Annotated in this window: 51 protein-coding genes and 1 riboswitch (1 of these 52 only partly in view); of the genes, 30 read left to right on the top strand and 21 right to left on the bottom strand. The window is 71.4% G+C overall.

Annotated features, from left to right (window positions below; all coding sequences use genetic code 11):
* From ACIHEI_RS27480 to ACIHEI_RS27455, 6 genes are all read left to right on the top strand, one after another.
* Positions 1–338, top strand: partial view of a polyprenyl synthetase family protein gene (locus ACIHEI_RS27480; protein ID WP_396608484.1) — the final stretch only. The gene continues 736 nt to the left of window position 1, outside the view; only the last 338 of its 1,074 coding nucleotides appear in the window; the start codon falls outside the window, past its left edge; its stop codon occupies positions 336–338.
* A 7-nt stretch (positions 339–345) separates the two neighbouring features.
* On the top strand, positions 346–2,304 hold the full coding sequence (gene shc / locus ACIHEI_RS27475) for a squalene--hopene cyclase (protein ID WP_392948040.1): 1,959 nt from the start codon (positions 346–348) through the stop codon (positions 2,302–2,304).
* A complete protein-coding gene (locus ACIHEI_RS27470) occupies positions 2,301–2,969 on the top strand; it encodes a 1-hydroxy-2-methyl-2-butenyl 4-diphosphate reductase (RefSeq protein ID WP_396608483.1) in 669 nt (222 codons plus the stop codon). Before shc ends, ACIHEI_RS27470 begins: the two co-directional genes overlap by 4 nt.
* 3 nt (positions 2,970–2,972) lie before the next feature.
* Positions 2,973–3,995 (top strand): adenosyl-hopene transferase HpnH, encoded by a 1,023-nt coding sequence (hpnH, locus tag ACIHEI_RS27465; RefSeq protein WP_396608482.1) that lies wholly within the window; start codon positions 2,973–2,975, stop codon positions 3,993–3,995.
* 124 nt (positions 3,996–4,119) lie between these two features.
* Positions 4,120–6,063 carry a 1-deoxy-D-xylulose-5-phosphate synthase gene (gene dxs, locus ACIHEI_RS27460; protein ID WP_396608481.1) on the top strand — a complete coding sequence of 648 codons (1,944 nt, stop codon included), beginning with the start codon at positions 4,120–4,122 and terminating at the stop codon, positions 6,061–6,063.
* Positions 6,060–7,451 (top strand): aspartate aminotransferase family protein, encoded by a 1,392-nt coding sequence (locus ACIHEI_RS27455; RefSeq protein WP_396608480.1) that lies wholly within the window; start codon positions 6,060–6,062, stop codon positions 7,449–7,451. Before dxs ends, ACIHEI_RS27455 begins: the two co-directional genes overlap by 4 nt.
* Here the strand turns inward: ACIHEI_RS27455 and ACIHEI_RS27450 are convergent.
* From ACIHEI_RS27450 to fabG, 5 genes are all read right to left on the bottom strand, one after another.
* Positions 7,448–7,723, bottom strand: a complete 276-nt coding sequence (locus tag ACIHEI_RS27450; RefSeq protein ID WP_392948027.1) for a DUF6343 family protein — start codon at positions 7,721–7,723, stop codon at positions 7,448–7,450. The two genes, ACIHEI_RS27455 and ACIHEI_RS27450, sit on opposite strands and share 4 nt — an antisense overlap.
* A gap of 81 nt (positions 7,724–7,804) precedes the next feature.
* The gene (locus tag ACIHEI_RS27445; protein WP_392948025.1) at positions 7,805–8,815 is read right to left on the bottom strand and encodes a phosphatase PAP2 family protein; all 1,011 of its coding nucleotides are present in this window, start codon (positions 8,813–8,815) and stop codon (positions 7,805–7,807) included.
* Between the two features lie 291 nt (positions 8,816–9,106).
* Complete coding sequence (locus ACIHEI_RS27440) at positions 9,107–9,298, bottom strand: hypothetical protein (protein WP_387645137.1); 192 nt, start codon at positions 9,296–9,298, stop codon at positions 9,107–9,109.
* A 122-nt stretch (positions 9,299–9,420) separates the two neighbouring features.
* Positions 9,421–10,335, bottom strand: a complete 915-nt coding sequence (locus ACIHEI_RS27435) for an IS982 family transposase (RefSeq protein ID WP_396608479.1) — start codon at positions 10,333–10,335, stop codon at positions 9,421–9,423.
* 63 nt (positions 10,336–10,398) lie between these two features.
* Positions 10,399–11,184 carry a 3-oxoacyl-ACP reductase FabG gene (gene fabG / locus ACIHEI_RS27430; RefSeq protein WP_387868179.1) on the bottom strand — a complete coding sequence of 262 codons (786 nt, stop codon included), beginning with the start codon at positions 11,182–11,184 and terminating at the stop codon, positions 10,399–10,401.
* A gap of 484 nt (positions 11,185–11,668) precedes the next feature.
* Here fabG and ACIHEI_RS27425 point away from each other — a divergent pair, with 484 nt between their 5' ends.
* Entirely contained in the window at positions 11,669–12,493 is an 825-nt protein-coding gene (locus ACIHEI_RS27425; protein WP_387645132.1) for a MarR family winged helix-turn-helix transcriptional regulator, read from the top strand.
* 202 nt (positions 12,494–12,695) lie between these two features.
* Here the strand turns inward: ACIHEI_RS27425 and ACIHEI_RS27420 are convergent, their stop codons facing one another.
* A complete protein-coding gene (locus ACIHEI_RS27420; RefSeq protein WP_392948019.1) occupies positions 12,696–13,571 on the bottom strand; it encodes an aldo/keto reductase in 876 nt (291 codons plus the stop codon).
* 276 nt (positions 13,572–13,847) lie between these two features.
* Between ACIHEI_RS27420 and ACIHEI_RS27415 the strand changes: the two genes are divergently transcribed.
* The 7 genes from ACIHEI_RS27415 to ACIHEI_RS27385 all read left to right on the top strand — a co-directional run bounded on the left by ACIHEI_RS27415 (position 13,848) and on the right by ACIHEI_RS27385 (position 18,531).
* On the top strand, positions 13,848–14,090 hold the full coding sequence (locus ACIHEI_RS27415; protein ID WP_396608478.1) for a LapA family protein: 243 nt from the start codon (positions 13,848–13,850) through the stop codon (positions 14,088–14,090).
* A 41-nt stretch (positions 14,091–14,131) separates the two neighbouring features.
* Complete coding sequence (locus ACIHEI_RS27410) at positions 14,132–14,860, top strand: amino acid ABC transporter ATP-binding protein (RefSeq protein WP_387868217.1); 729 nt, start codon at positions 14,132–14,134, stop codon at positions 14,858–14,860.
* A gap of 24 nt (positions 14,861–14,884) precedes the next feature.
* Complete coding sequence (locus tag ACIHEI_RS27405; RefSeq protein WP_396608526.1) at positions 14,885–15,784, top strand: glutamate ABC transporter substrate-binding protein; 900 nt, start codon at positions 14,885–14,887, stop codon at positions 15,782–15,784.
* A 13-nt stretch (positions 15,785–15,797) separates the two neighbouring features.
* A complete protein-coding gene (locus tag ACIHEI_RS27400) occupies positions 15,798–16,442 on the top strand; it encodes an amino acid ABC transporter permease (RefSeq protein ID WP_387645121.1) in 645 nt (214 codons plus the stop codon).
* Entirely contained in the window at positions 16,439–17,293 is an 855-nt protein-coding gene (locus ACIHEI_RS27395) for an amino acid ABC transporter permease (RefSeq protein WP_396608477.1), read from the top strand. Before ACIHEI_RS27400 ends, ACIHEI_RS27395 begins: the two co-directional genes overlap by 4 nt.
* A gap of 95 nt (positions 17,294–17,388) precedes the next feature.
* Positions 17,389–18,081, top strand: a complete 693-nt coding sequence (locus ACIHEI_RS27390; RefSeq protein WP_396608476.1) for a spermidine synthase — start codon at positions 17,389–17,391, stop codon at positions 18,079–18,081.
* A 99-nt stretch (positions 18,082–18,180) separates the two neighbouring features.
* Entirely contained in the window at positions 18,181–18,531 is a 351-nt protein-coding gene (locus tag ACIHEI_RS27385) for a hypothetical protein (RefSeq protein WP_396608475.1), read from the top strand.
* On the opposite strand, the gene ACIHEI_RS27380 is transcribed toward ACIHEI_RS27385, so the two are convergent.
* The 5 genes from ACIHEI_RS27380 to ACIHEI_RS27360 form a co-directional block, all read right to left on the bottom strand.
* Positions 18,528–18,944, bottom strand: a complete 417-nt coding sequence (locus ACIHEI_RS27380) for a DUF4259 domain-containing protein (RefSeq protein WP_396608474.1) — start codon at positions 18,942–18,944, stop codon at positions 18,528–18,530. The two genes, ACIHEI_RS27385 and ACIHEI_RS27380, sit on opposite strands and share 4 nt — an antisense overlap.
* Before the next feature lie 59 nt (positions 18,945–19,003).
* Positions 19,004–19,750 (bottom strand): dienelactone hydrolase family protein, encoded by a 747-nt coding sequence (locus tag ACIHEI_RS27375; protein WP_396608473.1) that lies wholly within the window; start codon positions 19,748–19,750, stop codon positions 19,004–19,006.
* Between the two features lie 262 nt (positions 19,751–20,012).
* The gene (locus ACIHEI_RS27370) at positions 20,013–22,544 is read right to left on the bottom strand and encodes a hypothetical protein (RefSeq protein ID WP_396608472.1); all 2,532 of its coding nucleotides are present in this window, start codon (positions 22,542–22,544) and stop codon (positions 20,013–20,015) included.
* A gap of 416 nt (positions 22,545–22,960) precedes the next feature.
* On the bottom strand, positions 22,961–23,743 hold the full coding sequence (locus tag ACIHEI_RS27365; RefSeq protein WP_396608471.1) for a TetR/AcrR family transcriptional regulator: 783 nt from the start codon (positions 23,741–23,743) through the stop codon (positions 22,961–22,963).
* Positions 23,744–23,979: 236 nt separating this feature from the next.
* Positions 23,980–24,513 carry an NUDIX hydrolase gene (locus tag ACIHEI_RS27360; protein WP_396608470.1) on the bottom strand — a complete coding sequence of 178 codons (534 nt, stop codon included), beginning with the start codon at positions 24,511–24,513 and terminating at the stop codon, positions 23,980–23,982.
* Between the two features lie 114 nt (positions 24,514–24,627).
* Here ACIHEI_RS27360 and ACIHEI_RS27355 point away from each other — a divergent pair, with 114 nt between their 5' ends.
* Both ACIHEI_RS27355 and ACIHEI_RS27350 read left to right on the top strand, forming a co-directional pair.
* On the top strand, positions 24,628–24,960 hold the full coding sequence (locus ACIHEI_RS27355; RefSeq protein WP_396608469.1) for a hypothetical protein: 333 nt from the start codon (positions 24,628–24,630) through the stop codon (positions 24,958–24,960).
* Positions 24,961–25,035: 75 nt separating this feature from the next.
* Positions 25,036–26,256 (top strand): serine hydrolase domain-containing protein, encoded by a 1,221-nt coding sequence (locus ACIHEI_RS27350; protein WP_396608468.1) that lies wholly within the window; start codon positions 25,036–25,038, stop codon positions 26,254–26,256.
* A 19-nt stretch (positions 26,257–26,275) separates the two neighbouring features.
* On the opposite strand, the gene ACIHEI_RS27345 is transcribed toward ACIHEI_RS27350, so the two are convergent.
* Complete coding sequence (locus tag ACIHEI_RS27345; protein WP_392956830.1) at positions 26,276–26,602, bottom strand: nuclear transport factor 2 family protein; 327 nt, start codon at positions 26,600–26,602, stop codon at positions 26,276–26,278.
* A 246-nt stretch (positions 26,603–26,848) separates the two neighbouring features.
* On the bottom strand, positions 26,849–27,892 hold the full coding sequence (locus ACIHEI_RS27340) for a hypothetical protein (protein WP_396608467.1): 1,044 nt from the start codon (positions 27,890–27,892) through the stop codon (positions 26,849–26,851).
* Positions 27,893–28,165: 273 nt separating this feature from the next.
* Between ACIHEI_RS27340 and ACIHEI_RS27335 the strand changes: the two genes are divergently transcribed.
* The 7 genes from ACIHEI_RS27335 to ACIHEI_RS27305 all read left to right on the top strand — a co-directional run bounded on the left by ACIHEI_RS27335 (position 28,166) and on the right by ACIHEI_RS27305 (position 38,720).
* Positions 28,166–31,120: an ATP-binding protein gene (locus ACIHEI_RS27335; RefSeq protein ID WP_396608466.1), complete on the top strand. Its 2,955-nt coding sequence runs from the start codon at positions 28,166–28,168 to the stop codon at positions 31,118–31,120.
* Positions 31,121–31,214: 94 nt separating this feature from the next.
* Complete coding sequence (locus ACIHEI_RS27330) at positions 31,215–32,285, top strand: aldose epimerase family protein (protein WP_396608465.1); 1,071 nt, start codon at positions 31,215–31,217, stop codon at positions 32,283–32,285.
* Between the two features lie 313 nt (positions 32,286–32,598).
* The gene (locus tag ACIHEI_RS27325; protein ID WP_396608464.1) at positions 32,599–33,876 is read left to right on the top strand and encodes an extracellular solute-binding protein; all 1,278 of its coding nucleotides are present in this window, start codon (positions 32,599–32,601) and stop codon (positions 33,874–33,876) included.
* Between the two features lie 115 nt (positions 33,877–33,991).
* Positions 33,992–34,942, top strand: a complete 951-nt coding sequence (locus ACIHEI_RS27320) for a carbohydrate ABC transporter permease (RefSeq protein ID WP_396608463.1) — start codon at positions 33,992–33,994, stop codon at positions 34,940–34,942.
* A gap of 62 nt (positions 34,943–35,004) precedes the next feature.
* Complete coding sequence (locus ACIHEI_RS27315; RefSeq protein ID WP_396608525.1) at positions 35,005–35,916, top strand: sugar ABC transporter permease; 912 nt, start codon at positions 35,005–35,007, stop codon at positions 35,914–35,916.
* 37 nt (positions 35,917–35,953) lie between these two features.
* Positions 35,954–37,672, top strand: a complete 1,719-nt coding sequence (locus ACIHEI_RS27310) for a glycoside hydrolase family 13 protein (RefSeq protein ID WP_396608462.1) — start codon at positions 35,954–35,956, stop codon at positions 37,670–37,672.
* A 25-nt stretch (positions 37,673–37,697) separates the two neighbouring features.
* On the top strand, positions 37,698–38,720 hold the full coding sequence (locus tag ACIHEI_RS27305; RefSeq protein ID WP_387645074.1) for a LacI family DNA-binding transcriptional regulator: 1,023 nt from the start codon (positions 37,698–37,700) through the stop codon (positions 38,718–38,720).
* Between the two features lie 60 nt (positions 38,721–38,780).
* Here the strand turns inward: ACIHEI_RS27305 and ACIHEI_RS27300 are convergent, their stop codons facing one another.
* The 3 genes from ACIHEI_RS27300 to ACIHEI_RS27290 all read right to left on the bottom strand — a co-directional run bounded on the left by ACIHEI_RS27300 (position 38,781) and on the right by ACIHEI_RS27290 (position 42,416).
* Positions 38,781–40,694: an AMP-dependent synthetase/ligase gene (locus tag ACIHEI_RS27300; RefSeq protein WP_396608461.1), complete on the bottom strand. Its 1,914-nt coding sequence runs from the start codon at positions 40,692–40,694 to the stop codon at positions 38,781–38,783.
* A 111-nt stretch (positions 40,695–40,805) separates the two neighbouring features.
* The gene (locus tag ACIHEI_RS27295; RefSeq protein WP_392956841.1) at positions 40,806–41,006 is read right to left on the bottom strand and encodes a hypothetical protein; all 201 of its coding nucleotides are present in this window, start codon (positions 41,004–41,006) and stop codon (positions 40,806–40,808) included.
* Between the two features lie 192 nt (positions 41,007–41,198).
* On the bottom strand, positions 41,199–42,416 hold the full coding sequence (locus tag ACIHEI_RS27290; protein ID WP_396608460.1) for a transglycosylase family protein: 1,218 nt from the start codon (positions 42,414–42,416) through the stop codon (positions 41,199–41,201).
* 5 nt (positions 42,417–42,421) lie between these two features.
* Positions 42,422–42,598, bottom strand: a riboswitch (cyclic di-AMP (ydaO/yuaA leader).
* Between the two features lie 497 nt (positions 42,599–43,095).
* Here ACIHEI_RS27290 and ACIHEI_RS27285 point away from each other — a divergent pair.
* Positions 43,096–45,102: a hypothetical protein gene (locus ACIHEI_RS27285; RefSeq protein WP_396608459.1), complete on the top strand. Its 2,007-nt coding sequence runs from the start codon at positions 43,096–43,098 to the stop codon at positions 45,100–45,102.
* Between the two features lie 126 nt (positions 45,103–45,228).
* Here the strand turns inward: ACIHEI_RS27285 and ACIHEI_RS27280 are convergent, their stop codons facing one another.
* The gene (locus ACIHEI_RS27280; RefSeq protein WP_387645056.1) at positions 45,229–46,125 is read right to left on the bottom strand and encodes a hypothetical protein; all 897 of its coding nucleotides are present in this window, start codon (positions 46,123–46,125) and stop codon (positions 45,229–45,231) included.
* 349 nt (positions 46,126–46,474) lie between these two features.
* On the opposite strand from ACIHEI_RS27280, the gene ACIHEI_RS27275 reads away from it, so the two are divergent.
* Entirely contained in the window at positions 46,475–46,711 is a 237-nt protein-coding gene (locus ACIHEI_RS27275; RefSeq protein WP_387645053.1) for a DUF397 domain-containing protein, read from the top strand.
* Between the two features lie 147 nt (positions 46,712–46,858).
* Here the strand turns inward: ACIHEI_RS27275 and ACIHEI_RS27270 are convergent, their stop codons facing one another.
* On the bottom strand, positions 46,859–47,383 hold the full coding sequence (locus ACIHEI_RS27270) for an ATP-binding protein (protein WP_387645051.1): 525 nt from the start codon (positions 47,381–47,383) through the stop codon (positions 46,859–46,861).
* 418 nt (positions 47,384–47,801) lie between these two features.
* Between ACIHEI_RS27270 and ACIHEI_RS27265 the strand changes: the two genes are divergently transcribed.
* Positions 47,802–48,668, top strand: a complete 867-nt coding sequence (locus ACIHEI_RS27265) for a helix-turn-helix domain-containing protein (RefSeq protein WP_396608458.1) — start codon at positions 47,802–47,804, stop codon at positions 48,666–48,668.
* A gap of 247 nt (positions 48,669–48,915) precedes the next feature.
* Here the strand turns inward: ACIHEI_RS27265 and ACIHEI_RS27260 are convergent, their stop codons facing one another.
* Positions 48,916–50,388 carry an MFS transporter gene (locus ACIHEI_RS27260; protein WP_396608457.1) on the bottom strand — a complete coding sequence of 491 codons (1,473 nt, stop codon included), beginning with the start codon at positions 50,386–50,388 and terminating at the stop codon, positions 48,916–48,918.
* An 88-nt stretch (positions 50,389–50,476) separates the two neighbouring features.
* Here ACIHEI_RS27260 and ACIHEI_RS27255 point away from each other — a divergent pair, with 88 nt between their 5' ends.
* A complete protein-coding gene (locus tag ACIHEI_RS27255; RefSeq protein ID WP_392956848.1) occupies positions 50,477–50,890 on the top strand; it encodes a MarR family winged helix-turn-helix transcriptional regulator in 414 nt (137 codons plus the stop codon).
* A gap of 37 nt (positions 50,891–50,927) precedes the next feature.
* On the opposite strand, the gene ACIHEI_RS27250 is transcribed toward ACIHEI_RS27255, so the two are convergent.
* Both ACIHEI_RS27250 and ACIHEI_RS27245 read right to left on the bottom strand, forming a co-directional pair.
* A complete protein-coding gene (locus ACIHEI_RS27250) occupies positions 50,928–51,875 on the bottom strand; it encodes a M56 family metallopeptidase (protein ID WP_387645040.1) in 948 nt (315 codons plus the stop codon).
* A gap of 173 nt (positions 51,876–52,048) precedes the next feature.
* Positions 52,049–52,597, bottom strand: a complete 549-nt coding sequence (locus ACIHEI_RS27245; RefSeq protein ID WP_396608456.1) for a DUF5134 domain-containing protein — start codon at positions 52,595–52,597, stop codon at positions 52,049–52,051.
* A gap of 359 nt (positions 52,598–52,956) precedes the next feature.
* Between ACIHEI_RS27245 and ACIHEI_RS27240 the strand changes: the two genes are divergently transcribed.
* The 3 genes from ACIHEI_RS27240 to ACIHEI_RS27230 are packed head-to-tail and all read left to right on the top strand — an operon-like array spanning position 52,957 to position 56,203.
* Entirely contained in the window at positions 52,957–54,357 is a 1,401-nt protein-coding gene (locus ACIHEI_RS27240) for a DUF6421 family protein (protein WP_392956851.1), read from the top strand.
* Complete coding sequence (locus tag ACIHEI_RS27235) at positions 54,354–55,124, top strand: SDR family NAD(P)-dependent oxidoreductase (protein WP_387645033.1); 771 nt, start codon at positions 54,354–54,356, stop codon at positions 55,122–55,124. The genes ACIHEI_RS27240 and ACIHEI_RS27235 overlap by 4 nt, the downstream gene beginning before the upstream one ends.
* Positions 55,121–56,203: a threonine aldolase family protein gene (locus ACIHEI_RS27230; RefSeq protein WP_387645944.1), complete on the top strand. Its 1,083-nt coding sequence runs from the start codon at positions 55,121–55,123 to the stop codon at positions 56,201–56,203. Before ACIHEI_RS27235 ends, ACIHEI_RS27230 begins: the two co-directional genes overlap by 4 nt.
* Positions 56,204–56,748: the final 545 nt, after the last annotated feature.

Here is a 56,748-nt window from a genome sequence, read left to right as displayed (position 1 = left end):
GGGGTGCCACCGAAGTGACGGGCAAGCCGCACTGGAGCGACCTCCAGTCGCGCAAGAAGTCGCTGCCGGTGTGCGCCGCGCTGGCCGAGGGGGGCGCCGCCTCCCGCGAGCTGGCCGCACAGCTGGCCGACCCGACCGGCCGCGGCGAGGAGAGCGAGCAGCAGCTCGCCGCCCGCGCCGCGCTGATCGAGCAGGCCGGCGGCCGGGCCTGGACGCAGGAAGAGGCCCGCCGCCAGTACGACACCGCCCTCGCCGCGCTCGGCGAGGTGCCCATGGCCGACGAGGTGCGCGAGCACTTCGTCGCACTCGCCGAATTCGTGGTGGTCAGAGAGAGGTGACGTAAGAGTGACAGCAACCGCGGGTGGAAGGCTCGGACCCCAAACCTCAGTTGCAGTAACACGATCTGACGATTCCTCACCCGCGGCGGCGCTCAGCCGGGCCACCGCACACCTGCTGTCACTCCAGCACGCCGACGGCTGGTGGAAGGGCGACCTGGAGACCAACGTCACCATGGACGCCGAAGACCTGTTGCTCCGCCAGTTCCTCGGCATCCGCACCGAGGAGCAGACCCGGGCCACCGCGGCCTGGATCCGCTCCCGGCAGCGGGAGGACGGCACCTGGGCCACCTTCCACGGCGGCCCGCCCGAGCTGTCCACCACCGTCGAGGCGTACGTCGCCCTCCGGCTCGCCGGGGACCCCCCGGACGCCCCGCACCTGCGCGCCGCCGCCGCCTTCGTCCGGGAGAACGGCGGCATCGCCGCCACCCGGGTGTTCACCCGGATCTGGCTCGCCCTGTTCGGCTGGTGGCCCTGGGCGAAACTCCCCGAACTGCCCCCCGAAGTGCTGTTCCTGCCCAGCTGGGCGCCGCTGAACATCTACTCCTTCGGCCAATGGGCCCGGCAGACCATCGTCCCGCTGACCGTGGTCTCCGCCCACCGCCCGGTCCGCCCGGCCCCGTTCGACCTCACCGAACTGCACACCGACCCGGCCGACCCGTACCCGAAGCGGCCGCTCGCCCCCGCGCACAGCTGGGACGGCCTCTTCCAGCGCCTCGACCAGCTGATGCACCGCTACCACCGGCACGCCATCAAACCGGTGCGCCGCCTCGCACTGCGGCAGGCCGCCGCCTGGATCGTCGAACGGCAGGAGGCCGACGGCTGCTGGGGCGGCATCCAGCCGCCCGCCGTGTACTCGCTGATCGCGCTGCGGCTGCTCGGCTACCGCCTCGACCACCCCGTGATGAAGGCCGGACTGGCCGCGTTCGACAGCTTCACCGTGCACACCGAGGACGGCAAGCGCTGGCTGGAGGCCTGTCAGTCCCCGGTCTGGGACACCTGCCTGGCCGCCATCGCGCTGCGCGACGCCGGACTGCCCGGCGACCACCCCGCGCTGGTGCGGGCCGGCGACTGGATGCTCGGCGAGGAGGTCACCACCCGCGGCGACTGGGCCGTCAAACGCCCCCGGCTCGCCCCCGGCGGCTGGGCGTTCGAATTCCAGAACGACACCTACCCGGACGTCGACGACACCGCCGAGGTGGTGCTCGCGCTGCGCCGGATCGACCACCCCGACCGGGTCCGGCTGGCCGGCGCCGTCGAACGCGCCGTCGGCTGGAACCTCGGCATGCAGTCCAAGGACGGCGCGTGGGGCGCCTTCGATGCCGACAACACCAGCAAGCTCCCCAACAAGCTGCCGTTCTGCGACTTCGGCGAAGTCATCGACCCGCCCTCCGCGGACGTCACCGCGCACGTGGTCGAGATGCTCGCCGAGACCGGCCGCACCCGCGACCCCCGGACCCGGCGCGGCGTCGCCTGGCTGCTGAGCCACCAGGAGGCCGACGGCTCCTGGTTCGGTCGGTGGGGCACCAACTACATCTACGGCACCGGCTCCGTGGTGCCCGCCCTGATCGCCGCCGGACTCACCCCCGGCCACCCCTCCGTCCGCCGCGCCGTCGGCTGGCTGACCGGCCGGCAGAACACCGACGGCGGCTGGGGCGAGGACATGCGCTCCTACGAGGACCCGGCCACCTGGGCCGGCCGCGGCGACTCCACCGCCTCGCAGACCGCCTGGGCCCTGATGGCGCTGCTCGCCGCCGGCGAACGCGACTCGGAGGCGGTCGAACGCGGCATCGCCTGGCTGACCCGCACCCAGCGGCCCGACGGGAGCTGGGACGAACCGCAGTTCACCGGCACCGGGTTCCCCTGGGACTTCTCCATCAACTACCACCTGTACCGGCTGGTCTTCCCGGTCACCGCGCTCGGCCGTTACGTGCACGACGCCCCGCTCGGCCGCGGTGGCCGGCGATGAACGACCCCCTGCTGGTGCTCTGCGCGCTGCGACCCGAGGCCTGGGCGCTGCGCGGCGGCGACTGGTCCGGCGCGGCCGGCGGCCCCCCGGTGCTGGCCCGCACCGGGATGGGCCGCCGGACCGCCGGGCGGCGGGCCGGCGCGCTGCTGGACGTCGGCGGCTACGGGGCGCTGCTGGTCGCCGGGTTCGGCGCCGCGGTCGGCCCCGGGGTGCGCCCGGGCGAGGTGATCGTCGCCGACCGGGTCACCGACGCCGAGGGCAGCGTCCACCCGCTGGCCACCGCGCCCGCGCTGGCCGGCGCGCTGGAGGAGGCCGGGATCCGCGCCCACCTGGGCACCCACCGCACCGCCGACCACGTGGTGCGCGGCGCCGAACGGGCCCGGCTGCACGCCGAGGGCGCGCTCGCCGTCGACATGGAGGCCGCCGCGGTGCTCGCCGCCCGCGCCGAGCGCGCTCCCGACCTGCCCGCCGCCGTCCTGCGGGTGGTGGTCGACACCCCCGAGCGGGAACTCATCCGCCTCAGCACCCTGCCCGCCGGATTCCGCGCCTGGCGGGTGCTGCGCGCCGCCGTCCCCGCCCTCACCGCGTGGCACCGGCAACTGGCCGCCGCGCCCCGTCCGCCGACGACCACACAGCCCTCGACGCTCCCTCAGGAAGCGAGCTAAGTCATGGCCATGCCGCTGCGTCAGACCGTCCGCGTGTCCACCTACCTCATGCAGCAGAAGCTGAAGCGCCGGGACAAGTTCCCGCTGATCGTGGAGCTGGAGCCGCTGTTCGCCTGCAACCTGAAGTGCGAGGGCTGCGGCAAGATCCAGCACCCGGCGGGGGTGCTCAAGCAGCGGATGCCGGTCGCGCAGGCGGTCGGCGCGGTCCTGGAGTGCGGCGCCCCGATGGTCTCCATCGCCGGCGGCGAACCGCTGATGCACCCACAGATCGACGAGATCGTCCGGCAACTGGTCGCCCGCCGCAAGTACGTCTTCCTCTGCACCAACGCGCTGCTGCTGCGCAAGAAGCTCGAGCTGTTCACCCCGTCCCCGTACTTCACCTTCGCCGTGCACATCGACGGACTACAGGAGCGGCACGACGCCTCGGTGGCCAAGGAGGGCACCTTCGCGGAGGCCGTCGAGGCGATCAAGGAGGCCAAGCGGCAGGGCTTCCGGGTCACCACCAACTCGACGTTCTTCAACACCGACACCCCGCAGACCGTGGTCGAGGTACTGGACTACCTGAACGACGAACTCAAGGTCGACGAGATGATGATCTCTCCGGCCTACGCGTACGAGAAGGCACCCGACCAGGAGCACTTCCTCGGCGTCGAACAGACCCGCGAGCTGTTCCGCACCGCCTTCGCCGGCGGCAACAGGCGGCGCTGGCGGCTCAACCACAGCCCGCTGTTCCTGGACTTCCTCGAAGGCAAGGTCGACTTCGAGTGCACGGCCTGGGGCATCCCCAACTACTCGCTGTTCGGCTGGCAGCGGCCCTGCTACCTGATGTCCGACGGCTACGTCCCCACCTACCGGGAACTCATCGAGAAGACCGACTGGGACAAGTACGGCCGCGGCCGCGACCCGCGCTGCGACAACTGCATGGCCCACTGCGGATACGAACCCACCGCCGTGCTCGCCACCATGGGCTCGCTCAAGGAGTCGATCCGCGCCGCCCGGGAGACCCTCGCCGCCCCCAAGGCCTGAGCAGCCGTCACGGGCCGCCCGCGTACCCGCGCAGGCGGCCCACGCCGACAGGCGACCGCGAGAGCGGGGCCGCAGGCTGGACACCGACCGTCCACCCACCCGCACCAGCCGTGAGGGGTACGCCATGCCACTGCTGAGCCGGATCACCGGGCCCGCCGACCTCCGCCGACTGCACCCCGAACAGCTCCCGCCGCTCGCCGCCGAGATCCGCCACTTCCTGATCGACGCCGTCACCCGCACCGGCGGCCACCTCGGACCCAACCTCGGCGTGGTCGAACTCAGCATCGCCCTGCACCGCGTCTTCGACTCCCCGCACGACCGCATCCTGTGGGACACCGGCCACCAGGCCTACGTCCACAAACTGCTCACCGGCCGGCAGGACTTCAGCCGACTGCGCACCAAGGACGGACTGTCCGGCTACCCCTCGCGCGCCGAATCCCCGCACGACCTGATCGAGAACTCGCACGCCTCCACCGCGCTCGGCCACGCCGACGGCATCGCCAAGGCCAACCAACTGCTCGGCGTCGACCGCTGCACCGTCGCCGTGATCGGCGACGGCGCGCTCACCGGCGGCATGGCCTGGGAAGCCCTCAACAACATCGCCGAGGCCGAGGACCGCCCGCTGATCATCGTCGTCAACGACAACGGACGCTCCTACGCGCCCACCATCGGCGGCCTCGCCCACCACCTCGCCACGCTGCGCACCACCAAGGGCTACGAACGCTTCCTCGCCTGGGGCAAGGACGCCCTGCAGCGCACCCCCGTGGTCGGGCCGCCGCTGTTCGACGCGCTGCACGGCGCCAAGAAGGGCTTCAAGGACGCCTTCGCCCCGCAGGGCATGTTCGAGGACCTCGGCCTGAAGTACCTCGGCCCGATCGACGGGCACGACATCGCCGCCGTCGAACAGGCGCTGCGCCAGGCCCGCAACTTCGGCGGCCCCGTCATCGTGCACTGCCTCACCGTCAAGGGCCGCGGCTACCGGCCCGCCGAACAGGACGAGGCCGACCGGTTCCACGCCGTGAACCCGATCGACCCGTACACCTGCCTGCCGATCTCGCCGACCGCCGGCACCTCGTGGACGTCCGTGTTCGGGACGGAGATGCTCGCGCTCGGCGCCGAGCGGCCCGACCTGGTGGCCGTCACCGCCGCGATGCTGCACCCCGTCGGACTCGGGCCGTTCGCCAAGGCCTACCCCGGGCGCACCTTCGACGTCGGGATCGCCGAGCAGCACGCCGTCGCCTCCGCCGCCGGGCTGGCCACCGGCGGGCTGCACCCCGTGGTGGCGGTGTACGCGACCTTCCTGAACCGGGCGTTCGACCAGGTGCTGATGGACGTCGCGCTGCACCGGCTCGGCGTCACCTTCGTGCTCGACCGGGCCGGCGTCACGGGCAGCGACGGGGCCTCGCACAACGGCGTGTGGGACCTGTCGGTGCTGCAGGTCGTGCCCGGGCTGCGGATCGCCGCGCCGCGCGACGCCGCCCGGCTGCGCGAACAGCTGCGCGAAGCCGTCGAGGTCGAGGACGCGCCCACCGTGGTGCGCTTCCCCAAGGGGGAACTCGGACCAGAGGTGCCCGCGATCGAACGCACCGGCGGCATCGACGTGCTCGCCCGCACCGGGCCCACGCCCGACGTGCTGCTGGTCGCCGTCGGCCCGATGGCGTCCGCCTGCCTGGACGCCGCCGCGCTGCTCGCCGCCGAAGGCATCACCGCCACCGTCGTCGACCCGCGCTGGGTCAAGCCCGTCGACCCCGCGCTCGTTATGATGGCCGCCGAGCACCGGATGGTGGTCACCGTCGAGGACAACGGCCGCACCGGCGGCGTCGGCGCCGCCCTCGCCCAGGCCATGCGGGACGCCGGCATCGACACGCCGCTGCGCGACCTCGGCGTCCCGCGGGAGTTCCTGGCGCACGCCTCCCGCGGTGAGCTGCTGGAGGAGATCGGGCTCACCGGCACCGGCGTCGCCGCCCAGACCGCCGCCCACGCCCGCCGGCTGCTGCCCGGGACCCGCACCGGCGTCCAGGAGTACCGGCCCCGGATGCCGCTGACCGATTGGAGCGAACCAGCGTGACCCAGGCCGAACCGTTCGACCTCGCCGCCCTGCTCGACGCCCGGGGCGGCGAACGCTACGAGCTGCACGCCCGCTACCTCAACCCGCAGCTGCCGCGAATGCTGCACACCATCGGCTTCGACCGGTACTACGAACGGGCGAAAGGCCCGTACTTCTACGACGGCGAGGGCAACGAGTACCTCGACATGCTCGCCGGATTCGGCATCTTCGCGCTCGGTCGGCACCACCCCGCCGTCCGGGCCGCCGTCCAGCAGGTGATGGAGCTGGAGACCGCCGACCTCACCCGCTTCGACTGCTCCCCGCTGCCCGGCCTGCTCGCCGAACAGCTGATCGCCCACGCGCCCGGCCTGGACCGGGTGTTCTTCGGCAACAGCGGCACCGAAGCGGTCGAGACGGCGCTCAAGTTCGCCCGGTACGCCACCGGCCGGCGCCGCGTCCTGTACTGCGACCACGCCTTCCACGGCCTCACCGCCGGCTCGCTGTCCGTCAACGGCGAGGGCGGCTTCCGCAAGGGCTTCGACCCGCTGCTGCCGGACACCGCGATCCCGCTCGGAGACCTCGGCGCGCTGCGGCGGGAGCTGAAGAAGGGCGACGTCGCCGCGCTGATCGTGGAGCCGATCCAGGGCAAGGGCGTGCTCGCCCCGCCGCCCGGCTGGCTGGCCGCCGCCCAGCAGCTGCTGCACGAGCACAAGGCGCTGCTGATCTGCGACGAGGTGCAGACCGGCGTCGGCCGCACCGGCACCTTCTTCGCCCACCAGGCCGAGGACGGCGTGCAGCCCGACCTGGTGTGCGCCGCCAAGGCGCTGTCCGGCGGCTACGTGCCGATCGGGGCCACCCTCGGCAAGTCGTGGATCTTCGAGAAGGTGTACTCCTCGATGGACCGCGTGCTGGTGCACTCCGCCAGCTTCGGCTCCAACGCCCAGGCGATGGCCGCCGGCCTGGCCACCCTGCACGTGATGCGGCAGGAGGAGGTGGTGGAGAACGCCGCCCGGGTCGGCGAGCTGCTGCGGGCCCGGTTGGCCGCGCTGGTCGAACGGTACGAACTGCTCGCCGAGGTGCGCGGTCGCGGACTGATGATCGGCATCGAGTTCGGCCGCCCCAAGTCGCTCAAGCTGCGCACCGGCTGGACGGCGCTGCAGGCCGCCCGCAAGGGACTGTTCGCGCAGATGGTGGTCGTCCCGCTGCTGCAACGGCACCGGATCCTCACCCAGGTCTCCGGCGACCACCTGGAAGTGATCAAACTGATCCCGCCCCTGATCATCACCGAGCGGGACGTCGACCGCTTCATGGACGCCTTCACCGACGTCATGGACGACGCGCACCGCGGCAGCGGCCTGATGTGGGACTTCGGCCGCACCCTGGTCAAGCAGGCCGTCGGATCGCGTTAGAGCTCGGTACGGCGGCGGCGCACCACGACCCACAGGTCCGCCGCCGCCACCAGCGTCAGCAGCCCGCAGCACACCGCGAACACGGTGAGCGTCCCGCTGCTGGGCGCGCCGTGCGGCGATGCGAAGGCCGCCCAGACCGCGAACCCCGCCGTGCACAGCGCGAAGAACGGCAGGAACAGCATCGACAGCAGGAAGCGCAGCTTCAGATCGGTGCGCGCGGTGGCCGGCTCCGTTCCGCTCCGCCAGACCACCGGAGTCTTCGCCCGCCGCATACGCAACCGCCTCCCTCTACCCTTCCAGCGTAGAACTGTCGGGGTGCGGGGAGGCGGGGCGATGAACGACCGGTTGGACGACTATCTGGGGCTGCGGGTGGAGCCCGCGCGGGCGCTGGCCGCCGAGCGCGGCTGGCGCACCGTGCGGGTGGTGGAACCCGAGGCGCTGCTGACCATGGAGTACCGCTCCGAGCGGCTCAACCTGACCGTCCGGGACGGCGTGGTGGAACGCGCCTGGGCGGGCTGAGGACGCACCGGCAGCGGGCGGCCGGCCCAGTGCGCGGCCGCGGGCTGCGGGCGGGGCACCGGGACCGGCCGGGCGAACCGGCCCTCGCGGTGCCAGACCGCCAGCACCCGCTGGTCCAGCGCGGCGATGGCCGGCTCGGCCAGCGGCAGCGACAGCAGCACCAGCGCACCCGCCGCCCAGCCGGCGAACACGTCGGAGATCCAGTGGGTGCCCAGGTAGACGGTGGTCAGGCCGATCGAGGCCGCGGTGAGCGAGGCCAGCACCGTGCCGGTGCGCCGCCAGCGGGCCGCCAGGTAGGCCAGCACGCCCCAGGTGACCACGGCGTTGGCGGTGTGCCCGGACGGGAAGATGGTGCCGCCGGAGAACAGCTCGGGCGACCCTATGTAGTGCGCGTAGTGCGGGCCCAGCCGACCGGTCAGGATCTTCACCGCGCCCACTGTGACGTTCAGCAGCAGCAGTGCCATGCCCATCACCAGCAGCGGCCGCGACGAGTGCGTGCGGTAGCAGCGCCAGCCCAGCCACAGACAGGCCGCGATCGCGGTCGGGCCGCGCTGGCCGGCGATCACCCAGATGTCCAGGTACGGCAGCGCCTGCGGCCACACCTTGTACGGGCGCAGCTGCTGCAGTGACCAGTCCAGGTCGACCAGCGGCGAGTCGAGCACAATGGCCAGCACCACCGCCAGGTAGAGCACGGCGGTGATGCCGAAGAGCAGAACGTGCCGCCGGCTGATCGACGGGGGCGCGGATTCTGTCGGCGCGGTGACGGAATCGCGCTCGGACTGGACCGGAAACGTGCGTGGTCCGGTCGATATCCGCGGCACGGGGGATTCGGGCTTGGCTGGCACCCTTCGACATTACCGGCTGCCTCCGAGCGCTCCGGGCTGTACGGGCAATCTGTCACCCGCCGGTGATCGGTTGTCCGCACTTTCCCCATACGGGCAGTTCGGCGTGCGAGCGGAAGGGCCGTAAAGCGGAGCGGAGTGTGCGAAATCACCCTCTGCGGCGCTCCGGGTGCCGTTTCCTCCGGGTTTCTCCAATTGCCGGGCGGGTAGTGCGGGAACGAAAGAAGCGGCCGATTTCCCGTGACGCAGGTCACTTCCGGGAAATCGGCCGCCGGGTCGGGCGACGGGGTCGGGTCAGGGCAGAACCTTCTCGACGGCTGCCGCGCCGTGCTCCTCCAGGTCCTTCTTCGCCTTCGCGACCCGCTTCGGGGTGACGTCGAGCCCCTGGGCCATCACCAGGTCCTCGGGGTCGACGGGGTTCTCCGCCCCGGTGTGCAGCAGCTTGTCCGGAGTCGGCTTGGAGTCGCTGTCCGTGGTGTCGGTCATCAAGATCCTCCGTGGGTACGCCCGCCGCCGGTGGACGGCGGCGGGAGGTCTGCACGTCGAGTCTGGACCCGCGCCGTTGAGGGCGCACCACGAGACCCCAACTAGATGAATGATGCGAAGGGTTAGTGGTCGTAGGCGGTCAGCGAGCGCATGACGGGCTGACCGGTCCGGTCGTTGTGCCAGATCGCCGAGGTCAGCGCGAGGATGCGTTGCAGGACACGGACCATCACCCCGGCCGGTGTGCGGCCCTGGTGGCGTTCGAGGTCGAGCTGGGCCTTGAACGTCTGGTTGACCGACTCGATGATCTGCCGCAGCGGCTTGAACAGCCTGGCTCCGGCCCGCTCGGGTTCGCCCTTGCGGGCCGGGCGGAGCAGGTGGACGCCCCACTTGGCGAGTTCGTGTTCGAAGGCGCGGCCGTAGTAGTGCCGGTCGCCGATCAGGGTCTGGCCCGGCCGGGATCCGGCCAGGTCGGGTTCGGCGTGGAGGATGCCGAGCAGGGTCTGGCGCTCGTCGGCCTTCGCGCCGGTCAGCGCGAACGCGACGGGCAGGCCGTGCAGGGTGCACACCAGATGCAGGCGCAGGCCCCAGAAGTAGCGGGAGTGGCTGGCGCAGTAGCCGTACTCGGCCCATCCGGCCAGGTCGGAGCGCTTGGCGGTCTCGCGTGAGCGCCCGCATTCCACCGGGGTGGAGTCGACGACCCACACGCTGTCGGTCCACAGCGAGGTGTCGGTCGCGACCAGGCGGTTGACGCGGGCGATCAGGCCGGCGGCCTTGCGCAGGCGCCGGTTGTAGCCGGACTGCCCGGGCAGGTACGGGAACAGGTGCCGCAGGTGGGTGGTGGCGTGGCGGATCCAGCGGCGCTCGGAGGTGAAGCCGAGCAGGGCCTGCATCACCGCCAGGGTGACCAGTTCGGCATCGCTGAGCCGGGGCGCGATCCCGATCTCGGGTCGCCACGGCGCCAGATGGGGCGATTCCTTCAGCAGGTCGTCGGTCTTCACGTAGAGTGCGGTCGCGAGGGAGTCCAGGTCAGGCGTCACAACCGACCTTTGGACTCCCTCGCGTCATTTCATGCACGCCAGCGAGCCCTTGGCATCAATCATCTAGTCGAGCGGGCCGCCCGCCACGTAGATGACCTGGCCGGAGACGAAGCCCGCGCCCTCGGAGGCGAGGAAGGAGATGGTGTGCGCGATGTCGTCCGGCACGCCGACCCGCTGGACCGGGATCGCCGAGGCGGCTGCCTGCTTGAACGCCTCGAACTCCATGCCGACCCGGGCCGCGGTGGCCGCCGTCATGTCGGTGGCGATGAAGCCGGGGGCGACCGCGTTGGCGGTGATGCCGAACTTGCCGAGCTCGATCGCCAGGGTCTTGGTGAAGCCCTGCAGGCCGGCCTTGGCCGCCGAGTAGTTGGCCTGGCCGCGGTTGCCCTGCGCGGAGGAGGAGGACAGGTTGACGACGCGTCCGAAGCCGGCCGCGACCATGTGCTTCTGCACCGCGCGGGTCATCAGGAAGGCGCCCTTGAGGTGCACGTTCATCACGGTGTCCCAGTCGGACTCGGACATCTTGAACAGCAGGTTGTCGCGGAGCACGCCCGCGTTGTTCACCAGCACGACGGGGGTGCCCAGTTCGGCGGCGATGCGGTCGACCGCGGCCTCCACCTGTTCGGCGTTCGAGACGTCGGCGCCGACGGCCAGCGCCCGGCCGCCCGCGGCGACGATCGCCTCGGCGGTGCCCTTCGCGTTGGACTCCTCCAGGTCGACCACCGCGACCGCGTAACCGTCGGCGGCCAGCCGGAGTGCGGTGGCCGCGCCGATCCCGCGGGCCGCACCCGTCACCACGGCCACCCGCACCGGAGCGTCTGCGGTCACGGACGTGCTCTGCTCGGTCATCTTCGTACTCGTCTCTCTCGAAGTCGGACGACGGGACCGGCCCGGGCCGGTGACCCGCGGATGGGAATTGAATGAGGTGCGCAGCGCGCAGCGCGGCAACCCTACCGGCGAGTAGAAATTCCGGCCAGGGGCAGCGCCGCAGGTGACGGAGGGTGAGGGCGCTCGGCGGCCGACTGGGTGAACCAGGTTGGTCGTGACCCCGACATAGGGGGGAAATATGCCAACTTTGCCGAACCTGCGACTACTCTGCGCCCCTACCTGCCGGTCCAGGCCGACCGTTTGTATAGTGTGCGCCAGCAGCCACCGGCTGCACGGCCGGCGCGTCCTTACTCACAGCGGGATGCTCACTCGCCGTTACTGCCCCGCTCGGGTGTCCCACACACACCGCGAGCGTGACACCGGGACGGATTTCATGGTGCTGGGGGAGATCCCGACAACCCGTGTGCCCGGTCGACTGCAGCAGTCGCCCGGTCACCTCATCCGCGTGGCCCAGCAGGTACACACCCGCTTGTGGTCCGAATACGTCGGTACCGAGCTGACGGCTCCGCAATTCGCGGTGCTGCTGGTACTGGCACTGGAGCCCGGCGCCGACCAGCGAACGGTCGGCGAACGGGCATCGCTCGACAAGGCGACGATGGCCGAAATGGTCGCCAGGCTGGTCCGGCGGGGCCTGGTGCTCCGCCGCCGGGACCCGGCCGACGGTCGTCGCAAGCTGCTGGCCCTCTCGCAGAGCGGTGCTCAGGCCGTGCGCGAGGCGACCGGCGGCGTGGTCCGGGTCCAGCGGACCCTGTTCGAGTCGCTGAGCCCGGACGAGCAGCTGGAACTCGTCCGGACCATGGCACGGATCGCCCGGCTGGAGCCGGCCGCCGTTGCCGTGATGGCCGACGCCCGGCCCACGCTGGACGCCCAGCGTGCCATCGGCTACCTGATCCGGGTCGCCCAGCAGGTGCACACCAAGCTCTGGTCGGAGAAGGTCGGCACCGAGCTGACGGCTCCTCAGTACGCGGTGCTGGACGCGCTGGAGACCGAACCGGGCGCCGACCAGCGCACGGTCGGCGAGCTCGCCTCGCTGGACAAGGCGACGATGGCCGAGATGGTCAGCCGGCTGGTGCGACGCGGCCTGGTGCTGCGCCGCCGCGACCCCTCGGACGGGCGCCGCAACCTGCTCTCGCTCTCCCCGACCGGCCAGGAGCTGTTGCACCGCTCCACCGCCGGGGTGCGTGAGGTCCAGGAGGCGCTGCTCGCTCCGCTGGAGCCGCACGAGCACGCGCAGGCTCTGGCGCTGCTCGCCAAGGCGGCTCGGCTGTAACGATTCTGCAAAGCGTCGTCCAATTTTTTGGGCGACGAACGCGCTCCGGCGGGCACGCGGCACCGCTCGGGACGCTCCGGAAGGGGCCGACACCTCGTCAGGTGTCGGCCCCTTCCGGGTTGTTCCGGCCGTCACTCTCCGTGCTGACTGAGCGTCAGCTAGAGCTGACGTGACGTCAGTCGCGCGGGGGAACGGCGGGGCGTCAGTTCCAGTCGAAGTCGGCCGGGTCGGGGCCGATTCGCTTGCCGGTGGCGACGGCTGCGATCGCCGCGAGGTCCTCGGCGTCCAGCTCGAAGCCCGTCACGTCCAGGTTCTCCCGGATGCGGGCCGGGGTGACCGACTTCGGGATGGCGATCACGCCGCTCTGCAGGTGCCAGCGCAGCACCACCTGGGCCGTCGAACGGCCGTGCTTCTCGGCGATCTTCAGCAGCGCGGGCTCGGCCAGCAGGTCGCCGCCCTGGCCCAGCGGGCTCCACGCCTCGGTGGCGATGCCGTGCTCGGCGTGGAAGGCGCGCAGCTCGGCCTGCGGGAAGTACGGGTGCAGCTCGACCTGGTTCAGCGCCGGGACCACCGAGGTCTCCTTGAGCAGCAGCTCCAAGTCCGCGATGTGGAAGTTCGAGACGCCGATCGCGCGGACCCGGCCGTCGGCCTGCAGCTGCTCGAAGGCGCGCCAGATGTTCACGAACGCGGGGCCGTGCATCGCCCGCGGCCAGTGGATCAGGTACAGGTCCAGCTGCTCCAGGCCGAGCTTGGCCATCGACTCGTCGAAGGCGCGCAGCACCCGGTCGCGGCCCTGCTCGCCGGACCAGTCGAGGGTGCCGGAGTTCCACAGCTTGGTGGTGACGAACAGCTCGTCACGGGCCACGCCGGACTCGGCGATCGCCTGGCCGGTGCCCGCCTCGTTCTCGTAGATCGCGGCGGTGTCGATCGAGCGGTAGCCCGATTCGATCGCGGTGCGCACCGCCGGGACGGCCTCCGCGTCCGGCACCTGCCAGACACCGAAGCCGAGCTGGGGGATCCGCACGCCGTTGTTCAGCGTGATCGACGGGATCGGGGGTACTGCGGGAGTGCTGGTCACGAGAAGGGGTGCCCTTCGGTCGGGTGGCTGTGGGGAGTTTCCAAGAGGGCGGCAACCGGGTTGAACAGCGGAGTATTCCCGATGGGCAGGAGTTCCCCCCAACAGGGGAAACGCTTCGGGGGCCGCAGCCGGATCGGGCAGAACCGCGAAAGCCCGTGAGGCGTGCATCACAGGTGATTCCGCCGCGTCCGGGGAGGGTGGTCCGGACGGGTGAATGGGCGGGCCCGGCGGTGGTGGTGCGGCGGTCGGTGGGCGGGCCCGGGCCAGACTGCCGGGGTGACCAAGACTTCAGGTTCTCCGTCAAGCCAGCGCGGTGAGATCGGCGGCGTCCCGACCCGGTACATCGGTATCGGCGTCATCGTGGTGCTGGCGATCTGGTTCCTGTTCGCCAACCTGGACAAGGTGAAGATCCAGTTCTGGGTCTTCACCGTCACCTGCCCGCTCTGGATCGCGCTGCTGGCCACGCTGCTCGCGGGAACGGCGCTCGGCTGGCTGCTGAAGGGCCGGCGCACCCGGTGACGGCGCCGCAGGAGGCCACGGGGCGGTCGACCGGAGAGCCGCTGATCGAGCTGCGCCGGGTGAACAAGCACTACGGGCAGCTGCACGTGCTGCAGGACATCGACCTGACGGTGGGCCGGGGTGAGGTCGTGGTGGTGATCGGCCCGTCCGGGTCGGGGAAGTCCACGCTGTGCCGGGCGATCAACCGGCTGGAGCCGGTGGAGAGCGGCGACATCCTGATCGAGGGCCAGCCGCTGCCCGCCGAGGGCAAGGGACTGGCGAAGCTGCGGGCCGAGGTCGGGATGGTGTTCCAGTCCTTCAACCTGTTCGCGCACCGGACGGTGCTGCAGAACGTCACGCTGGCCCAGATCAAGGTCCGCAAGCGCGGGAAGGCGGCGGCCGAGACCAAGGGGCGGGCGCTGCTGGAGCGGGTCGGACTGGCCTCGCAGGCCGACAAGTACCCGTCGCAGCTGTCCGGCGGCCAGCAGCAGCGGGTGGCGATCGCCCGGGCGCTGGCGATGGACCCGAAGGCGCTGCTGTTCGACGAGCCGACCTCGGCGCTCGACCCCGAGATGATCAACGAGGTGCTGGAGGTGATGCGCTCGCTGGCCGCCGAGGGGATGACCATGGTGGTGGTCACCCACGAGATGGGGTTCGCGCGTTCCGCCGCCAACCGGGTGGTCTTCATGGCGGACGGGAAGATCGTCGAGGACCGCGTCCCCGAGGAGTTCTTCGCGAACCCGCAGAGCGAGCGCGCCCGGGACTTCCTGTCCAAGATCCTGAAGCACTGAGGCGGCGCGGTGAAACAGCGGTACATCCTGCGCGCACTGGTGCTGTGCGCCGTGCTGCCCGGCCTGGCGGCCGGCCTGTCCGGCTGCGGCAAGGAGGGCACCCCGCCGCCGAAGGGCCCGCAGCCGAGCGCGCTGCCCAGCTACCAGGTGCGCAACAACACGATCACCGGCTCGCCCACCCTGGACGCGGCCCGGGCGCGCGGCCACCTGGTGGTCGGCGCCAAGGAGGACCAGCCGTACCTGGGCCAGAAGAACCCGGCCACCGGCGAGTACTCCGGCTTCGACATCGAGATCGCCAGGATGGTCGCCGCCGACCTGGGCTTCGCGCCCGACCAGATCGAGTTCCGCACCATCGCCTCCGCCAACCGGGAGACCGCGCTGCAGAACGGCCAGGTCGACTACTACGTGGGCACCTACACCATCAACGACAACCGCAAGAAGCTGGTCGGCTTCGCCGGCCCGTACTTCATCGCCGGGCAGGCGCTGATGGTCCGCAAGAACGAGACGAAGATCAACGGCCCGCAGGACCTGGCGGGCCGGAAGGTCTGCTCGGCCGCCGGGTCCACCCCGTACCAGCGGATCCAGACCAATTATCCGAAGGCCAAGCTGGTCGGCTACGACACCTACTCGGCCTGCGTGGACAACCTGATCAGCAATCAGGTCGACGCCGTCACCACCGACAACGCGATCCTGCAGGGCTACGTGGCCAAGGTCCCCGACGAGCTGAAGATGGTCGGCGAGCCGTTCTCCACCGAGCCGTACGGCATCGGCGTCCCCAAGAACGACACCGTGCTGCGGATGGCGATCAACGACGCGCTGCAGCTGAACATGGACAACGGCAACTGGAAGAAGGCGTACGAAGCGACGCTCGGCCTCTCCGGGGTGCCCGCGCCGCAGCCCCCGGCCATCGACCGGTACAAGTGAGCAGGGGGCGCGGATGAACGTCCTGACCAGCAACTGGTCCACCTACTGGCACGGCTTCCTCGGCACCCTGTGGCTGACCCTGGTCAGTGCCGCGCTGGCGCTGGTGCTCGGGGTGGTCATGGCGGGCTTCCGGGTCTCGCCGGTGAAACCGCTGCGGGCCGTCGGCACCGGGTGGGTGACGGTGCTCCGGAACACCCCGCTGACCCTGCTGTTCTTCATCGTGGTGCTGGGCCTGCCCCGGTTCCACATCACGCTGCCGTTCTTCACCTTCGCCGTGCTGGCGCTGGGCTGCTACACCTCGGCGTTCGTCTGCGAGGTGCTGCGCTCGGGCGTGAACACCGTGCCGACGGGGCAGGGTGAGGCGGCCCGCAGCCTGGGTCTGACGTTCGGTCAGACGCTGAGCCTGGTCATCATGCCGCAGGCGTACCGCTCGGTGGTCGCCCCGCTGGGCAGTGTGATGATCGCGCTGGCGAAGAACACCGCGATCGCGGGCTCGTTCAGCGTGGTCGAACTGCTCGGCACCTACCGGACCATCAACGAGCTGGGCTACAGCATCGTCTGGACCTTCGTCTGGATCGCGGTCGGCTATCTGATCATCACGCTGGCGATCAGCGCCCTGTTCAACGTATTGGAGCGACGGGTGGCGGTGTCCCGATGACGGTGGAGTCCTCCGCGCTGTACGACATCCCCGGGCCGAAGGCGCTGGCCCGGCACCGGCTGTACGGCATCCTGACGCTGCTGGTGATCGCCGCGGTGGTCGGCTGGGTGATCTGGATGCTGTTCCACACCAACCAGTTCACCTACGAGAAGTGGACGGCTTTCCAGTACAAAGGCGTCCAGGAGCTGCTGCTGCGGGGCCTCGGCAACACCCTGAAGGCGTTCGGCTGGACGGTGCTGTTCGCGCTCCCGTTCGGCGCGCTGTTCGCCGCCGGACGGCTCTCCGACCACCGGGCGGTGCGCTGGGTGTCCACCCTGGTGGTGGAGTTCTTCCGGGCCATGCCGCTGCTGGTGATGATCTTCTTCATCTTCGTCGCGCTCAAGGTCGAACCGCTCTGGGCGCTGGTGGCCGGACTCACCCTGTACAACGGCTCGGTGCTGGCCGAGGTGTTCCGGGCCGGCATCCTCGCCGTCCCCAAGGGGCAGAAGGAGGCCGCGTTCGCGCTCGGCCTGCGGAAGACCCAGGTGATGACGTACGTGCTGGTGCCGCAGGCGGTCCGGGCGATGTCGCCGACCATCGTCAGCCAGCTGGTGGTGGCGCTGAAGGACACCTCGCTGGGTTTCCTGATCACCTACGAGGAGTTCCTGCACGCCGGGAAGCTGATCGCCACCAACCTGGACTACGACCTGCCGTTCATCCCCGTGGTGATGGTGATCGCCCCGGTCTACATCGGCATGTGTCTGCTGCTGTCCTGGCTGGCCAAGTGGCTGGAGCGGCGCGCTCGGCGCAGCCCGCGTGAAGGGGCGACGCCGGTCGCCGAGGCCGGGCCGGTGGTGGACGGGCAGGGGTAGCGCCTCTTCGGGGCCCGGAAAAGGGTTGGGTCCGGGTCGGGGCGGTCGGCTAGGGTCGGAAAGTCTGTGACCGAGCGCACACGAGGAGTTGCCGGATGTCCGTGCTGCCCAGCCGGCAGGGCCTGCCCGATGCCGAAGTGATCGACCGGCGGGACGGGCCGTACGGCGAGGTGGCGCTGCGGCGGCGCGGTGGGCACTACGAGATCATCGCGAACGGGTGCTTCCTGATGGACACCGCCGACGGGCGGTCCGAACGGCTGCTGATCCAGGCGGCGTTGGACTCGGTGGGTGCGGGGGGCGGATTGAGTGTGCTGATCGGTGGACTGGGCGTCGGCTTCTCGCTGGCGTACGCCGCCGCCGAGCCGCGGTGGGGGCGGATCGCCGTGGTCGAGCGGGAGGGGGCGATCATCGACTGGCACCGGAGCGGGCCGCTCGGGGCGTTCTCCGCGGGCGCGTTGGACGATCCGCGGGTCGAGGTGGTGCACACCGATCTGGTGGCGCATCTCGGTTCCAGCGGGGAGCAGTACGACGCGCTGTGTCTCGACATCGACAACGGGCCCGACTGGACGGTCGGTGAGGAGAACGACGCGCTGTACGGCCCGGCCGGCCTGGCCAATGCCGCTGCCCGGCTGCGGGCCGGCGGCGTCCTCGCGGTGTGGAGTGCCCAGCCCTCCGCCGCTTTCGAACAGGCGCTGCGGGACGCCGGGTTCATCGATGTCCGGAGCGAGGAGATCGCCGTCGAGCGCGGGGTGCCCGACGTGGTGCACCTGGCGCGCCGGGCCGCCTGACGGGGCGCGGCCTTCACGCGGCCGAACTGCCGGATTCGGTGCGGAAGTTGTGCCCGTGACGCGTTCACAGCAGCGCTCGCGTGCGGCATGATCATCATCATGGCGGACGAGAAGACGGACCTCCTGGCGTGCCTCTGGGACGAGTTCAACGCCATGCGGTTCCCCAACGGCTGGTACGACCAGGAGCCCGAAGGCACCTGCCTGGTCACCCTGGGCGCCGTCCTCACCGGCTTCGCCGCCAGCGTCCTCGACGGGCCGTCGCTCGGCGCCCGGCACCGCGAGCACCTGCGCCGCCGGATCGTCCTGCTCGGCGAGCTGCTGCCGGCCTTCGCCGTCGACGGCTACGCCTCGCGGTACTTCGTCGCGCTGTACCGGATGGCGGTGCTGACGGAGGAGATCGACCTCGAGCGGGAGGAGATCGACCTCGAGCGGGGAGGCGGAGGGATTTAGCCGACGGAGAGGGCGGCGGACAGGACGGTGCGGAGCTGCTCCAGTTCGTGACGCCAGGCCGGGCCCTCGTCCGACTCCTCCCAGAGCTCGGCGAGTTCGGATTCCTCGCTGAGCACACCGGCCAGTGCGTCCAGGGCGAGGCGGCGTATCTCGGGACCGAACAGGGGGAGCGGCTGGTCCGGTCCGTACGCGGTGCTGATCGGGGTGCCGCCCGGGCACTGGGCGGCGACCAGGGCGGCAGCGGCGACGATCTGGCAGCCGTCGTCGGCGTCCAGGTCGTCGAACTCGCCGACACCGCCGCCGAGTACGGCGCGGATCAGGGCCTCGCGCTGCTCCGGGGCGGCCTCGTCGAGGTCGCCCGCGAAGTCGGCGGCGGTGTCGTTGTCGAACGGACCGATGTCCCAGGCACCCATGGTGATCTCCTTCGGTTGCAGTGCGGAGATCGTCGCAGGGTGGACTGACAGGTCGGGTGTCAGACAGCGGGCAGGGTGCGGGCGAGGAGGGGGAGCAGCCGGGCCCAGTGCAGGCGGAGCGCGGCGGGATCGAAGGCGTCGGTGTCGGGCATGGTGAAGCCGTGGACGGTGCCGGGGTAGATCTCGGAGGTGTGGCGGACCCCGGCGGCATCGAGGGCGTGGTTGAGCTCGGCGAGGGCCTCGGGCGTCAGATCGCTTGCGGCGTGGCCGAGATGGACCTCGGCGGTGAGTTCGGCGAAGACCTCGGGTCCGTCGGCGGCCACCGGGGCGTGGAACGCGGCGAGGGCGGCGACCCGGTGCGGGTGGGCCGCGGCGGTGCGGACGGCCTGGAGGCCGCCGATGCAGTAGCCGGTCACGGCGACCGGGCCGGCGGCGACCTCGGGGCGGGTGGTGAGGCAGCGTAGGAAGGCGTCGGCGTCGCGCAGGGCGCGTTCGCGGGTGTGCGCCGTGATCAGCGGCATCAGGTGGGTGAAGAGGTCGTGCCGGGCGTCCTCGCCGATGTACGCGGGGAGTTCGAGCACCGGGGCCGGGCCGTGGCGGTAGAAGAGGTTGGGGACGAGCACGTAGTAGCCGTGGCCGGCCAGTTCGCGGGCCAGGGCGCGCAGAGCCGGGCGGATGCCGAAGCCGTCCGGGTACATCAGTACCGCCGGGTGCGGGCCGCCCTCGGACGGGAAGGCGGCGAGGGCGTCGGCGTGGCCGTCCGGGGTGGGGATATGCAGCAGGTCGGTGCGGGGCTGGGCGGGCATCAAGTCTCCTGTCGCGGTTGACCGTTGGATGAGGTGTCAACTCGACGGAGGTGGGGCCCGGGCGGCGCTCAGGGGAGGGCCGGGTCGCCGATTCGTGTGTGGCGCGAGGCCGTCCCGGTCGTCATGGTCGGACAAGGTAGTCGACCGGACGGGGCGAGGCCAGCGGGCCTGGTGGGTGGCCGGGTGGCCGGGTGGGCGATGGGGCGGCCGGGGAATGCGGAACGGCGAGCCCGGGGTGGGCTCGCCGTTCGTCAGGTGCGGATCAGCCGAAGGGGCTGTTGGCCGGCGGGGGCGGCGGGGACTGCGGTGCCGCCGCAGGGGCCGAGGGTGCGGAGAGACCGCCGAAGGGGTTGTAGTCGGCCGGGGGGACCTTGACGAGGCGTCCCTTGGTGGGGTCGGCCTCCTCCGGTTCCTCGGCGGCGGGGGCAGCTGCTGCGGGGGCCGCGGCTGCACCGAAGGGGTTGAAGTCCGCCGGGGGGACCTTGACCAGGCGTCCCTTGGTGGGGTCCGCCGCCTCCGGCGGGTCGGCCGGGGCCGGGACCGTCGGCGGGGCGCTGGGCCGGGGCGGGATGTTGCTCGGCGGGCCGGTGATGGTGCCGAACGGGTCGGACGGCTCGGAGGACAGAACTGTCCCGAACGGGTCGGCGGACGCCGCGCGGGCCGGCGCCGGTGCGGCGACCGGGGCGGGCGCCGGGGTGGCGGCAGGGGCTGCTGCGGCCGGGGTTGAGGCTACGCCGAAGGGGTTGAAGTCCGCCGGGGGGACCTTGACGAGGCGGCCCTTGGTGGGGTCGGCGGCTTCGGGTTCCTCGGTGGAGGGGGTTGCCGCTGCGGGGGTCGGGGCTGCGCCGAAGGGGTTGAAGTCGGCCGGGGGGACCTTGACCAGGCGGCCCTTGGTCGGGTCGGCGGCTTCGGGGGCCGGTGTCGGTGCCGGTGTCGGTGCCGGCGCGGGGGGTGCGGCCGGGGCGCCGAAGGGGTCGGGTGCGCCGAAGGGGTCGGCGGCCGGGGTGGCGGGCTCCGGGGCGGCGGGTGTTGCCGCTGCGGGGGTCGGGGCTGCGCCGAAGGGGTTGAAGTCGGCTGGGGGGATCTTGACGAGGCGGCCCTTGGTGGGGTCGGCGGCTTCGGGTTCGGCTTCGGGTGCAGGGGTGGGGGGTGCGGCCGGGGCGCCGAAGGGGTCGGCGGCTGCGAAGGGGTCGGCGGCCGGGGTGGCGGGCTCCGGGGCGGCGGGGGCTGCCGCTGTGGGGGTCGGGGCTGCGCCGAAGGGGTTGAAGTCGGCCGGGGGGACCTTGACGAGGCGACCCTTGGTGGGGTCGGCGGCTTCGGGTTCGGGTTCCGGTGTGGCCGCCGGGGCGCCGAAGGGGTCGGCGGCCGGGGTGGTGGCCGCCGGGGCGGCGGGGGTTGCCGCTGCGGGGGTCGGGGCTGCGCCGAAGGGGTTGAAGTCCTCCGGGGGAACCCGGACGGTGGTGCCCTTGGCGGGCTCCTCCGGGGCGACCGGGGCCGGGGCACCGAACGGGTCGGCGGAGGCCAGCACCGGGGACGGCTGCTGGGCCCGCGGATCGGCGGGGGCCGGGGCGCCGAAGGGATTGAAGTCCGAGGGCGGGACCCGCACCGAGGTGCCGGACGGGGCGTCGGGCTGCTCGGACGTCGCGACCGGAACCGGCGGGGCGACAGGTACCGACGGCGCGGCGGACTGCGCCGGAACGGCCGGGCTGTGAGCGGGAACGGCCCGGCCGACCGGCACCGGGGCCGGGGCCACGGCCACACCGTCCCAAGCGAGTTGGACCGAGCAGAGCAGGTCCGCGAAGACCGAGGTGTAGACGTCCCAGTCCTCGGTGTCGGAGGTGGTCAGCTGCACCGTCAGGACCGTCGCCCCGTCCGGCATCGGCACGAACGCCTCGACCACCGAGCTGTACACCACGCCGCCGGGGCGCTCGTCGTGCAGCTCCTTCAGCGCGGGCATCGCCCGGTTCTCCACCAGCACCGCGGCCGGGCCGGCCGGCAGCAACACCGTCCACACCTCGGAGTACGGGCGCTCGGTGGACAGTTCCACCGCCAGCTCCTGGATCGGCTGCGCGCACGGGACGGTCGACACCACCAGCGAGACCCGCGAACTGCGGCCGTTCACCAGCAGCGTCGCGACACCCGCGTAGGCGACGTTCGAGGCGGCGAATTGCTCGGACAGCAGCGCCGCCACCACGGCGAAGTCGTTGCGCTCGGCCGGGGACGCGCCGGAGAACAACTCTTCGGCGGTCTCGGTGAGATGGGCGGACAGGGCGTTGCCCGAACCGCGCACCGTCAGAGTGTGGAACGCCGGCGGGACGACAAGGCGCGCCTCGACACCCGAGCCGGTCGACAGTTCGTCAGGGGCGACCGTCACGCGAGGTTCGGCCAGGGCCGCGAGGGCCTGGGTGAAACCGGCGAGCGGCTCGGTGTCCACCGGGGTCGGCTCGGCGTGCAACCGCAGCGCGGAGACCGACGCGGGGTCGGTCAGGCCGAGGGCCGAGGCGGCGAAACGCTGCGTCAGCACCGGGACGGCCTCGCGGCCGGCGTTCGCGTTCGGGCGGCGGTTGGCGGACACCTCGATCACCGTGCCCAGCTTCGGGACGGAGAGCAGGCCCGGGCCGATCTGGCTGATCCGTAGACCGAACAGGGCCTTGGCGGCCGGATGCTGAGGCCGACGGAACGCGGTGAATGCGTCGATCGGGTAGTGGGTGGCGCGGCTGCCGAGAAGTGCGGCGCATGCCGCGTCCAGCGTGGCCGTGATCCGGTCTGCGGCGGCGAAGCCTTCCTGCGTCATTCGCCGAGCCCCCTCGTTCTCGGGTGTGGACAGTTCAGCCACTTTGTATCAGACGTGGACGACGTGGGTTGAGGGGTCGTCGGGGGTGGGGTGGGTGGTGTGGGTGGGGGTGTGGGGTGAAGGGGTGTTGGGGGGGTGGGTGGTTGGGGGTGCCTGCGGCGCGGGTGTGGGGGATGGGGAAGGTGATGACGTGGGTTGAGGGGTCGTCGGGGGTGGAGTGGGTGGTGCGGGTGGGGGTGTGGGGTGACGGGGGCTTGGGGGGTGGGTGGTTGGGGGGTGGGAAAGGTGATGACGTGGGTTGAGGGGTCGTCGGAGGGCGGGATGGTGGGCGGGGTGTGGGGTGACGGGGGCTTGGGGGTGGGTTGAGGGATCGTCTGGGGAAAGCGACGTGGTTCGGCGGCGGGAGTTGAGGGGGGTCAGGGGGTGGGTGGGGTGGCGAGGCGGAGGAGGGAAGGGGTGAGGGGGGCGAGGGTGGTGGTGAGGTCGCGGATGAGGCGGGCGGTGGGGCCTTCGGGGTGTTCGGTGGTGAAGAACTCGGTGAAGAGGGCGGCGAGTTCGGGGTCGCGGGTGGCGGCGACGGCGAGGGCGGCGACGAGTTCCTGGACCAGGTGGAGTTGCAGGGTTTCGGCGGGGACGGGCTTGTCGGCGAGCCAGTCGAGGGAGCTGATTTCGGCGTTGGCGATCCAGGCGCGGACGGTGCGGCGCAGGGTGGGGCTGGGGTCGGGGAGGCCGAGGTGGTGGAGGATCTGTTCCTGGGCGGCGCGTCGGACGTGGTCGATGACGGCGTCGGCGTCGGGGCTGGCGGCGACCGAGCCGCCGCGCAGCAGGGCGGTGAAGCCGGCTTCGTGGGACTGGACGAAGTCGAGGTAGCGGCCCATGACGCGGTAGAGGCGTTCGGAGAGCGGGCCGTCGGCGACTTCCTCGAAGCGTCCGGCGAGTTCGCGTCCGGCCCGGCGCAGGGCTTCTTCGTAGAGGGCCTGCTTGCCGGGGAAGTAGTGGTAGACGAGCGGGCGGGAGGCGCCGGCGGCGGCCGCGATGTCGTCGATGGAGACGTCCTCGGGGGCTCGGTCCGAGAACAACTCGAGGGCCACCGCGATGAGTTGTTCGCGGCGTTCGTCGACGGTGAGCCGCCGCCTGGGGGGGCGGGCGGGCTGCTGTTCCTCCGAGCGGGGGGCCACGGACGGCGTACGGGAAGCCATGCGGCCCACCCTAGTGCCGCGGCAGGCAACTTTTGCCCGTCAAGGAGCGGCCCGAGGCGCCCGGCTGGGCGTGCCGCCGAAGCGCCCTCGTACTGGGTGTACCTGGGTGCTTTGGCGGTGCGTCCAGGCGGGATGCATCGGGCCGCGACGGGGCAAAGTTGCCTGTTGCGGCACTAGTTCGTCGCGGTGGCGCGGGACAGCGTGGACGGGGGGGTGGACGGGCGTCGACAGGGAGGTCAGCGGCCGGTGCGCTGTTCCAGGTAGCGGCGCCAGGCCTCCCGGCCGTCGGGGACGAACTCCCAGGTGGTGAGGCGGTCGTTGAGTTCGTCCTCGGTGAGCCAGGTGTACCAGGCGACTTCCTCGGCCTGGGGGTCGACCGGGCCGTCCCAATCGGCCTCGTGGACGTCGGACCACCAGCTGAACCGCTCGCCGTCGGTGTAGCGGAAGCGGAACAGCGGGCGGGTGCGGATGCCGGTGACGCCGAGTTCTTCTTCGGCCTCGCGGACGGCGGCGTCCAGGTAGCTCTCGCCGGCGCCGACCACGCCTCCGACGAAGCAGTCGTGGGCGCCGGGGGCGAACGCCTTGGTGTCGGTGCGGCGGTGGGTGAAGATCCGGCCCTGCGGGTCGCGGACCAGTACGAAGACGCAGCGGTGCAGCAGGTTGTCGCGGTAGACCTCGGAGCGGGGCGCGGTGCGCAGCACCCGGTCGTGTTCGTCGACGACGTCGACGAGTTCGTCCAGCGGACCGGAGTCGGGGGAGGGAGTGGTCATGCCCGCCATTCTGGCCCCGGGGAGGCAGGTATCACCCGAAAGAGTTGGTATACGGAGTGCGGGAGTTGGGCAATTCAGTTGTCGGAGCGTCAGTTACCGCTGGTTGGAGGGGTGTTGAGGAACCGTGTTGTTGTTCTGTCCGTCGCTGCCGCCTTGTTGGGGCTCGGCACGGCGCTGCCCGTCGCGGCCGCGTCGGCGCCCGCCGCCGTCCGCTCGGGGCTGGACTGCACCACCTGGGTGCACGAGAACGACCCGCTGACCGGAGGAGTGCTCTGCACCAACAACACGGGCGCGCCGATCACCTTCCACGCGGACATCGTGTGCGGTCTCGCGCCGGACGTCTCGGGCACCTCGGTGACGGCCCAGCCCGGCCAGACCCAGGAGTCGGCGGGCCACTGCGCCTTCTACTCCTCCGGGATCGGTCACATCAGTTGGACGGTGGAGTAGCCGATGGAGTAGGGGAGAGCCGGCTGCTGATGGGCCCCGCCGCAGGTCACTGGGGGCGGTGTCTAAGGTGGGCGGGTGGAGATCCAGGGGTTCACGGCGGACGGGTTCGAGCCGGTCAGGGCGGCCTTCGAGGGCAACTTCCGGCAGTACGGGGAGTTGGGTGCGGCGTTCGCGCTGTACCTGGACGGCCGGAAGGTGGTCGACCTGTGGGGCGGTGACGCGCGTCCGGAGGTGGGTGCGAGGCCCGCGCCGGCGGTGCGGTGGGAGGCCGGTAGCGCGCAGGTGCTGCGGTCGGTCACCAAGGGGCTGACGGCTGCCTCCGCGCTGCTGCTGGCGCAGCGCGGGCTGCTCGACCTGGACGCCCCGGTGTCCGCTTACTGGCCGGAGTTCAAGCAGGCCGGGAAGGAGCGGATTCCGGTGCGCTGGCTGCTGTCGCACCAGGCCGGGCTGCCCGCGCTGGACGTGCCGCTGCGGATCGAGGACGTGCTGGCGTGGGATCCGGCCGCGGCGGCCGTCGCCGCGCAGGCGCCGGCCTGGGAGCCGGGCACCGCGCACGGCTACCACCCGCTGACGTTCGGCTGGTTGGTGGGCGAGGTGGTGCGGCGGGCCGGTGGCCGCAGTGTCGGCCGGTACTTCGCGGAGGAGATCGCCGCCCCGCTCGGCCTGGACCTGTGGATCGGCCTGCCCGCCACCGAGTCCGGCCGGGTCGGGCGGCTGGTCGACCTGCCCGCGCCGGAGGAGGCCAAGGCCGGGCCGGGCGGGATGCGGATACGCCCCAAGCAGTCGGTGGTGGACGCCTACCGGGACCCGCGTTCGCTGACCGCTCGTTCGTTCGGCTCGATGCGCAGCAGCGTGGACCTGAACGACCCGGCGGTGCAGGCCGTGGAGGTGCCGGGCGCGGGCGGTATCGGTACCGCCCGGTCGCTGGCCCGGTTCTACGCGTCGCTGATCGGCGCCGCCGACCGGGCGGATGCGCCCGGGCAGCGGCTGCCCGCGCTGTTCGAGCCGGCCACCCTGGCCGAGGCGGCGGGGCCCTCGGTGCAGGGGCCGGACCAGGTGCTGATCGTCAACACCACGTTCGGCCAGGGCTTCTTCCGGCACAGCGGCAGCTCGCCGATGGCGTCCCCGGCGAGCTTCGGGCACCCGGGCCGCGGCGGTTCGCTGGGCTTCGCCGACCCGGAGCTGGGCATCGGCTTCGGCTACGTCACCAACGGCATGCAGCCGGGCGTCACCGGGGACATCCGCTCGCGGGCGCTGATCACGGCCGTCCGGCAGTGCCTGGAGGGCCGGGCCTGAGCGAGTACCGGTGGGGCGGTCAGGCCTGGCCGGTCTCGAAGCGGCTGACCCGGCCGTCGGGGGAGACGGTGAACCGCCAGGCGGTGCGCATCTCGCCCCAGGTGTCGTTGCGGTAGTCGGCGACCAGGGCGCGGCCGCCCGACTTCTCGGTCTGCACCTCGATGTGGCCGTGCGAGGAGAAGATCTCCCGGTCCGCCCAGTCCGCCAGGTCGCGGTCGGCGCCGTCGTCGGACATCGTGGCGTCGTCGGTGAGGGCGGCGAAGAAGGCGTCCCGGTTGCCCGAGTTGACGGCGCCGAGCAGGCGGCGCACGGCCGGGTCGGAGAGCTTGTCGACGGCGATGGTCATGAGGGTTCACTCCTTGACGGTGGGATCAGGCCCGACGGGTCGGACATTGACCCGACGTGACCACGCCGGGCGGTCGTCCGCCAGCCTTTCTGGGCCGGTCGGAGCCGGTGTGCCACCGCTGCGGGCACGCTTCGGAGCCGGGCGCGTGGCGCGGGCCGGGGCCGTGGGAGTGGTGTGATGTGATGTCCGGATGGGCGGGTTCGTGCCGCGGATCGGGGAGGCTTCCGATGATCCGTCAGCGGGTGGTCACCACAGCTGCTCCCACCACCAGGCGATCTCGGGGTAGGGCGGCGGGGTGAGCCGGCCGTCGGCGGGGCGTTCGGCGCGTTCGGCGACCGGGGCGACGCCAGGTACGTGCGTGGTGTAGCGGGCGGAGGTGAGTCCCCACTCCAGGTTTCCGCTCACCAGGTTGGACAACTGCTCGATGTAGCGGCGCAGTTCGGGCCCGGCGCGGCGGGAGGCGCGGTCCGCCAGGCGGAGGAACAGGCACATGGTGCGGTCGTGCAGGGCGGCGGCCTCGATCAGGGCCTGGTCCCGTTTGCAGCCCATATGTCGTTCCAGGGGGTGGACGATGTTGCTGTCCAAGTCTCCCTGGCTGTCCTCGCGGCTGTACGAGTAGACGTCCGCGGAGATCAGCACCAGGAACTTGGCGGCTTCGGTGAGTGCGTGCACCCGCGGCGAGTCCAGCTGGGACTGCGGGACGGCGGTGCGCTCGCAGACCTCGATGATCTCGATGCAGGAGCGGCTGCCGCGGTCCAGCGGGCCGATCGTCAGGTACTCGGACATGGACATCGTCCGCCCCTGGGAGCGGTAGGCCGCGACGGTGGCGGCGCCCATGAAGGACTCCAACTGGCTGTCCGCCCAACGCTTCACGGCGACCGCGGGGGCCCAGTCCCGGGCCCGGCGGAACACGTCGCGCACCGAAGCGACGTAGATGTCCGATTCCTCCGGGTGGGAGGGCGTCGAGTTGATAACCGCCAGTAATGTGGCTGCTATCGTGAGTACACGGGAAGGGTCCCGGCTCAGTCTGCCGGTGTCCCACTCGTCGTCGAGCATGAGCATGCTGCACAGCCACTGCGAGACCAGTTCCAGCCCCGTGATGCCCTCGGCGTCCTTGGCGATCCGGCAGACGAACTCGTGTGCACCGATGGCCAGAAGGCGGCGGCGGCGTTCCGCGTCCCCCGTGAATCCCATTGCGTCGAGCCAGAGTTCGGTGGTCTTGCCGACCTCCTCGTGCGCGGGATGCAGGGCCGAGGGGATGGGGCAGAAGAGCGGCGGTATGGCAGCCAACGTTTCTCCAGAGCGGCCTGATGTGTTGGTGCGTCAAGTCGGTCGGGCTTGCGCCCGGCGTCGGTCTTCCCTCGCCGGGATCGAGTACACCTGGGAAACCGGAAAGAGTTAACCATGACGAATCACCAGAAATTGACGCCTGCAAGGTAGTTGCTTCTGACCAGGCAATCTGGCCCCCGTCAGGTCCACGGCCTGCGGGAACGCCGCCCAGGCGGCCCTTGACGGCGCTATGGTCGGAAGCGAGTGCCGGGAAGGCGAGTCGGAAGGACGGACGTGGCCGAAGATCAGAGCGGGCCGCAGGCATCGGCGGCCGGCGAGGGGAAGACCGCCCAGCGGCTGTGGGAGCGCGAGAAGGAACTCGCCTCCGCCGAACAGGCCGTGGACAAGCTGTGCCGGGAGTTCGCCGCGGGCGGCACCAAGATCGGTGAACTGCTGCTGTTCTCCGGACCGGCCGGTATGGGCAAGACCACGATGCTCGAACAGGTGCGCCGGATCGCCGGAGCCCGCAAGGACCCCACCGTACTGTTCGCCCGGGGCGGCGAACGGCAGAAGCACGAACCGTTCCGCGTCCTGCGGCAGCTACTTAAGCCCGTCCTCGGCAGTCTCGACCCGGACGAGCGCACCGAGGTGTTCGGCAACTGGTACAACATCGTCGCGCCGGCTGTCGGCCTGGCCCCGCCGCCCGACGCGGTCGAGCGGATCGACCCGCTCGGCGTGCACGACGGCCTGGACTTCGTCATCACCCAACTCGCGCCCCGGCGTGCCCCGTTGGTCGTGGTGATCGACGACCTGCACGTGGTCGACCAGGAGTCGCTGACCTGGCTGGCCTCGTTCGCGGTACGCGCCCGGGAACTCCCGGTGCTGCTGGTCTTCGCCTACCGCCACGAGTTCGACGAGGCGGCCCGGCCGCTCGTCCTGCAGATCCAGGAACGTGCCGAGCGTCGGCACGACCTGATGCCGCTCAACCCGCTGTCGACCGCCGAGATCGTGCACAACGAGTTCGCCGAGGCCGACGACGCGTTCTGCCGCCAGGTGTGGGCCGTCACCGCCGGCGCCCCGTTCGACACCGTCGCACTGCTGCGCGAGGTGCGCGACCAGAACCTCGAACCCGTCGAGGAGAACTCGCCCCGGCTGCGCGACCTCGCCGCGGCCGCCCGGGGCCAGGGCCGCGACTACTGGCTCGACAAGCTCGGCCCGACCGTCCTCCAGTTCGCCTGGGCCGCCGCGCTGCTCGACACCGACATCGACGAGGACCTGGCCGCCGCGATCTGCGCCCAGGGCCCGGAGCAGACCGCCCAGTCGGTCCGCGAACTGCGCCGGACCCGGGTGCTCACCACCCAGCCCAACGGCAGGCTGGAGTTCGTCCACCCGCTGATCGCCACCTCGATCTACCAGTCGATCCCGGAGGCCACCCGGGCCGGTATGCACGGCGTCGCCGCCACCGCGATCGAGGCCCAGGGCGGCTCGCTGCTCACCGCCTCCCGCCACCTGCTGGAGACCCACCCCGGCGAGGGCGACGACTCGATGGTCCGCAAACTGCGCCGGGCCGCCGCCGAGAACCTCGCCATCGGCGCCCCCGAAGCCGCCCGCCGCTGCCTGGAACGCGCCCTCGCCGAGCCGCCGGACGAGGACTACCGCGCCGAGGTGCTGTACGAACTCGGCAGCGCCGCACTGCTCACCGACCCCGAGGCCACCGCCAACCAACTGCGCCGCGCACTCGACATCGAGGACGGCCTCAACGCCGACCTGCGGGTCGAGGCGGTCTTCCGGCTGTCCGAGGTGATCGCCCACGGCGGCGACCTGAACGGCGCCGCCCGGCTCTGCCTGACCGAGGCCGAGAACACCACCGAAGGCCTCGGCCGGGTCCGGCTGCTGACCGCCCACCTGCTGTACACCGCCCTGCGGCGCGACGAGGACAACGGCCCCGAACGGGCCCGCAAGGTCGCCGAACTCGCCGCCCAGGTCGAGGAGGAGAGCGAGGCCTCCCGGCCGGTGCGCGCCCTGCACGCCTGGGACCTCACCCTCAAGGGCGGCCCCAGCGCCGAGGCACTGCGGGCCGCCGAGGACGCGCTGGTCAACGGACGGCTGTCGCGCAGCCTCGGCTGGACCAACACCACCTGGAACTTCGAACTGCCCGCGCTGCTCGGCCTGTGCTTCGCCTACAACGACGAACTCGCCCGCGCCGAAAAGCTGTTCAGCTCCGCCATCCTGGAGTTCGAGATCGCCGGGTGGAGCGGCGCGCACCGCGGCTTCGCCTACTTCCTGATGGGCTTCGCCCGGCTGCGCCGCGGCTTCCTCCCGGAGGCCGAGGACTTCCTGCGCCGAGGACTGCGGATCGCCGACCGGATGGGCACCGGGCTGCCGTTGCAGTGGAACCTGGTCGGCTCGCTGATCGACACCCTGCTGGCCCGCGGCCGCGACCGGGAGGCCTGGGAGGTCGCGCAGCGGTACCGGTTCTCGCCGCCGTACCACCAGACCGCGCTGGTGCTGCCCGATGTCGCCACCATCTACGGCAAGTTGCTGATCTCTCGCGGCGACTACGACATGGCCGTCGAGGTGCTCGCCGAGACCGGCATGCGGCTGGACAAGCGCGGCTGGCGCTCCACCGTGCACGCGCCGTGGGCCGGTTACCTGGCCGTGGCGATGGCGCACCGGGATCTGCCGTCCGCACGGAAGAACGGCGACGACGCGGTGGCCCGGGCCCGGGAGTCCGGTTCGCCGTCGGCGATCGGCAGCGCGTTGCGGCTGGCCGCCAGTGTGTGGGAGGGGCCGCACGCCGTCGAGCTGCTCCAGGAGGCGGTGGGCTGCCTCGGCCGCTCCCCGGCCAGTTACGAGCACGCGCACGCGCTGGTCGACCTCGGCGCCGCTCTGGTGCAGGTCGGCCGCAGCCTGGAGGCCGCCGAACACCTCTACCAGGGAATGGAGTTGGCCAAGCACTGCGGGGCCGACGGTCTGGAGGTGCGGGCCCGCAACGTGCTGTCCGCGTCCGGGCTGCAGCCCAACCGGACGCTGGTGCCGAACAAGGTCAACCTCAACCCGCAGGAGCTGGAGGTCGCCGAACTGGCGGCGCTGGCCCTGCCGCCGCAGCGGATCGCCGAACGGCTGAAGCTGCCGGTGTCGGTGGTCAAGCAGCGGCTGGCCGCCGTGCACCGCAAGCTCGGCACCGGACCGGACGGTCTCGCCGACGCGCTCGGCCTGCCCAGCGGCGGCCCCGGGCAGCCCGGCTGACGGACGCTCCGGCGCGCGGGAGCGGGTCACCGCCCCGTGCGCCGGGCCCCGCTACGCTGGCCGAAAAGGGTGATCACGAACCAAGGAGCAGCCCATGACCGCGCCGGACCGGCCCGCCGAGGTGCACCGGGCACCGTACGACCTGTCGGGGGCCGGCATGGGCTTGGAACGGTGGACGCTGCGCTCCGACCTGATCGAGGCCACCGTCATCACGCTGGGCGCGGCGCTGCACACCCTGACCGCGCCGGACCGGGACGGCACGCCCGCCCAGGTGCTGCTGACCACCGAGGACGTCGGCACGCTGCTCGGCCCGGCCAAGCACTACGGCGTCACCGTCGGCCGGTACGCCAACCGGATCGCCGACAGCCGGATCACCCTGGACGGCGAGGACCACCCGCTGCTGCCCACCGGACACGGCGTCACCCTGCACGGCGGCCCCGACTCGTTCTCGCACCGGGTGTGGGAGGCCGAGGAGATCCCCGGCGGGGTGCGGATGCACCTGCACTCGCCGGACGGCGACCAGGGCTTCCCCGGCGCGCTGGACGTCTGGACGGACTTCACGCTGAGCGGCGCCGAACTGACCATCTCCTACCGGGCCGTCACCACCAGGCCCACGGTGGTCAACCTCACCAACCACGCCTACTTCAACCTGGCCGGCGAGGGCCGCGGCGACGTGCTCGGCCACCTGCTGACCATCGACGCGGACGCCATCACGCCGGCCGACGAGCGGCAGATCCCGTACGGCCCGTACGAGCCGGTGGCGGGCACCGCGTTCGACTTCACCACGCCCCGGCCGATCGGCGAGGGCCTGGCGGAGGGGCACCCGCAGCTGAAGCAGTCGCGCGGGTACGACCACAACTGGGTGCTGCGCGAGCGCCCCGCGGACGGGCCGCCGGTGCGGGCGGCGCTGCTGGCCGACCCGGGCAGTGGGCGGACGCTGGAGGTGCTGACCACCGAGCCGGGGTTGCAGGTGTACACGGCGAACGGTTTCGACGGCAGCGTCACCGGCCCGTCCGGTACGGCGTACGGCCCGTTCGCCGGCGTCGCGCTGGAGACCCAGCACCACCCGGATTCGCCGCACCAGCCGTCCTATCCGTCGACCGAACTGCGGCCGGGGCAGGAGTTCCGCTCCAGCACGGTGCTGCGGCTGGGCACCTCCGGCTGAGTCCAGGAGCTGTATCGAGAAGGGCCCCGGGAGCTGTCCCGGGGCCCTTTTTCGCTGCTCAGCGGCGGTGGGGGTGCAAGGAGTTTCCGCAGGGCCACGGATGGTCAAGACGCGCGGCGGCAACACTGAGGACACGTCGATGTAACGATCGCCGGTAACTTGCAGAAACTTGCTGCAAGACCTTTCAGGCGTGCTCACCGCGCTGTTACGTTCCTGCTCAAGCCCGACGGCCTGCGACGGCGCGGTCGGCCCGGACAGCCATTATGCGCGGTCCTCCCCCCACTCGGGCACCCTCATCTTTCTAGGAGTTTCCATGCGGCGTGGTATCGCGGCCTCCGCTCTCGTTGCGGCTCTTGCGGTCACTCTTGCAGCGTGCGGCAGCAGCGGCTCCGGCTCGGACGCCAAGAGCGACGGACCGGTCACCATCACCTACTGGGACACCTCGAACGCCACCAACGAGGCGCCGAACTACCAGGAACTGGTCAAGAAGTTCGAGGCCACGAACCCGAACATCAAGGTCAAGTTCGAGAACGTGCCGTTCGACCAGGCGCAGACCAAGCTGCAGACCGCGATGGGTGCCAAGGGTGCGCCGGACGCCTTCCGCTCCGAGGTCGGCTGGACCTCCGCCTTCGCCAAGGCCGGCTACCTGGAGCCGCTGGACGGCACCCCGGCGCTGACCGACGCCGCCGCCTTCCAGCCGTCGCTGATCCAGCAGGCCAAGTACGCGGGCAAGACCTACGGTGTCCCGCTGGTCACCGACACCCTCGCCCTGATGTACAACAAGGAGCTGTTCGCCAAGGCCGGCATCGCCGCCGCGCCGACCACCTGGGACGAGCTGAAGGCCGACGCCGCCCAGCTGAAGGAGAAGGCGGGCGTCGACGGCTTCTGGCTGAAGGCGGGCGACGGCTACTACGCCATGCCGTTCCTGTACGGCGAGGGCACCAACATGGTGGACGCCGCGGGCAAGAAGGTCACCGTCAACTCGCCCGAGGCGGTGAAGGCGATCGAGACCTACAAGACGATGTTCACCTCGCCCGGCACCGCGAAGGCCGACGTCACCACCGACGCCTACGCGCACATGATGGACGCCTTCAACAACGGCAAGGTCGCGGCGATCATCCAGGGTCCGTGGGAGGTCACCAACATCTACAAGGGCGCCTCCTTCGCCGACAAGAAGAACCTCGGCATCGCCGCCGTCCCGAACGGCTCCGCCAAGGGCGGCGCCCCGACCGGTGGCCACAACGTCTCGGTCTACGCCGGCTCCGACGCCGCCCACAAGGCCGCCGCCGAGAAGCTTGCCGCGTTCCTGACCTCCGCCGAGAGCCAGACCTTCCTCGCGCTGAAGAACGGCACCCTGCCCACCCGCAGCGACGCCTACACCGCCGAGGTCAAGGCCAACCCGGGCATCGCCGACTTCCAGGCGATCCTGGCCTCCGCCCAGCCGCGCCCCGAACTGCCCGAGTACGCCTCGCTGTTCGGCTCCTTCGGCACCAACCTCGGCAAGATCGTCCAGGGCCAGTCCGACACCAAGGCCGGCCTGGACGCCACCGCCACCGACTACGCGAAGCTCCTGCCGGACTTCAAGAAGTAAGTCGGAACCAGGCTCGCCCGGCCCACACCTGACGGTGGGCCGGGCGCCCGCCGTCACACCACACAGCACCAGTCGCCGAGGCAGGCGGCGGACCTCCCGGAGAAGGTGTCAACCCATGGCAGTTGCGGTCGTTCAGCGCATCAAGCTGTCGTACTCGAAGTACTGGTACGCGTACGCGATGGTCGCGCCGGTCGTGATCGTCCTCGGGGTGCTGGTCGGCTACCCGCTGGCCCGCGGCTTCTACCTGACCCTGACCAACGCCACCAGCCTCAACGTGGGCCGCCAGATCGGCGTCAACCACATACCCGACAGCTTCGACTTCGTCGGCCTCGACAACTACGCGGACGTGCTGTGGGGGCCGACGTCGTACGACCGGTTCTGGTCGCACTTCGTCTGGACCGTCATCTGGACCGCGGTCTGCGTGTTCCTGCACTACAGCATCGGCCTGGGCCTGGCGATGCTGCTCAACCGCAAGATGCGCGGCCGCAGCGTCTACCGGCTGATCCTGATCCTGCCCTGGGCGGTGCCGACCTTCGTCACCGTCTTCTCCTGGCGGCTGATGCTCGCCGACGGCGGCGCCGTCAACGGCCTGCTGTCGATGCTGCACCTGCCCGAACCCGGCTGGCTGTCCGACCCGTTGGCGCAGAAGTTCGCCGCGATCCTGGTCAACACCTGGGTCGGCGTGCCGTTCATGATGATCTCGCTGCTCGGCGGGCTCCAGTCGATCCCGGCCGAGCTGTACGAGGCCGCCGAGATGGACGGTGCCAGCGCCTGGCAGCGGTTCCGCTACGTCACCCTGCCCGGCCTGCGGACCGTCTCGTCCACCGTCGTGCTGCTCGGCGTGATCTGGACCTTCAACCAGTTCGCCATCATCTTCCTGCTGTTCGGCTCCGGCGCCCCCGACGCGCAGATCCTGGTCACCTGGGCCTTCCGTCTCGGCTTCGGCCAGCAGCCCTCGGACTACGCGCAGTCGGCGACCTACGGAATCCTGCTGCTCTCCATCCTGATCGTCTTCACCGGCTTCTACCGCCGCTGGACGGCCCGGGTCGAGAAGGCCAACGGATGAGCGCCGACGCCCGTACGGGAACCGACCCCCAGCCCAAGGACCAGGACCAGGCAGGTAGCCCCATGACACTCACCGCCGACCGCCCCGCCGACCGCCCCGCCGCCGACGCGAAGCCCGCCGGACGACCCGTCAAGGTCCGGCTGCGCGGCGAGTCCTCGCCGCTGGCCACCGTGCTCTCGCACGGCACCCTGATCGTCGCCAGCCTGATCGCCCTGTTCCCGGTGCTGTACATCGCGTACATCTCGCTGGGCCCGGACGACATGGACTACCTGCACCCGGCGAAGATCATGGACAAGGCCACCCTGGCCAACTACGGCCGGGTGCTGGGCGACACCGGCTTCCTCACCTGGTTCGGCAACTCGGCCATCGTGGCCGGCGGCACCACCCTGATCGGCGTGCTGATCGCCGCCACCACCGGCTACGCGGTCTCCCGGATGCGCTTCCCCGGCTACCGCCCGCTGATGTGGGCCCTGCTGGTCACCCAGATGTTCCCGATCGCCGTGCTGATCGTGCCGATGTACTACATCCTGTCCAGCGTGCAGATGCTGGACAGTTACACCGGCCTGATCCTGGTCTACTCCACCACCACCGTGCCGTACTGCGCCTGGCTGCTGAAGGGCTACTTCGACACCATCCCGGTGGAGATCGACGAGGCCGGCCGGGTCGACGGACTGTCGCCGTTCGGCGCCTTCTGGCGGCTGGTCCTGCCGCTGGCCCGCCCGGGCCTGGCGGTGGCCGCGTTCTACTCCTTCCTCACCGCGTGGGGCGAGGTCGCCTTCGCCTCCACCTTCATGCTCTCGTCCAGCAAGTACACGCTGGCGGTCGGCCTCGCCTCGTTCGTCAGCGAGCACGACCACCAGTGGCAGCTGATGGCCGCCACCTCGGTGCTCATCGCCATCCCCGCCGCGGTCGTCTTCTACCTGGTGCAGCGTCACCTGGTGACCGGTCTGACGGCCGGCGCGGCGAAGTCCTGACCCTCCGTTTCCACAGCACCCAAGGGATGACTGTCCTATGACCCAGAACCTGGCCGACGCCTCCCGGCCCGCCGCCGTTCCCGTCGCTCGGACGACTGCTGCGACCACCGGGGCCTCCAGAGGCGGCTGGTGGCGGGACGCGGTCATCTACCAGGTGTACCCGCGCAGTTTCGCCGACGGCAACGGGGACGGCATGGGCGACCTGCCCGGCATCCGCAGCCGGCTGCCCTACCTGCGCGACCTCGGGGTGGACGCGGTGTGGCTGTCGCCGTTCTACGCCTCCCCGCAGGCCGACGCCGGGTACGACGTCGCCGACTACCGCGCCGTCGACCCGATGTTCGGCACCCTGCTGGACGCCGACGGGCTGATCCGTGACGCCCACCAGCTGGGCCTGCGGATCATCGTCGACCTGGTCCCCAACCACTCCTCCGACCAGCACGAGTGGTTCCAGCGCGCGCTGCGCGAGGGCCCCGGCACTCCGCTGCGCGAGCGCTACCACTTCCGCCCCGGCAAGGGCGAGAACGGCGAACTCCCGCCCAACGACTGGGAGTCCATCTTCGGCGGCCCCGCCTGGACCCGCAGCGACAACCCCGACGGCACCCCCGGCGAGTGGTACCTGCACCTGTTCGCCCCGGAGCAGCCCGACTTCAACTGGGACAGCCCCGCGGTCGCCGACGAGTTCCGCTCCATCCTGCGGTTCTGGCTCGACATGGGCGTCGACGGCTTCCGGATCGACGTCGCCCACGGCCTGGTCAAGGCCCCCGGCCTGCCCGACCTCGGCGGCCACGACCAGCTGAAGCTGCTCGGCAACGACGTCATGCCGTTCTTCGACCAGGACGGCGTGCACGCCATCTACCGCAGCTGGCGCAAGATCCTCGACGAGTACCCCGGCGACCGGATCGGCGTCGCCGAGGCCTGGACCCCGACCGTCCAGCGCACCGCCAACTACGTCCGCCCCGACGAGCTGCACCAGGCGTTCAACTTCCAGTACCTGGGCACCGACTGGGACGCGGCGAAGCTGCGCGAGGTGATCGACCTCTCGCTCGACTCGATGCGGCCCGTGCAGGCCCCCACCACCTGGGTGCTGTCCAACCACGACGTCACCCGGCATGCCACCCGGTTCGCCAACGAGCCCGGCCTGGGCACCCAGATCCGCACCGCCGGCGACCGCCCGCTCGGCCTGCGCCGGGCCCGCGCCGCCACCCTGCTGATGCTCGCGCTGCCCGGCTCCGCGTACATCTACCAGGGCGAGGAACTCGGGCTGCCCGACGTCACCGACCTGCCCGACGAGGTCCGCCAGGACCCGTCGTTCTTCCGGCAGGCCGGGCAGGACGGCTACCGCGACGGCTGCCGGGTCCCCATCCCGTGGTCCGGCACCGAGGCGCCGTACGGCTTCGGCCCGGTGGCCGGCGGCCCGAGCTGGCTGCCGCAGCCCGCCGACTGGGCCGAACTCTCGGTAGAGGTCCAGACCGGTGACCCGACCTCGACGCTGGAGCTGTACCGCTCCGCGCTGGCCGTCCGCCGCGAACAGCCCGCGCTCGGCGCCGGCACCGAGGTCGAGTGGCTGGACGCCCCCGAAGGCGTGCTGATGTTCCGTCGCGAGGCGGCCGAAGGGTCGTTCGTGTGCACCGTGAACACCACCGGGGAGAGCGTGACCATTCCGGCGCCCGGCCGGCTGCTGCTGTCCTCGGCCGCCACGGTGGAATCCGAGCACACCGAACTCCCGGCCGACAGCACCGCATGGTGGGCGGTCTGAGGTGGTTGCAATAGGCTCTGGGCTCGTGACTACAGCGCGACTCTCCGACATCGCGGCGCAGGCGGGGGTCAGCGAAGCCACCGTCAGCCGCGTACTCAACGGTAAGGCGGGCGTCTCCGCGACCACCAGGCAGACCGTACTGGCCGCGCTGGACGTGCTCGGCTACGAACGGCCCACCCGGCTGCGCCAGCGCAGCGCCGGGCTGATCGGCCTGATCACCCCCGAGCTCAGCAACCCGATCTTCCCCGCGCTCGCCCAGGTCATCGAACAGGTGCTCAGCCGGCACGGCTTCACGCCGGTGCTGTGCACCCAGACCCCGGGCGGCTCCACCGAGGACGAACTCGTCGAGATGCTGGTGGAACGCGGCGTGGCCGGCATCGTGTTCGTCTCCGGACTGCACGCCGACACCACCGCCGACCACGACCGGTACGCCAAACTCTCCGGCCGCCAGGTCCCGTTCGTGCTGATCAACGGCTACAGCGAGAAGATCGCCGCACCGTTCATCTCCCCGGACGACCGGGCCGCGATGTGGATGGCCGTCCAGCACCTCGTCGAACTCGGCCACGAACGGATCGGGCTGGCAGTCGGTCAGAAGCGGTTCGTCCCCGTGCTGCGCAAGATCGAGGGCTTCACCGCCGCGCTCCAGCAGCTCACCGGGCGCACCGCCGAAGAGGCCGGGGAGCTGATCCACCACACCCTGTTCAGCGTCGAGGGCGGGCACGCCGCCGCCCAGGCACTGCTCGACAAGGGCTGCACGGCGATCGTGTGCGGCTCGGACATGATGGCGCTCGGCGCGATCCGCGCGGTGCGCCGGCGGGGCCTGTCGGTGCCGCAGGACGTCTCGGTGGTCGGGTTCGACGACTCGCCGTTGATAGCGTTCACCGAACCGCCGCTGACCACCGTGCGCCAGCCGGTCGAGGCGATGGCCACCGCCGCCGTCGACGCCCTGCTGGAGGAGGTCGGCGGGAACCCGGCGCAGCGCTCGGAGTTCATGTTCCAGCCGGAGCTGGTGATGCGGGGCTCGACCGGGTCGGGCCCGCGCAACTGATCGGTGTTTCAAGGCATTTGCGGCCCTCGCTCCTCGGTGGAGCGGGGGCCGCAGGCGTTTTCAGGTGTAGAGCTGCTCGATGTCGCGGCGGTAGGCGGTGCTGACGGCCTGCCGGCGGACCTTCAGGGACGGGGTGAGCAGGCCGCGTTCCTCGGTGAAGTCGCCGCCGACCACGCGCACCCGGCGGATCGACTCGGCGCGCGAGACGGTCGAGTTGACGGCCTGCACCGCCTCGGCGAGTGCGGCCAGGACGGCGGGGTGGACGGGGACGGCGCTGGTCACGTCCTGGGCTTTCGTGGTGGCCGGTTGGCGTTGTTGCAGGAAGTGCTCCACCGCCTCCGGGTCCAGGGTGAGCAGCGCGCCCACGTACGGGCGGTCGTTGCCGACCACCAGGGCCTGGCTGATCAGCGGGTGGGCGCGCAGGCGGTCCTCCAGCGGGCCGGGGGAGACGTTCTTGCCGCCGGAGGTCACCAGGATCTCCTTCTTGCGGCCGGTGATGGTCAGGTAGCCGTCCTCGTCGAGCCGGCCCAGGTCGCCGGTGGCGAACCAGTGTTCCCGTTCGGGTGTTGGTGCGCCCAACTCGTAGTAGCCGTCGAAGATTTGGGGTCCGCTCAGGAACACCTCGCCGTCCTCGGCGATCCGCACCGCGCTGCCCGGCACCGGCGGCCCGACGGTGCCCGGGCGGGGCCGCAGCGGCGGGTTCACGGTGGACGGGCCGGTGGTCTCGGTCAGCCCGTAGCCCTCGTACACCAGCACGCCCGCGCCGGCGAAGAACAGCAGCAGTTCCGGGTCGATCGAGGAGCCGCCGCTGATCGCGTACCGGATCCGGCCGCCCATCGCCTGCCGCACCCGGCGGTACACCAGGGCGTCGTACAGGCCGTGCGCCAGCCGCAGCGACAGCGGGGCGCGGTCGCCCCCGCCGTCCAGCGCGGCCAGTTCGGCGCGGGCGTAGCGCTTCGCGACCTCGGCCGCCCGGTCGAAGATCCGTGCCGCGCCCTTCGCCTGCGCCTCGGCCCGGCCCAACTGGTGGATCTTCTCGAACAGGTAGGGCACGCCGACCAGGAAGGTGGCGCCGAACTCGGCCAGGTCGGGCCGGAGTTCGGCGGGCTTCAGGGACGGGCTGTGGCCGAACCGGATCCGGCCGAACACGCACGTCACCTGGATCATCCGGCCCAACACGTGCGCCAGCGGCAGGAACAGCAGGGTGGACGGCGTCTCCCCGGTCGCCGCGGTGAACACCGGCTCCAGCAGGGCGTGGCAATTCGCCGCCTCGGTGAGGAAGTTGGCGTGGGTGAGCAGGCAGCCCTTGGGGCGTCCGGTGGTGCCGGAGGTGTAGATCAGGGTGGCCTCACTGTCCGGGCCGAGAGCCGCCCGCCGCTTCTCCAACTCCCCGGCGGGCACCGCCTTTCCGAGCTCACCGAGGGCCTCGACGGCGTTCTCGTCCAGCCGCCAGAGCGGCACCGTGCCGCCGGTGCGGGCGATCGCCGTGGTCAGAACCTCGGCGGTGTCGGCGTCCTCCGCGACCGCCAGGGCCGCGCCGGAGTCCCGGACGATCCACTCGGCCTGCTCGACCGAGGAAGTCGGGTACACCGGCACCAGGGACGCACCGGCCGCCCAGGCCGCGAAGTCCAGCAGCGTCCACTCGTAGCGGGTGCGCGACATCAGCACGATCCGCCCGCCCGGGCGCACCCCCACGGCGATCAGCCCGCGGGCGGTCGCCGCCACCTCGTCGGCGAACTGACTGGCCGTCACATGTCGCCACCCGCCTGCGGGTTGACGTCTGGTGAGCACCTCGGCGGCCGGGGCTTCGACGGCGTTGCGGAACGGCAGGTCGGCGAGGCTGCCGGAGTCCGGCGGCGGGACGAGGTGCGGGGTGCGGGCCTCGACCACCCGCCCGTCGGAGTGCAGGACTTCGACGGGCGCGCGGTCGCGCAGGTGCTCGGCGCGGGCGGCACGGGCGAGGGGGTGTGCCATCAGCGAACTCCCTTGGGTGGGGTTCGCCCAGGGTAGGGACTCCGCCGCGAACTTACTAGACGGTAAGTTCCTTGACAGTAACGGGTGTTGGGCTCGCTTCGGCCGCTGCGTTCAGCCCTCTTCGACGGCCGGGGCCGGGCCGGTGAAGCGCTCGCCGTCCCGGCTGCCGCCGGTGCGGGCCTGGGTGCGACGGCCGGTGGACAGGTAGTCGCGCACCAGCAGCTCCACCGCGTCCTGCGGGCTGCTCACTCCGAGGCGCATCATCGCCTCCAGTGCGAGGTCCGCGTCCAGCGTGATCGTCACCTTCGCCATCGCACCGCTCCAGGGGCTTGGGACCGCTTCCGGCGTTCGGCCTTCGGCGTTCGGCGTTCGGCCTTCGGTCTCGGCTGAGGATAGGCCGCTGCCCCCGGAGCCGACCAGGGTCCCCGAGGGCAGCGGTGTCCGCGGTGCGGTCACCTCGTGCGCGTGCGCGTGGTGTGCGCGGTGCGTGTGGTGTCAGGCGGTTCAGACCCGACCGGCGAAGTCCGGCGCCCAGTTGGCGATGGTCTCGGTCTTCACGCCGGACTTCGGGTTGGCGGCCTCGACGTACTTGCCGTCGCCGATGTAGATCGCCACGTGATAGACGCCCGAGTTGGAGCCGTTGTTCGACCAGAACAGCAGGTCGCCCGGCTGCAGGCTGTTCAGCGAGACCCGGGTCGAGTAGTCGGCCTGGTCCGCGGCCACGCGCGGCAGGCTGATGCCGGCCTGGCGGAACGCGGCCTGGGTCAGGCCCGAGCAGTCCCAGCCGCCGTTGCCGGTGCCGCCGTAGATGTACGGCTGGCCGACCTTCGACAGCGCGAAGTCGATCGCCGCGGCCTTGGAGCCGGTCGCCTTGACGGCGGCGGTGGCGGTCGTGGTGGCGGTCGTGGTGGCGGCGGCGGGCTTGGCGGGGGTGCTCGGCTGGGCCGGCGCGGGGGTGCTCGGCTTGGCCGGGGCGGACTGCTTGGCCGGCGCCGACTGCTTGGCCGGGGCCTGGGCGACCGCGACGTTGCCGAGCGCCAGCTTCTGACCGGGGTAGATCATGTCCGGGCCGTCGGTGAGGACGGAGCGGTTCAGCTCGTACAGCTTCTCCCAGCCGCCCTCGACGTTCTGACGCTGGGCGATGGCGGACAGCCAGTCGCCCGCCACGACGGTGTAGCTGCCGGAGGCCTGGGTGTCGGCCTGCGGCTGAGCCTGCGGGCGGCTCTGGGCCTGGCCCTGGCGCTGCTGCGGGGCCGGCTGCTGGGCCTGCTTCGGCGCCTGCGGCTGGGCCGGGGCCTGGGCCTGGGCCTGCGGCTTGGCGGCGGTGGAGCCCGTGGAGGTGTCGACCTGCGGGGCGGCGCCGCCCTTGGTCAGACCGGCCTGGACCGAGCACACCGGCCAGGCACCGGGGCCCTGGGAGGCCAGCACCTTCTCGGCGACGGCGATCTGCTGGTCCTTGGTGGCCAGGTCGGCGCGCGGGGCGAACGCGGTACCGCCGAAGGCGGCCCAGGTGGAGGCGGTGAACTGCAGGCCGCCGTAGAAACCGTTACCGGTGTTGATCGACCAGTTGCCACTGGACTCGCACTGCGCGACCTTGTCCCAGGTGGCCACCGAAGCGGCGGAGGCGGTACCCGCGGCCAGGCCGGGGACCGTGAGGCCGATGCCCACAACACCAGTGGTGGCAATCAGACGGCGGGCGCGCTTGGCGCTGATGGGCAGCATGAAGAAGCGTTCCTCTCCCACGCCTGCGAGGTGAGCTGTCGGATTCGGGCTGGAGTTGCCCGGCCGCGCACACCTTTCGGCGCGCACGGCTTCACCCCAAGCCCCGGACCGGTCCGTCAGGACCGCCCCAGGGCGACTTACCTGGTTCCCCCGCCCCTGCCGCGGTGCGTCATTGCATGAGCCGGCCCACCCGGCGGCAGGATTCGGCGTTCCGGGCGAGCTGGGTCCGTGTGTCCACGAACGTGGGCAGGAGATTAAGCGGATTTAAGGACGATTAGCAAATTCCTGTGACGGCCGTCACCGGGTCCGGAAAATTCGATCAAGGAATTTCGGACGAACTCCACGGCGAGCGGCCAAACCTGGGCTTCCGTCAGGAAATTGGCGATCTTGTGCCCGTTTTGGGTGGTTATGTGGCCTGTCGGGCAAATATTCACCTTGGTTAGTGTTTGTGATCGACCGGATGGGGGGTTATGGGCGTTCTGTCCATCTTGTCCCGGGCGCTGAAGACCCTTTGCTGACAGGTCGTGGAATTGCGGCCATCGCCCATTTCTGTCGAACTGATGGGTGATGCTACGTCAGAATGCTTAGCTGTTTCGGAAGTCGCCGATTTCCGTTGTGACAGCCATCTATGCTGCCCGCGACGATTCGGAGTCCCTGCGCGTTTCGGGAGGCGGCCATCGTGGAGCAGTGGGAGAACGCGCGGCAGCGGCGGCCGTTGTCGGGGCGGCGGCGGGTGTTGGCCTGGCTGGCGGTCGGGACGGTGGCGGCGGTCGGTGGGGGAGTGGTGCTGCGGCAGTCGCTGGCCGGGGCGGAGCCGGCGGCGGGGGCGGTGGGCGAGGGTGGGCGGCGGTGGTCGGATGCCGAGGGGTGGGGCGGGAAGGTGCCCGGGGCGGGGAGTGCCGTGCGGATCACCGACAAGGTGGTGCTGGACGGTGATGCCAAGGTCGGGTCGCTGCTGATCGACACGGGTGGGTCGCTGGTGTTCGCCGGGGACCGGTCGGTGACGTTGGAGAGCGCGGGCAACGTCGAGGTCCGCGGGGTGCTGGCGCTCGCGCCCGATGCGGCGCACACCCATACCTTGCGGTTTCCCGGCATCGACGAACGGCGGTTCCAGGGCGGCGGCATGGCCGTCGTCGACACCGACACCGGCCTGTGGGTCACCGGCCGCGGCTACCTGCGGCTGGACGGTGCGCCCCGGACGGCGTGGGTGCGGGCCGCGACCGAGCTGAAGGCGGGGGACACCGTACTGAAGCTGGCGGTGGCGCCGGAGGGTTGGCAGGTGGGTGACGAGCTCGCCGTCACGCCGACCGCGCCGCCCGATGCCGAGGGGTTCTCCGATGCGTACGACCTGGTGACGGTTCAGCGGGTGGACGGCCCGAACGTCACGCTGGCCGCGTCGTTGCAGCACGCGCACCCGCGGGTGAGTCTCGGTGGTGGGGCGGTGTTCGGGGCGGAGGTGCTCAACCTGACGCGCAACGTGCGGGTCGAGGGCACCGAGCAGGGGCGGGCGCACGTCCACCTGACGTCCAGCCGGCCGGCCGATGTGCGGCATGCGGTGCTGCGGCGGGTCGGGCCGCGGGCGGTGGGGAAGGAGAGTTGGAACGGGCAGCCCGTGAGTGAGCCGGTGCTCGGGCGGTACGGGTTGCACTTCCACATGCTGCTGGACACCTCGCGCGGCACGGTGGTCGAGGGCGTGGTGGTGCGCGACGCCGGAAGCCACGCGTTCGTGCCGCACAACAGTCACGGCATCACGTTCCGCGGCTGCATCTCCCACAACACCTGGGAGGACGCGTACTGGTGGGACGGCCCGATCGACACCCGCACCCCGCAGGGCCCGTCCGACGACATCGCGTACGAGGGGTGCGTCGCCTCCAGGACGGTGTTCGAACCGAATCCGCGCGGCTACCGGCTGACCGGTTTCAGCCTCGGCGCGGGTACCGGCTCCTCGGCGAAGGACTGTGTGGCCGTCGGCGTGCAGGGCGCGACCGGGGCGTCCGGGTACGAGTGGCCGGAGACGAGCGAGGGGGTGTGGACGTTCGAGAACTGCCTGGCGCACAACAACCTGGAGAACGGCATCTTCGTCTGGCAGAACTCCGAACACCCGCACACCGTCAGCCGGTTCGCCGCCTACCACAACGGCGGCTGGGGCATCGAGCACGGCGCCTACCTGAACGACTTCGCCTACAGCGCCTCGCTGCTGTACGGCAACGCCGCCGGCGGGATCGCCGTCCACGCGCTCGGGCGCGACAAGGGCACGGTGTTCGACGGGCTGCTGATCGACGCCGCCGGGAAGTCCGACTACGCGGTGGCCACCCTCAAACACCAACTCGACGGCGAACTCGTCACCCTGAGCCGCAGCCGGCTGATCGGCTACCGCAAGGCCGGGGTGGCGTTCCGGGCCACCGGGGACGGGAAGCCCGACGACATCGCGGTGCTGGACTGCGAGTTCGGCGACGGCCCCGAGCTGTGGCTCGACCCGGACGCGCCCGCGCCCAAGCAGATCCTGTTCCGCAAGGCCGGGCAGTCGGAGACGCTCGCGCTCGGCAAAGCCGGCCCCGGACTCGCCGCCGGCCCGTGGAACGCCGCCACCAGCCCCGCTGGCGCGCCCACGCCGCCGCGGCAGGTGGAGCTGCCCGTGCTGAAGTTCACCGACGGCGCGCCGCGAACGGGGCGCGTCACCGGCTGATCGCCGTGGGCACGGCGAAGCGCGACTGCCTGCGGCAGGCTTGATGCCCGCGCGCAGGGCAAAAGCGCGACGGGCGGGAACGCGTCGATGCGCTGCTCCCGCCCGTCGCGGTCCTCGGACGGCGCGTCAGCGCGCCGCGTGCGCCCCCGGCGTGGTGCGCTGCTCGGCGGCGGCCTCGGCGGCCTCCAACTGCTCCGCGGTGGGCTCGGGGAGCGCCGCCAGGTAGCTGGAGGCGATCAGCTGAGCCACCGTCGGGTAGGCACCGATCGGGGCGGCGCTCGGGCAGCCGGTCTCCTCGGCGGCCGCGGCCAGCAGCTCCGGGTCGGCCTCCGGGCCGATCACCAGCGGGGCCAGCGCGGGGCGCCCGCAGCCGGTCGACTTCAGGTGCTCGACGGCCGCGGCGACCGAACCGGGCACGTCCAGCGCGGCCGCGACCACGGGCACGGCGAGCCGGGCGGCCAGCAGCACACCGGTGATGCCGGCCGCGGACGCGGCCTCCTCGCCACCGGTGGTGGTCAGCACCACGCCGTCGGCGGCGGTGGCGATCGCGAACAGGCGGGCGCGGTCGGCGCGGGCCAGGTCCGCCTCGGACAGGCGCACGTGCACGGCCTCGGCCAGCAGCGGGTGCGGGCCCAGCGGGTCCAGCACCTGGGCGCCGGTCTCGGCGGCCGACTTGTGCAGCTCCGGCAGGAACTCGTGCGGCCCCGGAACCAGCGGCACCACGACCGGTGCCGGCTGGCCGGCCTCGGCGGCCGCGTTCAGCAGATCGGCCACCGTCTGGGCGTCCTCGCCGCCCAGGTAAGCGGCCGTCACCTCGATGCCCGGCTGGTCGCCGCGCACGACGGACAGCAGCTCCTCGACGACCGGACGGGTCTCCGGCCCGGCGACGGCCGGAACCGCCAGCACCAGGGCAGGCGAACCGGCCATGATCTCGGGGCGCTCGGGACGGCGGTGGCGCCCCCGCGCACGGGAGCCTGGCGTACGGACGGGCAGTGGCGCGCCCGGGATGGCTGCGGTGCTCATGCGCCGAATCGTAGGACATTGCCCAGCGTGCCTTGCAGCCGGATACCGGGAGTGGGCGGCTTTCCGCCAGGAAGTGACGGTCATCACAGCGGCAGTTGTGACTGGCTGTGAGGCGCGGGGCGGGTGGTGGGTGATCGACAACGCGCTGACGGCTGTGTGCGGACGGTCATGGCGAAGTTGGCGATTCGCCCTGCTGTGTCCGCTTACGCACCGTCAATTGCTGGGTCGTGAAGGGTTGGTGACGGCATTGGCACGTTCTTCTGCACGGGAAATTTCCCATGCTGATGCACGTGCAGCCGGGCTATCATCACGTCAAGTGAGGCATTCGCCAGGGTCTGGGGAGAAAACAATGGGTGAGGCGTACAACGGCATGGCGGCGACGGACCTCGAGGGCGTGGTCTGGCAGAAGAGCGGCTACAGCAACTCGAAGGGCAACTGCGTCGAGTTCGCCGCGCTGCCGAACGGCGACGTCGCGATGCGCAACTCGCGCTTCCCCGACGGGCCGGCGCTGGTCTACACCCGGGCGGAGATCGACGCGATGCTGCTCGGCGTGAAGGACGGGGAGTTCGACCACCTGGGCAACTAGCCCTGACGGTGTGTCGGTGGCCGCACAGACGGGCCGTCGTGGGAGATCCCGCGACGGCCTTCAATGTTTTTTTGGACCGGACGGGCCGGACGGCCCAAGTCGGGAAGGCGGCGGCCGGTTCGGCCGGAGAAGAAGGGGTGCGGGGCGTCAGGCGGAGCGGCGGTGACGGCCGAGGTTCGGCAACGGGGGTTCGGCGGCGAGCGCCGGCGCGGGGGCGTCGAACAGCGCCCACACGACCTTGCCCGCGCCCGCCAGCGGGTGCCAGCCCCAGGAGTGGGAGAAGGAGTCGACCAGGTGCAGGCCGCGACCGGACTCCGCCACGAAGTCGGCCTCGCGGGCGATCGGGCCGGAGCTGGACGGGTCGCTCACCGCGCACACCACCTGCGGGGCCCGGTGCACCAGGCTGATCCGGATCGGCAGTGAGCCGACGGCCAGTTGCGGAGTGGTCTGGGCCGGGACGCGGGACGGCTCGCGCTGGCCGAGTGCGTGCCGGAGCGCGTTGGTCACCAACTCGGAAGCCACCAGGGCCACATCGTCGAAGAGCTCGCCGAGGCCCCAGGTGTCGAGGGTGATCCGGGCGAACTCCCGCGCGGTGCGCACGGCTTCGAACCGGGGAGCGAGCGTGCAGCTGACCACATGCGGGTCGGTTGCCAGGGCGGTACCGGTGCTCATGAAGAGCTCCTCCCATAAGGGGGCGGACACGGCGGGACCCATCGGGGTCATGCCGGTCACCTCCGACTCGCTCGGCCGCTCTGCCGCCGCGTCCGACCACTGCGCGCACACGCAAGTACCCAGCGACGCACGGGCGTTGCCGGGACGGGTGTGCGGAATCGCGCTAGCTGTCGACGCGGAGCCCGCGGGGTTGCCAAGGGCGTGCAAGTGCACGTGCACCATGCTCCTCTGTGCTTACGGCAGATGCAAGAGTCGATTCACGTGCAGTCGTGCGATTGGCATATGCATGCACCGGATGCACGTGCAAGATGGTGTCTGCGTGTCAGAAGCGGTAGCCCTGCGCACCACTACCGGCACTCAGTGCGTCCAAGTGATGGCAGACTGTGCAACTGGTCTTTCCCAATGGAGGTTTGGTCAGATGACCACAGTGCAGCCCGGTGGGGGCTCGATGGTGCGCCGCATCCTCCTCGGCTCCCAGCTCCGTCGGCTCCGTGAGGGCTGCGCGATCAGCCGGGAGGACGCCGGCTACGCGATCCGCGCCTCGGAGTCCAAGATCAGTCGGATGGAACTCGGCCGGGTCTCCTTCAAGGAGCGTGACGTCGCCGACCTGCTCAGCCTCTACGGCCTGGGCGGCGGCGCCGAGCGGGAGACCCTGCTCGCCCTGGTCCGCGAGGCCAACAAGTCCGGCTGGTGGCACAGTTACAACGATGTGCTGCCGAACTGGTTCCAGACCTACATGGGGTTGGAGGAGGCCGCCGCGCTGATCCGCACCTACGAGGTGCAGTTCATTCCCGGCCTGCTCCAGTGCGACGAGTACGCCCGGGCGATCTTCGCGCAGAACCGGCCCGTGCTCGCCGACGACGAGATCGAACGCCGGGTCGCGCTGCGCGCCCGGCGGCAGAAGCTGCTCACCGAGGGCCGCGGGCCCAAGCTGTGGGCCGTCATCGACGAGGCCGCGCTGCGCCGCCCGGTCGGCGGCCCCGAGGTGATGCGCGCCCAGCTGGAGCACCTGGTGGAGTTGGCCGAACTCCCCAGCGTGGTGCTCCAGGTGATGCCCTTCCGGTTCGGCGCGCACGCCGGTGAGAGCGGCGCCTTCTCGGTGCTGCGCTTCCCCGAGCAGGACCTGCCGGACGTGGTCTACCTGGAGCAGCTCACCAGCGCGCTGTACCTGGACAAGCGCGACGACGTGGACGAGTACGTGCAGGTCATGGAGCGGCTCTGCGTGGACAGTCTGACCCCGCAGCAGACCCTCGAGCTGCTCCAGGGCATCCTCAAGAGCCAGTGACGGCAGGGGTTCGCGGTGCCCGGCGGGCTCGGGTGGCTGACGAATCGTCAGTGTCCGGGCCTCGCACGGGAGTCCGGGCCGCAGTTCGGTATCGGCGCGGTCGAGCGGATTGACCGGCGCCCGGCAAGCTGCCATGGTGACTGCGCCGCCGTCCGGCTTGCCCGGTGGGCCTCGGAACCGGCGGCGCTCCGGCTCCACCAATACGGGGGTTTGGTGGAGCCGGCTCCGACATCTCGGTGGATGACGCTCAGCGCTCCGACAGCACCTCCTGCTCCAGCGGCCGGTACCGGTAGTCCGGCACGGCGGCCGGCGCGGCGGCGGCGGTCTTGCGGCCGTTGCGGCGTACGGCGCCCGTGAGCGCGATCAGCAGGCCGAGCGTGGTGGTGCCCGTCACCAGCAGCAGGGCGGGCCGGTACCCGGCGAGTTGGGCGTGCGCGTCGGTGCCGCTGCCGGTGCCCGCGGTGAGCACCGCGGTGGTGACGGCCAGCACGATCGCGCCGCCCACCTGGAGCGCGGTGTTCACCAGGCCCGAGGCGAGGCCCTGTTCGTCGTCCGCCACGCCGTTGGTGGCGGCCACATTGATGGACGGAAAGCCGAGCGCGAAGCCCGCGCCGATCAGCAGCATGCTCGGCAGCACCAGGCCGAGGAACGAGCTGTGCTCGTCCAGCCGCAGGAAGAGCGCGTAGCCGAGGGCCATCGAGGCGACGCCGACCGGGAGCACCCGCTCCGGGCCGAACCTGTCCAGCAGGCGGCTGACCGAGCCGGCCGAGAGGGCGACGATCGCGCCGCCGGGCAGCAGGCCGAGCGCCGTCTCCAGGGCCGACCAGTCGAGCAGCCGCTGCAGGTACAGCGTGGCCACGAACTGGAAGCCGGCGTAGGAGCCCATCAGCGTCAGCGCCGTCAGATTCGCCCGGCGGACGCCCACGCTGCGGAATATGCCCAGCCGCACCAGCGGGTGCGCGGTGCGCGACTCGATCAGCAGGAAGGCCGCGGCCAGCGCCGCCACCAGCAGCAGCGAGCCGATCGTGCGCAGCGACAGCCAGCCCGCGCCCTGCGCCTCGGTGACCGTGAAGACCAGCAGCAGCACGGCGGCGGTGCCGGTGATCGCACCCGCTATGTCGTAGCCGCCGGAGCTGCGCTGCTCGCCGTGCTGCCGGGGCAGCAGCTTGATGCCGGCGAGCAGGGCGATCAGCGCGATCGGGACGGGCATCAGGAACGTCAGCCGCCAGCCGGCCGACGTCAGCAGCCCGCTGATCACCAGACCGAGCGAGAAGCCGGCGGCGGAGCAGGTGGTGTAGATGGACAGCGCGCGGTTGCGGGCCGGGCCCTCGGCGAACGTGGTGGTGATGATGGAGAGGCCGGCCGGGGCGGTGAACGCGGCGCTGACGCCCTTCAGGAAGCGGGCGCCGATCAACAGCGGGCCGCTGTCGACCAGGCCGCCGAGCAGCGAGGCGCCGGCGAATACGGCCAGGGCTATCAGGAACACCCGGCGGCGGCCGAGCAGGTCGGCAGCGCGGCCGCCGAGCAGCAACAGACCGCCGTATCCCAGGACGTAGCCGCTCACCACCCACTGCAGGGCGGAGTCGGAGAGGTGCAGGTCGGTGCCGATCGAGGGCAGGGCGACGCCCACCATCGAGACGTCGAGGGCGTCCAGGAACATGGCGGCGCAGAGCACCACCAGGGCGCCCCAGAGGCGTGGGGTCCATCGCGTGTCGGTCATGGCACCGTACGCTACATGCATGTGCATGGGATGCAAATGCATTTAATGCGGCTGCAACACATGCGTACGCATGTGCTAACGTGGCGGCGTGACCGACCTAGATCCGGATCGTGACCCTGCGGCGGAGACGGCGCTGGCCGAGAAGTGGCGCGCCGTGCTGGCCAGCCATGCGGCCACGTCCTGCGCGATAGACCGTGAGCTCGGCGAGGCCTTCGGAATCGGCGTCAGCGAGTTCGAACTGCTGGAGCGCCTCTGGGAGTTCGAGCAGGAGGAGCACCTGGCGGGCTCGCGCGCCCAGGTGCTGTCCGGCAGCGTGCACCTCAGCCAGAGCGCGTTCTCCCGGCTGGTCGCCCGGATGGAGAAGTCCGGCCTGGTGCAGCGCTCGATGTGCGCGGACGACCGCCGCGGCATCTTCATCACGCTCACCGACGAGGGCCGCGAGCGCTACCGCAAGGCCCGCCCCGTGCACCGCCGGATCCTCGCCGAGACGCTCGGCCAGTAAGGCCGGCGGGGCGACGGGCCGGCGGGGCGACGGACGCTCAGAGCAGCGTCGACAGCCCCGGTGCGGCCGCGATCAGCGCCGCCGCCACGGGAGCGGCCAGCGCCGCCAGCGTCCAGCCCAGCCGGGCCCGGCGCGGGAGCCGGGGCTCGCCCAGCAGCAGCCGGTCCACCCGGGCGGGGGACTGCGCCAGCTGCCGCGGCGGGCAGGACGCGAACACCTCACTATTCAGCTCCGCCAGTGCCAGCGCGGTGGTCACCCGCCCGTGCCGGCGGGCGGCCCGGTCGTCCGCCGCCAGTTCCGCCAGCACCGCCACCTGGTCGCGGAACTCGGAGAACACCCCCACCCCCGGAAAGCCCGTCGCCAGCGCCTGCGCGCACTGCGCCAACCAGTGGTGCCGGGCCCGGACATGGCCCCGCTCGTGGCTCAGCACTGCCGCCAGTTCCCGGTCCGACAGCTGCTGCAACGCCCCCGTGGTCACCACCAGCCGGGCCCGCGGTCCGGGCAGCGACCAGGCCTGCGGCCGGACGTTCTCCAGCACCACCAGCGGCTCCTTGGCCGCCCGCCGGCGCGGCAGCAGCGAGGCCGGCAACTCCGGGGCCCGCCGCGCCAGTTGGGTGTGACGGTGGCCGCGCTCCGCGCGCGCCGAACGGATCTCCCGGGCCAGCGACAGCGCCGTCCACACCCCGCCCGCCGCCAGCACCGCCGCCGACAGCCGGCCCCAACCCTCGCGGCCCGCCAGGCCGTACGCCTCCACCACTCCGTCCGGGGCGCCCGAGAAGACCACGTCCCGCCAGGCCGGAAGAGCGGCCGCACTCGCCAGCAGCAGGCTCAGCCCGCAGCACAACAGCACCGCGACCACCAGCATCTGCCACACCAGCAGGGCCAGCACCGGTTCTCGCTCGGGCCAGCGGGCCCGGGCCAGGCGGCTCGGCGCCACGGTGGCGAGCAGCAGTCCGAGCAGGAGCAGGCTCAGCAGTGCCGTCATGGCAGGGGCTCCCCGAGGCGGGATTCGAGGCGCGGCGGTGCGCCTGCCCCCCAACCTATGCCGCCTCACGCCCACGGGGAACGGCCGGGTGCCTCCAGTGACCAACACCACGTCGCCACAGGGTTTCGGACGCCCCGTCAGCCACTCGGGGCGGAGCCAAAAATGGCGGTGCTTCACATGGTCAGCAGCATCGCGAACATCCCGATCCCCATCGCGGCCCGGCAGGCCCGCGGCAGCGGCGCCGCCACCGTCGCGCCGTCCGCCGCGATCACCCGGCTGCCCTCCCACAGCGCGTACCCGCCGAAGTACACCAGCAGCAGCCCCGTCACCATCGGCAGCCCGGCCGGCTCCCCGTGGTGGCCGGCGTGCCCGCCCGGTGCGCCGGCCGTCATCGCCAGCGCCATGTACGCCATCGCCAGCGCGCCGATCCCGTGGTGCAGCCGGTGCGCCCGCAGCCCCGCCCCGCGTCCGGCCAGCGCGCCCACCAGCAGTGCCGCGGCCAGCAGTGCGTACGGCCAGCCCCAGGCCACGCCCGGCAGCAGCGCCATCCCGGCCATGCCCAAACCCATCGCGGCCTCCAGCAGGTCCGACTCCCGGCGGGCCGGCCGGTCGCCCCCGCAGGACGCGTCCTTCCGTCCTTGCCGCACCCGCCACCCGCAGTAGCCGCCGCTTCCCGTGGCCAACGCGGCCAGCAGCCAGTTCACCAGCGCCGGACCGTGCATCGCGTCCCCCTCCGGCCGGATGTGCGCCCACCCCACGATCACCGACCCCGACCGGGCGCAGCAGGGCGTGAACGGGGGCGCACCGAGGCTCGGCCGGGCCCGCGCCGGGCGTGCGAGCGGCTCCCGCCGCGGGCCGTGGTGACGGACTGGTGGTCCCCGGTGGCGGTCCGTTCGGGGGAGGGGCAGGGTCGGGCGTACCGGAAGCGACGCCGGATCTGTCCGTTTCATCCATCACGTCAGGGAGCGGAGCCGATCGCGCTACGAACCGGAGTGTCCGCCGTCAACTTGCTCTTGAGCCGGAAGACCTTTCGCGTTTAACGTGGTCTTGTCGAAATAACTCCTGTCGAAGTGAGCCTGAGATGCAGAATCTTTCGCCGACTCTCGCGGCTGCGGGTGACGCCCCCACCGCCGACCTCGCCGCGCACCCGGCCTGGCTGCGCCTCAAGGACGCTGTCGAGGCCCTCCGGCCCCTGCAGTCCAAGGACGGCTCGATCGACCTCGCCGCCGTGCCGCGCCCCACCGTCGACCCGCTGGTCGAGACCGTGCAGGCCGCCGTCGCCGAGCTCGCCCCGTACTTCCCGCACGACGCCGAGTACCTCGCCGCCGTCCGGGCCGACCTCGGCAAGTGGGCCGACACCGGCTACCGGGAGCCCGACTTCCTGGACTCGCTGCTGGCGTTCCGCCCCGAGGAGCACCGTGTCGACGGGATCGGTCACCTGGTGGTCTTCCCGATGTACACCCAGAACGGCAACCCGGACCGGAACCTGGAAGCCGTCCTGCTGAAGGTCGTCTGGCCCGAGTGGATCGCCGAACTGGAGCGCACCCGCTTCGACAACCCCGGCTACCTCGGCATCACCTTCGACGACTTCACCGCCGGCTACGACACCAACTCCGCGGTGCTGTTCCCCGAGACGGTGGCCGTCCGCGAGGCGCCGTCGCGCTTCACCTGGGGCGGCATCTTCTGCGACCGCGAGGCCGCCCGCTTCCGCACCGTCTCCACCAGCGCCGTCCGCCAGCTCGGCCTCGAGATCCCGGCCGACGCCGAGAGCCTGCTGCAGGACCAGGACCGCACCCAGCAGACCTTCGTCCTGTGGGACCTGGTCCACGACCGCACCCACAGCCACGGCGACCTGCCCTTCGACCCGTTCATGATCAAGCAGCGCAGCCCGTTCTGGATGTACGGCCTCGAAGAGCTCCGCTGCGACCTGAACACCTTCAAGGAGTCGGTCAAGCTGGAGGCCGAGGGCTACACCCAGGGCCGCGACGTCCAGTACGCCGTCCTGTTCGACCGGATGTTCCGCTTCCCGGTCACCGGCGACCGCGTCCGCAACTACGACGGCATGGGCGGCCAGCTGCTCTTCGCCTACCTGCACAAGCACGACGCGCTGCGCTGGCGCGACAACCGCCTCACCATCGACTGGTCGCGCGTCGCCGACGTCACCAACCAGCTCTGCGCCGAGATCGAGACCCTCTACCGCGAGGGCATCGACCGCCCCAAGACCGCCCACTGGATCGCGGCCTACCAGCTGGTCTCCAAGTACCTCACCCCCCACCCCGCCTCCACCTGGGCCAAGGGCCCGGAGGCGCTCCCGCTCGACCTCGGCGACGACAAGGCACTGCGCAAGGCGCTGTGCGACGCCGTCCACCCCGACGAGTTCCCGCTCAGCATGTTCTACGAGGCCCTGGCCAAGAAGCTCAGCCGGGTCATCGCCGACACCAAGGGCATCACCAGCGCCGACGTCGAGGAGATCGCCGCGTGACCACCGCACCCAGCACCGACAACGGCCGCCCGCTGGCCGGCAAGGTCATCGCCGTCGCCGGAGCCAGCGGCCCCGCCGGCCAGGCCACGCTGCGCCGGCTCGCCGCCGACGGTGCCACCGTGATCGGCGCCGACATCGACCAGCAGCGCCTCGACAAGGCCATCGACGGCATCCGCACCGCCGTCCCCGGAGCGAAGGTCACCGGGCAGGTCATCGACCTGCTCGACCCGCAGGAGGTCCACGACTGGGCCGACCACCTCGAAGCCGAGCACGGCCACGTCGACGGCCTGATCCACCTGGTCGGCGGCTGGCGCGGCAGCAAGAGCTTCTTCGAGACCCGGATAGACGACTGGGACTTCCTGCACGACACCGTCGTGCGCACCCTCCAGCACACCTCGCTGGCGTTCCAGCCCGCTCTGCTGCGCAGCCCCGCCGGCCGCTACGCCATGGTCTCGGCCGCCGCCGCGCACAAGCCCACCGGCGGAGGCGCCGCGTACGCCGCCGCCAAGGCCGCCACCGAGGCCTGGACCCTCGCCATGGCGCACTCCTTCGTGAAGGAGACCACCGCCGAGGACGGAACCCCCACCGCCGCAGCTGCCATCCTGGTCATCAAGGCCTTGGTCAGCCCTGAGATGCGTGCCGAGAAGCCGGACGCCAAGTTCGCCGGCTTCACCGACACCGCCGACCTGGCCGCAAACATGGCGAGCCTCTGGGACCGCCCCGCAGCAGAACTGAATGGACAGCACCTGTGGCTGACAGCCCGATGACCACCCCGTTCGGCCCGACCGACGCGGTGCGGCACCACGACCCCGCCGTGCGCGGCTTCGCCAGCGACAACTACGCCGGCGTCCACCCCGAGATCCTCGCCGCGATAGCCCTGGCCAACGACGGCCACCAGGTCGCCTACGGCGAGGACCAGTACACCGAGCACCTGCAGACCGTCTTCCGCCGCCACTTCGGTGACCGGGCCGAGGCGTTCCCCGTCTTCAACGGCACCGGCGCCAACGTGGTCGCGCTCCAGGCCCTGCTGCCGCGCTGGGGCGCGGTGATCGCCGCCGCCAGCGCGCACATCAACGTCGACGAGTGCGGCGCGCCGGAGAAGATCGCCGGCATCAAGATCCACACCGTCCCCACCCCCGACGGCAAGCTCACCCCCGAGCTGATCGACCAGCAGGCCTGGGGCTGGGGCGACGAGCACCGCGCCCAGCCGCTCGCCGTCTCCATCACGCAGTCCACCGAACTCGGCACCCTCTACACGGTCGACGAGGTCCGCGCGATCTGCGAGCACGCCCACGAACGCGGCATGCTCGTCCACATGGACGGCTCCCGGCTCGCCAACGCCGCCGCCTCCCTCGGCGTCCCGTTCCGCGAGTTCACCACCGACGCCGGCGTCGATGTGCTCTCCTTCGGCGGCACCAAGAACGGCCTGCTGCTCGGCGAGGTCGTGGTCGTCCTCAACCCCGAGAAGGTCCGCGACCTCAAGTACCTGCGCAAGATGTCGATGCAGCTCGCGTCGAAGATGCGCTTCGTCTCGGTCCAGTTCGAGGCCCTCCTCACCGGCGACCTCTGGCTCCGCAACGCCGGCCACGCCAACGCGATGGCGCTCCGCCTGGAAGCCGCCGTCCGCGAGATCCCCGGCGTCACCGTCGTCCGCCCCGTCCAGGCCAACGCCGTCTTCGCGCTGCTCCCGCGCGAGGTCAGCGAGCGCCTCCAGAAGCACTACCGCTTCTACTTCTGGGACGAGCACACCGGCGAGGTCCGCTGGATGGCCGCCTTCGACACCACCGAGGCCGACATCGACGCCTTCGCCGCCGCGATCGCGGAGGAGATGGGGCGTCAGGGCTGACGGCTCTGCTCTGCTTGTTCTGCGCGACGGCCGGTTCGGAAGGCAACTTCCGGGTCGGCCGTCGGCGTCTCCGCGGTGGGGCCGGCGACGGTGGCGTCGGAGGAGGCGGGCAGGTGTTTGCGCCTGGGGCGGATCCGGCGTAGTGTTCACTGGTCGCTCGGCAGGGAGCACCGGACACGCAATCTGTGTGGACGGTCCCGGGGCGGCCAATCCCTGAGAACCACCCAGTTGATCCGTGACGGGTCGCGTCCTTTTCGCGTCTCCGTTCGTATTTGCTGTGCGCGTTTTCGGAGATTGCGGCGGATTCGCTTTTCGGAGCGGGGATCGGCTAGAGTTTGAAACGTCGGACGGGCCGTCAGGTCGGGAAGACGAAAGCGAGTCAGATCGAATGAAACTCCGGAAAACGGAGCGGAAAACATCTGATAAGCTGGAAACACGAAAGAACGAAGCGCCCGGAGGGTCGGTCGGAAGGCCGCCTGAAGGAAGTGTCCGTTCCTTGAGAACTCAACAGCGTGCCAAAAGTCAACGCCAGATATGTTGACATC

The organism is Kitasatospora sp. NPDC051984, assembly GCF_044593455.1.
Taxonomy (GTDB): Bacteria; Actinomycetota; Actinomycetes; order Streptomycetales; family Streptomycetaceae; genus Kitasatospora.
The sequence above is the reverse complement of the archived record's forward strand: the minus strand, read 5'-3'. Positions and strand labels throughout refer to the sequence as shown.

Coding starts and splice junctions, on each gene's coding strand:
- ACIHEI_RS27295 (WP_392956841.1), bottom strand. CDS start 41,006: ATGGCGAAGGTGACGATCACGCTGGACGCGGACCTCGCACTGGAGGCG.
- ACIHEI_RS27275 (WP_387645053.1), top strand. CDS start 46,475: ATGGGTGAGGCGTACAACGGCATGGCGGCGACGGACCTCGAGGGCGTG.
- ACIHEI_RS27380 (WP_396608474.1), bottom strand. CDS start 18,944: ATGGGTGCCTGGGACATCGGTCCGTTCGACAACGACACCGCCGCCGAC.
- ACIHEI_RS27240 (WP_392956851.1), top strand. CDS start 52,957: ATGCAGAATCTTTCGCCGACTCTCGCGGCTGCGGGTGACGCCCCCACC.
- ACIHEI_RS27300 (WP_396608461.1), bottom strand. CDS start 40,694: ATGGCACACCCCCTCGCCCGTGCCGCCCGCGCCGAGCACCTGCGCGAC.
- ACIHEI_RS27250 (WP_387645040.1), bottom strand. CDS start 51,875: ATGACGGCACTGCTGAGCCTGCTCCTGCTCGGACTGCTGCTCGCCACC.
- ACIHEI_RS27265 (WP_396608458.1), top strand. CDS start 47,802: ATGACCACAGTGCAGCCCGGTGGGGGCTCGATGGTGCGCCGCATCCTC.
- ACIHEI_RS27390 (WP_396608476.1), top strand. CDS start 17,389: ATGTCCGTGCTGCCCAGCCGGCAGGGCCTGCCCGATGCCGAAGTGATC.
- ACIHEI_RS27385 (WP_396608475.1), top strand. CDS start 18,181: ATGGCGGACGAGAAGACGGACCTCCTGGCGTGCCTCTGGGACGAGTTC.
- ACIHEI_RS27345 (WP_392956830.1), bottom strand. CDS start 26,602: ATGACCATCGCCGTCGACAAGCTCTCCGACCCGGCCGTGCGCCGCCTG.
- ACIHEI_RS27320 (WP_396608463.1), top strand. CDS start 33,992: ATGGCAGTTGCGGTCGTTCAGCGCATCAAGCTGTCGTACTCGAAGTAC.
- ACIHEI_RS27395 (WP_396608477.1), top strand. CDS start 16,439: ATGACGGTGGAGTCCTCCGCGCTGTACGACATCCCCGGGCCGAAGGCG.
- hpnH (WP_396608482.1), top strand. CDS start 2,973: ATGGCCATGCCGCTGCGTCAGACCGTCCGCGTGTCCACCTACCTCATG.
- ACIHEI_RS27370 (WP_396608472.1), bottom strand. CDS start 22,544: ATGACGCAGGAAGGCTTCGCCGCCGCAGACCGGATCACGGCCACGCTG.
- ACIHEI_RS27315 (WP_396608525.1), top strand. CDS start 35,005: ATGACACTCACCGCCGACCGCCCCGCCGACCGCCCCGCCGCCGACGCG.
- ACIHEI_RS27245 (WP_396608456.1), bottom strand. CDS start 52,597: ATGCACGGTCCGGCGCTGGTGAACTGGCTGCTGGCCGCGTTGGCCACG.
- ACIHEI_RS27400 (WP_387645121.1), top strand. CDS start 15,798: ATGAACGTCCTGACCAGCAACTGGTCCACCTACTGGCACGGCTTCCTC.
- fabG (WP_387868179.1), bottom strand. CDS start 11,184: ATGACCGAGCAGAGCACGTCCGTGACCGCAGACGCTCCGGTGCGGGTG.
- ACIHEI_RS27290 (WP_396608460.1), bottom strand. CDS start 42,416: ATGCTGCCCATCAGCGCCAAGCGCGCCCGCCGTCTGATTGCCACCACT.
- ACIHEI_RS27360 (WP_396608470.1), bottom strand. CDS start 24,513: ATGACCACTCCCTCCCCCGACTCCGGTCCGCTGGACGAACTCGTCGAC.
- ACIHEI_RS27310 (WP_396608462.1), top strand. CDS start 35,954: ATGACCCAGAACCTGGCCGACGCCTCCCGGCCCGCCGCCGTTCCCGTC.
- ACIHEI_RS27440 (WP_387645137.1), bottom strand. CDS start 9,298: ATGACCGACACCACGGACAGCGACTCCAAGCCGACTCCGGACAAGCTG.
- ACIHEI_RS27230 (WP_387645944.1), top strand. CDS start 55,121: ATGACCACCCCGTTCGGCCCGACCGACGCGGTGCGGCACCACGACCCC.
- ACIHEI_RS27280 (WP_387645056.1), bottom strand. CDS start 46,125: ATGAGCACCGCAGCCATCCCGGGCGCGCCACTGCCCGTCCGTACGCCA.
- ACIHEI_RS27330 (WP_396608465.1), top strand. CDS start 31,215: ATGACCGCGCCGGACCGGCCCGCCGAGGTGCACCGGGCACCGTACGAC.
- ACIHEI_RS27270 (WP_387645051.1), bottom strand. CDS start 47,383: ATGAGCACCGGTACCGCCCTGGCAACCGACCCGCATGTGGTCAGCTGC.
- dxs (WP_396608481.1), top strand. CDS start 4,120: ATGCCACTGCTGAGCCGGATCACCGGGCCCGCCGACCTCCGCCGACTG.
- ACIHEI_RS27470 (WP_396608483.1), top strand. CDS start 2,301: ATGAACGACCCCCTGCTGGTGCTCTGCGCGCTGCGACCCGAGGCCTGG.
- ACIHEI_RS27325 (WP_396608464.1), top strand. CDS start 32,599: ATGCGGCGTGGTATCGCGGCCTCCGCTCTCGTTGCGGCTCTTGCGGTC.
- ACIHEI_RS27450 (WP_392948027.1), bottom strand. CDS start 7,723: ATGCGGCGGGCGAAGACTCCGGTGGTCTGGCGGAGCGGAACGGAGCCG.
- ACIHEI_RS27260 (WP_396608457.1), bottom strand. CDS start 50,388: ATGACCGACACGCGATGGACCCCACGCCTCTGGGGCGCCCTGGTGGTG.
- ACIHEI_RS27365 (WP_396608471.1), bottom strand. CDS start 23,743: ATGGCTTCCCGTACGCCGTCCGTGGCCCCCCGCTCGGAGGAACAGCAG.
- ACIHEI_RS27375 (WP_396608473.1), bottom strand. CDS start 19,750: ATGCCCGCCCAGCCCCGCACCGACCTGCTGCATATCCCCACCCCGGAC.